Annotated in this window: 57 protein-coding genes, 1 pseudogene and 1 riboswitch; of the genes and pseudogenes, 30 read left to right on the top strand and 28 right to left on the bottom strand. The window is 68.7% G+C overall.

From position 1 onward, the window contains the following. The first annotated feature begins 20 nt into the window (after window positions 1-20). From ACFVHY_RS03565 to ACFVHY_RS03605, 9 genes are all read left to right on the top strand, one after another. Window positions 21-1,580, top strand: coding sequence for an amidase (locus ACFVHY_RS03565; RefSeq protein ID WP_390268427.1), 1,560 nt, complete (start codon window positions 21-23; stop codon window positions 1,578-1,580). Between the two features lie 82 nt (window positions 1,581-1,662). Then, complete coding sequence (gene nthB / locus ACFVHY_RS03570; protein ID WP_390268430.1) at window positions 1,663-2,391, top strand: nitrile hydratase subunit beta; 729 nt, start codon at window positions 1,663-1,665, stop codon at window positions 2,389-2,391. After that, entirely contained in the window at window positions 2,391-2,996 is a 606-nt protein-coding gene (gene nthA, locus ACFVHY_RS03575) for a nitrile hydratase subunit alpha (protein WP_086535295.1), read from the top strand. Before nthB ends, nthA begins: the two co-directional genes overlap by 1 nt. Further along, window positions 2,993-3,409, top strand: a complete 417-nt coding sequence (locus ACFVHY_RS03580; RefSeq protein WP_086535294.1) for a nitrile hydratase accessory protein — start codon at window positions 2,993-2,995, stop codon at window positions 3,407-3,409. Before nthA ends, ACFVHY_RS03580 begins: the two co-directional genes overlap by 4 nt. A 46-nt stretch (window positions 3,410-3,455) precedes the next feature. Continuing rightward, entirely contained in the window at window positions 3,456-3,686 is a 231-nt protein-coding gene (locus tag ACFVHY_RS03585; protein WP_390268434.1) for a CbtB-domain containing protein, read from the top strand. A 20-nt stretch (window positions 3,687-3,706) separates the two neighbouring features. Further along, complete coding sequence (locus ACFVHY_RS03590; protein WP_390268822.1) at window positions 3,707-4,543, top strand: CbtA family protein; 837 nt, start codon at window positions 3,707-3,709, stop codon at window positions 4,541-4,543. A gap of 55 nt (window positions 4,544-4,598) precedes the next feature. Further along, on the top strand, window positions 4,599-5,672 hold the full coding sequence (locus tag ACFVHY_RS03595; protein ID WP_390268436.1) for a phenylacetaldoxime dehydratase family protein: 1,074 nt from the start codon (window positions 4,599-4,601) through the stop codon (window positions 5,670-5,672). Between the two features lie 88 nt (window positions 5,673-5,760). Further along, entirely contained in the window at window positions 5,761-6,234 is a 474-nt protein-coding gene (locus ACFVHY_RS03600; protein ID WP_390268439.1) for a group 1 truncated hemoglobin, read from the top strand. Window positions 6,235-6,262: 28 nt separating this feature from the next. Next, on the top strand, window positions 6,263-6,469 hold the full coding sequence (locus tag ACFVHY_RS03605) for a ferredoxin (RefSeq protein WP_158097806.1): 207 nt from the start codon (window positions 6,263-6,265) through the stop codon (window positions 6,467-6,469). A 12-nt stretch (window positions 6,470-6,481) separates the two neighbouring features. On the opposite strand, the gene ACFVHY_RS03610 is transcribed toward ACFVHY_RS03605, so the two are convergent. Next, the gene (locus tag ACFVHY_RS03610) at window positions 6,482-7,297 is read right to left on the bottom strand and encodes a bifunctional allantoicase/(S)-ureidoglycine aminohydrolase (protein WP_390268442.1); all 816 of its coding nucleotides are present in this window, start codon (window positions 7,295-7,297) and stop codon (window positions 6,482-6,484) included. Next, window positions 7,294-8,568, bottom strand: a complete 1,275-nt coding sequence (locus ACFVHY_RS03615) for a DUF6986 family protein (RefSeq protein WP_390268445.1) — start codon at window positions 8,566-8,568, stop codon at window positions 7,294-7,296. Before ACFVHY_RS03615 ends, ACFVHY_RS03610 begins: the two co-directional genes overlap by 4 nt. Window positions 8,569-8,722: 154 nt before the next feature. On the opposite strand from ACFVHY_RS03615, the gene ACFVHY_RS03620 reads away from it, so the two are divergent. Continuing rightward, a complete protein-coding gene (locus ACFVHY_RS03620) occupies window positions 8,723-9,484 on the top strand; it encodes an IclR family transcriptional regulator (RefSeq protein ID WP_390268448.1) in 762 nt (253 codons plus the stop codon). 11 nt (window positions 9,485-9,495) lie between these two features. Here the strand turns inward: ACFVHY_RS03620 and ACFVHY_RS03625 are convergent, their stop codons facing one another. Next, window positions 9,496-11,868 (bottom strand): protein kinase, encoded by a 2,373-nt coding sequence (locus ACFVHY_RS03625; RefSeq protein ID WP_390268451.1) that lies wholly within the window; start codon window positions 11,866-11,868, stop codon window positions 9,496-9,498. A gap of 127 nt (window positions 11,869-11,995) precedes the next feature. Further along, a complete protein-coding gene (locus ACFVHY_RS03630) occupies window positions 11,996-14,110 on the bottom strand; it encodes a protein kinase (RefSeq protein WP_390268455.1) in 2,115 nt (704 codons plus the stop codon). 100 nt (window positions 14,111-14,210) lie between these two features. Between ACFVHY_RS03630 and ACFVHY_RS03635 the strand changes: the two genes are divergently transcribed. Genes ACFVHY_RS03635 through ACFVHY_RS03650 form a run of 4 tightly spaced genes read left to right on the top strand, consistent with a single transcriptional unit; the run spans window position 14,211 to window position 15,967 of the window. Beyond that, on the top strand, window positions 14,211-14,483 hold the full coding sequence (locus tag ACFVHY_RS03635) for a hypothetical protein (protein ID WP_390268458.1): 273 nt from the start codon (window positions 14,211-14,213) through the stop codon (window positions 14,481-14,483). 5 nt (window positions 14,484-14,488) lie between these two features. Beyond that, window positions 14,489-15,040 (top strand): cyclic pyranopterin monophosphate synthase MoaC, encoded by a 552-nt coding sequence (moaC, locus tag ACFVHY_RS03640; RefSeq protein WP_390268461.1) that lies wholly within the window; start codon window positions 14,489-14,491, stop codon window positions 15,038-15,040. Then, window positions 15,033-15,524, top strand: a complete 492-nt coding sequence (locus ACFVHY_RS03645) for a molybdenum cofactor biosynthesis protein B (protein ID WP_390268464.1) — start codon at window positions 15,033-15,035, stop codon at window positions 15,522-15,524. The genes moaC and ACFVHY_RS03645 overlap by 8 nt, the downstream gene beginning before the upstream one ends. Next, complete coding sequence (locus tag ACFVHY_RS03650; RefSeq protein ID WP_390268467.1) at window positions 15,521-15,967, top strand: molybdenum cofactor biosynthesis protein MoaE; 447 nt, start codon at window positions 15,521-15,523, stop codon at window positions 15,965-15,967. The genes ACFVHY_RS03645 and ACFVHY_RS03650 overlap by 4 nt, the downstream gene beginning before the upstream one ends. 170 nt (window positions 15,968-16,137) lie before the next feature. On the opposite strand, the gene ACFVHY_RS03655 is transcribed toward ACFVHY_RS03650, so the two are convergent. The 5 genes from ACFVHY_RS03655 to ACFVHY_RS03675 form a co-directional block, all read right to left on the bottom strand. Continuing rightward, window positions 16,138-16,758 (bottom strand): transglycosylase family protein, encoded by a 621-nt coding sequence (locus ACFVHY_RS03655; protein ID WP_390268470.1) that lies wholly within the window; start codon window positions 16,756-16,758, stop codon window positions 16,138-16,140. A gap of 6 nt (window positions 16,759-16,764) precedes the next feature. Then, a riboswitch (cyclic di-AMP (ydaO/yuaA leader) is annotated at window positions 16,765-16,981 on the bottom strand. Window positions 16,982-17,206: 225 nt separating this feature from the next. After that, the gene (locus tag ACFVHY_RS03660) at window positions 17,207-17,455 is read right to left on the bottom strand and encodes a MoaD/ThiS family protein (RefSeq protein ID WP_390268473.1); all 249 of its coding nucleotides are present in this window, start codon (window positions 17,453-17,455) and stop codon (window positions 17,207-17,209) included. An 11-nt stretch (window positions 17,456-17,466) separates the two neighbouring features. Then, on the bottom strand, window positions 17,467-18,555 hold the full coding sequence (gene moaA / locus ACFVHY_RS03665) for a GTP 3',8-cyclase MoaA (RefSeq protein WP_390268476.1): 1,089 nt from the start codon (window positions 18,553-18,555) through the stop codon (window positions 17,467-17,469). Between the two features lie 30 nt (window positions 18,556-18,585). Next, window positions 18,586-19,131 (bottom strand): flavin reductase family protein, encoded by a 546-nt coding sequence (locus tag ACFVHY_RS03670; RefSeq protein ID WP_390268479.1) that lies wholly within the window; start codon window positions 19,129-19,131, stop codon window positions 18,586-18,588. Between the two features lie 5 nt (window positions 19,132-19,136). Next, window positions 19,137-19,346, bottom strand: coding sequence for a hypothetical protein (locus tag ACFVHY_RS03675; RefSeq protein WP_058251626.1), 210 nt, complete (start codon window positions 19,344-19,346; stop codon window positions 19,137-19,139). Between the two features lie 230 nt (window positions 19,347-19,576). Between ACFVHY_RS03675 and ACFVHY_RS03680 the strand changes: the two genes are divergently transcribed. After that, window positions 19,577-19,990 carry a cold-shock protein gene (locus tag ACFVHY_RS03680; RefSeq protein WP_004020198.1) on the top strand — a complete coding sequence of 138 codons (414 nt, stop codon included), beginning with the start codon at window positions 19,577-19,579 and terminating at the stop codon, window positions 19,988-19,990. A gap of 6 nt (window positions 19,991-19,996) precedes the next feature. Here the strand turns inward: ACFVHY_RS03680 and ACFVHY_RS03685 are convergent, their stop codons facing one another. Together ACFVHY_RS03685 and ACFVHY_RS03690 are read right to left on the bottom strand one after the other, a co-directional pair. Further along, window positions 19,997-20,509 (bottom strand): DUF2771 family protein, encoded by a 513-nt coding sequence (locus ACFVHY_RS03685; RefSeq protein ID WP_390268482.1) that lies wholly within the window; start codon window positions 20,507-20,509, stop codon window positions 19,997-19,999. Continuing rightward, the gene (locus ACFVHY_RS03690; protein ID WP_390268485.1) at window positions 20,506-22,512 is read right to left on the bottom strand and encodes an MFS transporter; all 2,007 of its coding nucleotides are present in this window, start codon (window positions 22,510-22,512) and stop codon (window positions 20,506-20,508) included. Before ACFVHY_RS03690 ends, ACFVHY_RS03685 begins: the two co-directional genes overlap by 4 nt. A gap of 87 nt (window positions 22,513-22,599) precedes the next feature. Between ACFVHY_RS03690 and ACFVHY_RS03695 the strand changes: the two genes are divergently transcribed. Together ACFVHY_RS03695 and ACFVHY_RS03700 are read left to right on the top strand one after the other, a co-directional pair. Continuing rightward, window positions 22,600-23,406 carry a DUF3027 domain-containing protein gene (locus ACFVHY_RS03695; RefSeq protein ID WP_390268488.1) on the top strand — a complete coding sequence of 269 codons (807 nt, stop codon included), beginning with the start codon at window positions 22,600-22,602 and terminating at the stop codon, window positions 23,404-23,406. A 17-nt stretch (window positions 23,407-23,423) separates the two neighbouring features. Continuing rightward, a complete protein-coding gene (locus ACFVHY_RS03700; protein WP_390268491.1) occupies window positions 23,424-26,240 on the top strand; it encodes a sacsin N-terminal ATP-binding-like domain-containing protein in 2,817 nt (938 codons plus the stop codon). On the opposite strand, the gene ACFVHY_RS03705 is transcribed toward ACFVHY_RS03700, so the two are convergent. After that, the gene (locus tag ACFVHY_RS03705; RefSeq protein WP_068971694.1) at window positions 26,197-26,793 is read right to left on the bottom strand and encodes a TetR/AcrR family transcriptional regulator; all 597 of its coding nucleotides are present in this window, start codon (window positions 26,791-26,793) and stop codon (window positions 26,197-26,199) included. The two genes, ACFVHY_RS03700 and ACFVHY_RS03705, sit on opposite strands and share 44 nt — an antisense overlap. An 89-nt stretch (window positions 26,794-26,882) precedes the next feature. Between ACFVHY_RS03705 and ACFVHY_RS03710 the strand changes: the two genes are divergently transcribed. Beyond that, entirely contained in the window at window positions 26,883-28,022 is a 1,140-nt protein-coding gene (locus ACFVHY_RS03710; RefSeq protein WP_390268495.1) for an acyl-CoA dehydrogenase family protein, read from the top strand. Window positions 28,023-28,041: 19 nt separating this feature from the next. On the opposite strand, the gene ACFVHY_RS03715 is transcribed toward ACFVHY_RS03710, so the two are convergent. Beyond that, a complete protein-coding gene (locus tag ACFVHY_RS03715; RefSeq protein ID WP_390268498.1) occupies window positions 28,042-28,764 on the bottom strand; it encodes a hemerythrin domain-containing protein in 723 nt (240 codons plus the stop codon). 112 nt (window positions 28,765-28,876) lie between these two features. Between ACFVHY_RS03715 and ACFVHY_RS03720 the strand changes: the two genes are divergently transcribed. Continuing rightward, window positions 28,877-29,455, top strand: a complete 579-nt coding sequence (locus ACFVHY_RS03720) for a phosphatase PAP2 family protein (RefSeq protein ID WP_390268501.1) — start codon at window positions 28,877-28,879, stop codon at window positions 29,453-29,455. A 122-nt stretch (window positions 29,456-29,577) separates the two neighbouring features. Here the strand turns inward: ACFVHY_RS03720 and ACFVHY_RS03725 are convergent, their stop codons facing one another. Continuing rightward, the gene (locus tag ACFVHY_RS03725; protein WP_390268826.1) at window positions 29,578-30,837 is read right to left on the bottom strand and encodes a DUF222 domain-containing protein; all 1,260 of its coding nucleotides are present in this window, start codon (window positions 30,835-30,837) and stop codon (window positions 29,578-29,580) included. 327 nt (window positions 30,838-31,164) lie between these two features. On the opposite strand from ACFVHY_RS03725, the gene ACFVHY_RS03730 reads away from it, so the two are divergent. The 4 genes and pseudogenes from ACFVHY_RS03730 to ACFVHY_RS03745 form a co-directional block, all read left to right on the top strand. Then, window positions 31,165-33,765, top strand: a complete 2,601-nt coding sequence (locus ACFVHY_RS03730) for a PQQ-binding-like beta-propeller repeat protein (protein ID WP_390268504.1) — start codon at window positions 31,165-31,167, stop codon at window positions 33,763-33,765. A gap of 70 nt (window positions 33,766-33,835) precedes the next feature. Beyond that, window positions 33,836-35,086, top strand: coding sequence for an acyl-CoA dehydrogenase family protein (locus ACFVHY_RS03735; RefSeq protein ID WP_390268829.1), 1,251 nt, complete (start codon window positions 33,836-33,838; stop codon window positions 35,084-35,086). A 13-nt stretch (window positions 35,087-35,099) separates the two neighbouring features. Further along, window positions 35,100-36,170: a phosphotransferase family protein gene (locus ACFVHY_RS03740; protein ID WP_390268507.1), complete on the top strand. Its 1,071-nt coding sequence runs from the start codon at window positions 35,100-35,102 to the stop codon at window positions 36,168-36,170. Window positions 36,171-36,182: 12 nt separating this feature from the next. After that, window positions 36,183-36,985 (top strand): annotated as a pseudogene (locus ACFVHY_RS03745) (amino acid permease); the annotation flags it as partial. Between the two features lie 65 nt (window positions 36,986-37,050). Here ACFVHY_RS03745 and ACFVHY_RS03750 read toward each other — a convergent pair. Next, window positions 37,051-37,299 (bottom strand): DUF2530 domain-containing protein, encoded by a 249-nt coding sequence (locus tag ACFVHY_RS03750; RefSeq protein ID WP_058251612.1) that lies wholly within the window; start codon window positions 37,297-37,299, stop codon window positions 37,051-37,053. Window positions 37,300-37,323: 24 nt separating this feature from the next. On the opposite strand from ACFVHY_RS03750, the gene ACFVHY_RS03755 reads away from it, so the two are divergent. Both ACFVHY_RS03755 and ACFVHY_RS03760 read left to right on the top strand, forming a co-directional pair. Continuing rightward, window positions 37,324-38,892 carry an NCS2 family permease gene (locus ACFVHY_RS03755; protein ID WP_390268510.1) on the top strand — a complete coding sequence of 523 codons (1,569 nt, stop codon included), beginning with the start codon at window positions 37,324-37,326 and terminating at the stop codon, window positions 38,890-38,892. Between the two features lie 105 nt (window positions 38,893-38,997). Further along, window positions 38,998-39,462 carry a MarR family winged helix-turn-helix transcriptional regulator gene (locus ACFVHY_RS03760; protein WP_390268513.1) on the top strand — a complete coding sequence of 155 codons (465 nt, stop codon included), beginning with the start codon at window positions 38,998-39,000 and terminating at the stop codon, window positions 39,460-39,462. Between the two features lies 1 nt (window position 39,463). Here the strand turns inward: ACFVHY_RS03760 and ACFVHY_RS03765 are convergent, their stop codons facing one another. Next, the gene (locus ACFVHY_RS03765; protein ID WP_390268832.1) at window positions 39,464-40,687 is read right to left on the bottom strand and encodes a GNAT family N-acetyltransferase; all 1,224 of its coding nucleotides are present in this window, start codon (window positions 40,685-40,687) and stop codon (window positions 39,464-39,466) included. Window positions 40,688-40,767: 80 nt separating this feature from the next. Between ACFVHY_RS03765 and ACFVHY_RS03770 the strand changes: the two genes are divergently transcribed. Both ACFVHY_RS03770 and ACFVHY_RS03775 read left to right on the top strand, forming a co-directional pair. Continuing rightward, window positions 40,768-41,622: an RNA methyltransferase gene (locus tag ACFVHY_RS03770; protein WP_226512718.1), complete on the top strand. Its 855-nt coding sequence runs from the start codon at window positions 40,768-40,770 to the stop codon at window positions 41,620-41,622. After that, the gene (locus ACFVHY_RS03775) at window positions 41,619-41,918 is read left to right on the top strand and encodes a DUF2537 domain-containing protein (protein ID WP_058251607.1); all 300 of its coding nucleotides are present in this window, start codon (window positions 41,619-41,621) and stop codon (window positions 41,916-41,918) included. Before ACFVHY_RS03770 ends, ACFVHY_RS03775 begins: the two co-directional genes overlap by 4 nt. On the opposite strand, the gene ACFVHY_RS03780 is transcribed toward ACFVHY_RS03775, so the two are convergent. The 5 genes from ACFVHY_RS03780 to ACFVHY_RS03800 all read right to left on the bottom strand — a co-directional run bounded on the left by ACFVHY_RS03780 (window position 41,915) and on the right by ACFVHY_RS03800 (window position 47,412). Further along, a complete protein-coding gene (locus ACFVHY_RS03780) occupies window positions 41,915-42,682 on the bottom strand; it encodes a DUF6928 family protein (protein ID WP_390268517.1) in 768 nt (255 codons plus the stop codon). The genes ACFVHY_RS03775 and ACFVHY_RS03780 overlap by 4 nt on opposite strands. Beyond that, a complete protein-coding gene (gene sepH, locus ACFVHY_RS03785) occupies window positions 42,683-43,648 on the bottom strand; it encodes a septation protein SepH (protein ID WP_390268520.1) in 966 nt (321 codons plus the stop codon). A 233-nt stretch (window positions 43,649-43,881) separates the two neighbouring features. Further along, complete coding sequence (gene serC, locus ACFVHY_RS03790; RefSeq protein WP_390268523.1) at window positions 43,882-45,027, bottom strand: phosphoserine transaminase; 1,146 nt, start codon at window positions 45,025-45,027, stop codon at window positions 43,882-43,884. A gap of 185 nt (window positions 45,028-45,212) precedes the next feature. Then, window positions 45,213-46,109: a hypothetical protein gene (locus ACFVHY_RS03795; RefSeq protein ID WP_226512719.1), complete on the bottom strand. Its 897-nt coding sequence runs from the start codon at window positions 46,107-46,109 to the stop codon at window positions 45,213-45,215. Between the two features lie 175 nt (window positions 46,110-46,284). After that, window positions 46,285-47,412 carry a citrate synthase 2 gene (locus ACFVHY_RS03800; RefSeq protein ID WP_165630399.1) on the bottom strand — a complete coding sequence of 376 codons (1,128 nt, stop codon included), beginning with the start codon at window positions 47,410-47,412 and terminating at the stop codon, window positions 46,285-46,287. A gap of 167 nt (window positions 47,413-47,579) precedes the next feature. On the opposite strand from ACFVHY_RS03800, the gene pdxH reads away from it, so the two are divergent. Then, window positions 47,580-48,275, top strand: coding sequence for a pyridoxamine 5'-phosphate oxidase (gene pdxH / locus ACFVHY_RS03805; protein ID WP_390268834.1), 696 nt, complete (start codon window positions 47,580-47,582; stop codon window positions 48,273-48,275). Between the two features lie 25 nt (window positions 48,276-48,300). On the opposite strand, the gene ACFVHY_RS03810 is transcribed toward pdxH, so the two are convergent. Beyond that, a complete protein-coding gene (locus ACFVHY_RS03810; RefSeq protein WP_390268527.1) occupies window positions 48,301-48,747 on the bottom strand; it encodes a hypothetical protein in 447 nt (148 codons plus the stop codon). A 157-nt stretch (window positions 48,748-48,904) separates the two neighbouring features. On the opposite strand from ACFVHY_RS03810, the gene ACFVHY_RS03815 reads away from it, so the two are divergent. Both ACFVHY_RS03815 and ACFVHY_RS03820 read left to right on the top strand, forming a co-directional pair. Next, window positions 48,905-50,173 (top strand): MFS transporter, encoded by a 1,269-nt coding sequence (locus ACFVHY_RS03815; protein ID WP_288815517.1) that lies wholly within the window; start codon window positions 48,905-48,907, stop codon window positions 50,171-50,173. A 44-nt stretch (window positions 50,174-50,217) separates the two neighbouring features. Then, window positions 50,218-51,291 carry an isopenicillin N synthase family dioxygenase gene (locus ACFVHY_RS03820; RefSeq protein WP_390268530.1) on the top strand — a complete coding sequence of 358 codons (1,074 nt, stop codon included), beginning with the start codon at window positions 50,218-50,220 and terminating at the stop codon, window positions 51,289-51,291. Window positions 51,292-51,305: 14 nt separating this feature from the next. On the opposite strand, the gene ACFVHY_RS03825 is transcribed toward ACFVHY_RS03820, so the two are convergent. The 6 genes from ACFVHY_RS03825 to ACFVHY_RS03850 all read right to left on the bottom strand — a co-directional run bounded on the left by ACFVHY_RS03825 (window position 51,306) and on the right by ACFVHY_RS03850 (window position 55,075). Continuing rightward, on the bottom strand, window positions 51,306-52,370 hold the full coding sequence (locus ACFVHY_RS03825; RefSeq protein ID WP_390268533.1) for an oxygenase MpaB family protein: 1,065 nt from the start codon (window positions 52,368-52,370) through the stop codon (window positions 51,306-51,308). Between the two features lie 55 nt (window positions 52,371-52,425). After that, window positions 52,426-52,695: a DUF4235 domain-containing protein gene (locus tag ACFVHY_RS03830; RefSeq protein ID WP_390268536.1), complete on the bottom strand. Its 270-nt coding sequence runs from the start codon at window positions 52,693-52,695 to the stop codon at window positions 52,426-52,428. 65 nt (window positions 52,696-52,760) lie between these two features. Next, complete coding sequence (locus tag ACFVHY_RS03835; RefSeq protein WP_390268539.1) at window positions 52,761-53,018, bottom strand: DUF3618 domain-containing protein; 258 nt, start codon at window positions 53,016-53,018, stop codon at window positions 52,761-52,763. Further along, window positions 53,019-53,414 carry a phage holin family protein gene (locus ACFVHY_RS03840; protein WP_035718303.1) on the bottom strand — a complete coding sequence of 132 codons (396 nt, stop codon included), beginning with the start codon at window positions 53,412-53,414 and terminating at the stop codon, window positions 53,019-53,021. A 126-nt stretch (window positions 53,415-53,540) separates the two neighbouring features. Continuing rightward, complete coding sequence (locus ACFVHY_RS03845; RefSeq protein WP_390268542.1) at window positions 53,541-54,413, bottom strand: biotin-dependent carboxyltransferase family protein; 873 nt, start codon at window positions 54,411-54,413, stop codon at window positions 53,541-53,543. After that, the gene (locus ACFVHY_RS03850; RefSeq protein WP_390268545.1) at window positions 54,410-55,075 is read right to left on the bottom strand and encodes an allophanate hydrolase subunit 1; all 666 of its coding nucleotides are present in this window, start codon (window positions 55,073-55,075) and stop codon (window positions 54,410-54,412) included. The genes ACFVHY_RS03845 and ACFVHY_RS03850 overlap by 4 nt, the downstream gene beginning before the upstream one ends. Between the last annotated feature and the right edge of the window lie 10 nt (window positions 55,076-55,085).

Raw genomic sequence — 55,085 nt, forward strand, 5'->3', positions numbered from 1 at the left:
CGCTTCGAAAAGGAGAGAGCATGTCGGTTCGTCGTCCCAGTGTGGATGAAATAAGTTCTGCAGCCGCACATTTCGGGCTGACGCTGAATGCAGAGGATCGCGAGGAGTTCGCCGGGCTGGTCGACGGCGCGCTGGGCTCCTACGACGTGGTCGACGAGCTGTACGCCGCCTCGGCGACCACGGTGGCGCCGGCTCGTGAGTCCATCCCTGCCTCGGTCGACGGGTCGAATCCGTTGGGTGCGTGGTACATGCGTACCTCCATCACCGCCGACGAGCCGGGTGACACACGGCTCGCGGGTCGTCGGGTGGCGATCAAGGACAACGTCGCGGTGGCCGGTGTGCCGATGATGAACGGCTCGCGGTCGATGGAGGGATTCATTCCGGCGCGGGACGCGACCGTTGTGTCGAGGCTGTTGGACGCCGGTGCCGAGATCGCCGGGAAGGCTGTCTGCGAGGACCTCTGCTTCTCGGGGTCGAGCTTCACGCCCGCCAGCGGGCCGGTGCGCAACCCGTGGGACCCGGGCCGGGAGGCCGGCGGGTCCTCGGGTGGCAGTGCGGCGTTGGTCGCCAATGGCGACGTGGATCTCGCCATCGGCGGTGACCAGGGCGGATCGATCCGGATCCCGGCATCGTTCTGCGGGGTGGTGGGGCACAAACCCACCTTCGGCCTGGTGCCCTACACGGGAGCGTTTCCGATCGAGCGGACCGTCGACCATGTCGGGCCGATCACCCGCACAGTCGCCGACGCGGCTCTGATGCTGTCGGTGATCGCCGGTGCTGACGGACTCGACCCCCGCCAACCCGAAGGGATCACTCCGGGCGACTTTCTGGCGGGTCTCGCCGATGGGGTCCAGGGGTTGCGGATCGGTGTGGTGGCCGAGGGTTTCGGACACGCTGCCTCTCAGCTCGAGGTCGACTCGGTGGTGCAGGACGCGGCGAGACGGTTCGCCGACGCCGGAGCGGTCGTCGAGCAGACGAGCGTCGCGTGGCATCGCGACGCATTTCATGTCTGGAACGTGATCGCCACCGATGGTGGTGCCTACCAGATGCTCGACGGCAACGGGTACGGCCTCAATGCGGGCGGTCTCTACGACCCCGAGCAGATGGCGTTCTTCGCCCAGCATCGCATCGAGCACGCGGACGAGCTGTCCGAGACGGTCAAACTCGTTGCGCTCTGTGGCCATCACGGTGTCACTGCACTCGGGGGTGCCAGTTATGGCAAGGCCCGCAACCTCGTTCCGCTGATCCGAGCGGCCTATGACTCGGCCCTGCGCGACTACGACGTCCTGGTGATGCCGACCCTGCCGTATGTCGCGACCGAACTCCCCGAACCAGGAGTCGATCGTGCCACCTACGTGACCAAGGCGCTCGGCATGCTCGCGAACACCGCCCCACTCGATGTGACCGGTCATCCCGCACTGTCGGTTCCGGCCGGCGAGGTCAGCGGGCTGCCGGTGGGGATGATGATCATCGGCAAGCACTTCGACGATGCCACCGTGCTGCGCGTGGGGCACGCATTCGAGCAACTGGTCGGCGGGTTCCCCACGCCCCATCCGGCCTCGGTCGGCGCCTCGTCGTGAGCCGGCCAGCCAGTATGCCGACCATCACTGTCGAGCGATGTGCGAGTCCGTTGCCATCGCCGGAAACCGAGGAGGAGTTCGCATGAACGGAGTTTTCGATCTGGGCGGGACCGACGGTCTCGGTCCGGTCGTCGTGGTCGACGACGAACCGGTGTTTCGAGCCGAATGGGAGAAGCCGATGTTCACCATGTTCCCGGCGTGCTTCCGCGCCGGGTACTTCGGGGTCGATTCGTTTCGCCACGGCATGGAAAAGATGGACCCCGCGGTCTACCTGAAGGCACCGTACTACGAGCACTGGCTGTATTCGATCGAGAACCATGCCATCGCAGCCGGGGCGATCGATCCGGCCGAACTCGATCGTCGCACCGAGTACTACCTCGCGAACCCGGATGCCCCGCTGCCCGAGCACGAGCAGTCCGAGGAGCTCATCGAGTTCGTCAACGCTGTCGTCCCTGCGGGCGCGACCGCCATCCGCGAGACCGACAAGGTTGCTCGGTTCCGGGCGGGTGACGTGGTCACGGTGACCGACGTCAGCCCGTTCGGTCACACCCGACGGGCACGATACGTACGCGGAAAGACCGGAACCGTTGTCGCGCACCATGGTTCCTTCATCTACCCGGACACCGCAGGCAACGGGCTGGGCGAGGACCCCGAACATGTCTACACGGTGAAGTTCGCCGCCGAGGAACTGTGGGGAGCCGGTTACGCCGACCCGAACAGCTCGGTCTACTTCGATGTGTGGGACCCCTACATCGAATTCGCCCCAGAAGGATTCGCCACAAAAGGATTCACCACAGAAGGAGCAGAGTGATGAGCAACGGAGTACCGAGCCAGGAAGAGATCGCCGCACGCGTCAAGGCGCTGGAGTCGATGCTCATCGAGAACGGCGTGATGACCACGTCGATGGTCGACCGAATCGTCGACATCTACGAGAACGAGGTCGGCCCACAGCTCGGCGCAAAGGTGGTGGCCAAGGCATGGTCGGACCCGGAGTACCGCGCACGCCTCCTCGACGACGCGACCGAGGCCTGTAAGGAGTTGGGTATCAGCGGCTTGCAGGGCGAGGACATGCGTGTACTCGAAGACACCGATTCCGTGCACCATGCGATTGTGTGCACCCTGTGCTCCTGCTATCCGTGGCCGGTCCTCGGCCTGCCGCCGAACTGGTACAAGGAACCGCAGTACCGGTCGCGAATCGTGCGCGAGCCGCGCAAGGTCCTGGCCGAGGACTTCGGGTACGACGTCCCCGAATCCACCGAGATCCGCATCTGGGACTCGAGTTCGGAAATGCGGTACTGGGTGCTGCCCCAGCGACCCGCCGGCACCGACGGCTGGACCGAAGACCAACTCGCCGAGCTGGTGACCCGGGACTCGATGATCGGTGTCGGACCGGTCAAAGAGGTGTCGGCGTCATGAGCGCCACCGCACCGGCGACGACCCGGGAGCGCCAGATCGTCGAGGATCTCGTCTGTGATCTACCCGGTGGCCGACCCGAGGATCTCGCTTTCGACAGCCCCTGGGAGATCAGGGCTTTCGCCCTCGCCGTGGCCGCCCACCAGAGCGGGCAGTACGAGTGGGCGCAGTTCCAGGGTGCGCTGATCGCGTCGATCCAGGAGTGGGAGAGCTCGGTCGAGGACCTGTCCGATGAATCCTGGTCCTACTACCGGCACTGGGTCACCGCACTCGAACAGGTCCTCTCCGAGGTCGGCGCCGTGCATCCGGGCGACGTTGCCGGACGCACTGCCCGGGTTCTGGCCGCGCCGCCGAATCGCAACCACCACAAAGCCATTCTCGAACCGGTTGCGATCGACCCGGCCTCCGCGCCCTGAGTCCACTGCCATCGCCCAACCCGCTCGATCGAAAGGAAGCAACGTCATGTCCACCACCGGAACCACCACCACCCGCTCTGCCGCGCCCAGCTGGGCGGTACCCCATCTCGAGACCGCCAGTGTCGCACTCACACTGAGTCTGACCATGGCGCTGGCCCTGCTCGCGTACTACTTCATCGGTTACGACCAGGGCGCGGTGTCGGTCTTCGGTGCCGACACCCATGTGCACGAGTTCGTGCACGATGCCCGCCATTTCCTCGGCTTCCCGTGCCACTGACGACACTCGGACATCAGACCATGGAGAAGAAGTTCATCGGCGCGGGTCTCGGCGCCGGCCTGATCTCGGGAATCGTGACCTACGTCTTCGCCCGGATCTTCCTTCAGCCACAGGTGAGTGCGGCGATCTCCTACGAGGAGGGCCGCTCGGCCGCGCACGAGGCACTCGAGGGTGCCGGCGGGCACTCGCACGATCACGGAGAGGTCTTCAGTCGGGCGATGCAGGCCAATCTGGGTGCCGCCGTGGGCACCGTCGCCTTCGCTCTGTGCATGGGCGCGGTGTTCGCGGTCGCCTTCGCCGTTCTCTGGAGCTTCGTCGGCAAGCGTTACCCCGGCACCGACCCGCGGTGGGTGGCGGCAGCGGTCGGCGCGATCGGGTTCACCTCGGTGTTCGCGGTTCCCTTCCTCGTCTTTCCCGCCAACCCGCCCGCGGTCGGCAGCGGCGAGACCATCGGGTCGCGCACCAGCGCGTTCCTCACCATCACGGTGGTGTCGGTCCTCGCCGCCATCGCGGCGGTGGCCGTGGTCGTCGTGTGGCTGCGACCGCGGCTGGGTGGACTCACCTCGTCGCTGGTCGGTGTCCTCCTGTACCTGACGACCGTCGTGGTCGCCGCTCTCGCCCTGCCGAGCTTCGACGAGGTCCCCGGGCCGCTCATGGACGGGACCGGCATCGCCTATCCGGGCTTTCCCGCCGATGTACTGGGGGACTTCCGGATGTACACCATCGCCGATCACGCACTCTTGTGGACCACTCTGGCCGCATCGTTCGCACTGCTTGCCCACCGAGTTCTTTGCGCGCCCCGAGATCACGGCGCCGCCGATGCGGCCGTACCCGCCGTCAACGTCCCCCGTTGCTGAAATAACCAGCCAGACAATGTAATCAACCCGACGCACCCTCCAGAGGACAGCCCCCATGGAATCAGCGATCGACACCCATCTCACTTGCCCGCGCAGTATATCGCGGCGAGTACCCGACGACTACGAACCGCCCTTCCCCATGTGGGTGGGCCGCGCCGACGACCGGTTACAACAGGTCACCATGGCGTACCTGGGTGTGCAGTCATCCGGTGCCGAACACCGGACCGAAACACTCGCGGCGGTCCGGCAGATCGCGGCGAGCCTCGAGCACGCCGACGGACCCGCCCACCACGACATCACGCATCACACCGACAACCAGGGTTACGACAACTTCATGATCGTCGGCTACTGGAGCGATCCCAGTGCCTTCGGCAGGTGGATGAGCAGCCCCGACGTCGACTCTTGGTGGTCGTCCACCGACCGCGAGACCGGACCCCTCGGGTACTTCCGAGAGATCCTGTCGCCGCGAGTCGACCAGTTCGAGACCCTGTACGCCTTTCAGGAACAGCTGCCCGGCGTGGGCGCTCTGATGAACGGGATCAGCGGCGACATCAACGAGCACGGTTACTGGGGGTCGATGCGCGAACGAATCCCGTTGTCGCAGAACGATTGGATGCAACCGCGACGCGACGAGTCGCTGCGAGTGGTCTACGGAGATCCCGCGCACGGCGGCCGCGTCGTCGTCGCAGGGCATGACAACGTCGCCCTGATCCGTTCCGGCCAGGACTGGCGCGAGGCCGGACAGGCCGAGCGAGATCTCTACCTCGACGAGATCCAACCGACCTTGCAGGCGGGTATGGACTTCCTTCGCGACAACGGTGCCGACGTCGGCTGTTACAGCAACCGTCTCGTCCAGAACATCGATCTGGACGGCAATCCCGTCGACGAGACCTACAACATCGGGCACTGGCGGTCACTGGAGAAGCTTGAACGCTGGGCAGAATCGCACCCCACCCATCTCCGGATCTTCACCACCTTCTTCAAAGTGGCGACCGACCTGGACAAGCTGCGGCTGTACCACGAGGTGTCGGTGGCCGACGGCGCCAGCCAACTCTTCGAGTACATCAACTGCCACCCGGCGACCGGAATGATGCGCGACGCGGTCGTCGCGGCAACCGTCGACGCGTAGCCGGGCCCCTTCTCGGCGCTGCCGCCCGACGGTCGCGACCGATGCAGCGCCCACCCCACCCATCTGAGAAATCGTGAGGAAGATCGACATGACAGAGCAAGCAAGCCTCTATGACCGCCTGGGCGGACTCGAATCGGTGAAGTTCTTGGCCCGGACCCTGGTGGTGCGGGCGATGTTGAACCCGACGATCGGCCACATCTGGAATCACAAGACCGAGGCCGAAGTCCAGGAGGAGATCAGCGGATTCGTCGAATTCCTGGGTATGCACTGGGGTGGTCCGCACACCTACCACGGACCCGATATGGCCACCGCGCACCGGGGGATGGGCATCACCGAAGAGTATTGGGACGCTCTCTTCGACGACATCGTCACCCCCGCCTACGCCGAATTCGGTATCCCGCAACGGGAAGCAGAGGAGGTCGATGCCTTCCTGCGCTCGTTCAAGTCCGTGGTGGTCGGCAGCCCGTCGTTCAAGGACGTCCTCAAGGAACACCCTGACATGGACGTCATGCAGGGCATGAAGAGCGTGGGTGTGCACTGGCCGGCACCCGCGGCCGGCTGATACCTCGATCAGGACGAGGGAGATGGTCGTGAGTCGTCGACAGTGGCAGGCGGAAGTGTCTCTGCGGTGTATCGGTGCGGGTCTCTGCGTCGCAGTGGCCCCGGCTCATTTCGAGTTCACCGAGGGTCGCGCGCAGACCACGACGGACTCCATCGACACCGCCGAAGCCGTCGATGTCGTCCGCAACGCCGCGCACGTATGCCCCGCGCAAGCCATCGCCGTGTCGGAGATCTGAGGACCGACGGGGTCAGAGCACGATCTGCCGGTTGACGTCCTTGTAGAGGAGGTAGCGGAAGTTCGACGGCCCGCCGGCGTAGCAGGCCTGCGGGCAGAAGGCGCGCAGGGACATGTAGTCGCCCTCCTGGACCTCCACCCAGTCCTCGTTGAGCCGGTAAACGGCCTTGCCCTCCAGGACGTACAGACCGTGCTCCATCACGTGGGTCTCGGCGAAGGGGATCGATGCGCCGGGCTCGAAGGTCACGATGTTGACGTGCATGTCGTAGGTGAGATCCAGCGGATCGAGCATTCGCGTTGTGCGCCAGGCACCGTCGGTGTCGGGCATCGGCGTGGGCTCGATGTCGCGCTCGTTGCCGAACTTCGGGGCCGGCTCGTGACCCGCGATGGGCTCGTATCGCTTGCGGATCCAGTGGAAGGAGACGGGGACGTCGCCGCGGTTGTGTGCCGACCACGGTGTGCCCGCGGGCAGGTAGCCGAAGCCGCCGTCGGTCAGGACGTGTTCCTCTCCCGCGACGGTCACGGTCAGCGATCCGGCGGTGACGAAGACGAAACCCTCGACCTCCGACTGCGGTTCGGGCGCAGCCGATCCGCCGCCCGGGGCGACCTCGACGATGGTCTGGGCGAAGGTCTGCGCGCCGCCGGGCACCGGTCGGTTGAGCACCCACGCGCGGGTGTCGGTCCACTCCGGGAAGACCGAGGTGACGATGTCGCGGAGCACGCCACGTGGGATCACCGTGTACGCCTCGGTGACGACCGCGCGGTCGCTCAGCAGGTCGGTCTGCGGCGGGAGTCCACCGGCGGGGGTGTAGTACGGTGTCGCGTTCATCGGGATGTCCTCTGTGAGTGGGGGAGTGCGAAGTCGCGCACCTTCTCGATGGGCAGATCGGTCGCGGTCTCGACCTCGTCGACGGTCAGCGCGCCGCACACCTCGCCGCGTCGGATGAAGCCGGCGAGGGCGCGGGCCGTCGCGGGTTCGTCGAGCACCGACGACTCGAGCTTGTGCGCGTAGTTGCGCAGACGCACTGCGGCGGAATCGAATCCGTCGCGATAGAAGGCGTACGTGGCCAGGAAGCGGGTGACGAGTTGCGCGGGGTGCAGGTCCCACCCCTGATAGAAGCCGCGCTCGAGGTGGCGCCGGACCAGTCGCGCGTGCAATGCCCAGCCGGCTTCGACGGCCTCGGCGTCGCCGACGGGGAGGATGTTCGTCGACCCGTCCGACAACCGCACACCGGTGCCGGCCGCGGCGAGTTGCATCACGGCCTTCGCGTGATCGGCGACGGGATGTTCCATCGACTGATACGCCGCGGCGATGCCGAGGGATGCCGAATAGTCGTACGTTCCGTAGTGCAGTGCGGTCACCCGGCCCTCGCCGGCCTGGATCATCGCCGCCACGGCCGCGGTGCCGTCGGCGCTCATCACCGACTGCGGGGTCTCCACCTGGATCTCGAAACCGATGCGACCATCGGCGAGTCCGTGGACCCGCTCGAGTTCGCGGGCGACGGCGACCATCGCGACGACCTGATCGGTCGAGGTGACCTTGGGCAGCGTGAGCGTCAGACCCGCGGGGAGGTCCCCGGTGTCCGCGAGGCCGGCGACGAACAGGTCTAGGGTGCGCAGGCCGCGGGCGCGGACGTCGGCCTCGAAACACTTGAAGCGGATGCCGAGGAACGGCGGTGAGGCGTCGCCGGCCGCTCGGATCGCGGCGACGGCGGCGCTGACGTGCGCGTCCTCTTCGTCATCGGCGCGGACACCGTAGCCGTCCTCGAAGTCGATGCGCAGGTCCTCGATGGGCTCGGTGCGCAGCTTGTTCTCGACGAGATCCGCGAGTGCGGTGGCCGCCGAGTCGGTCCGGGCGACGGTCGAGCGGGCGATCGCGGCGAGGCCGCCGTGGTCGGCTGCTGCCTCCAGGGCGGAATGGCCCCACTCCCGGGCGAGGTCGGCGGTGTACCGGTCGGCGGGGACGTAGACCGTGTGGACCGGCTGCCGGCTCCCGTCGTCGCCCGGATACCGATCGGACAGCACCGCGTCCGACGGTGCAAGGGTGGCCTCGATCTCGGCGAGGAAGGCCGCGCCGAGGCGACCGGGTTGCACGCTCACGGCGCCCCCTTCGTGTCGGTTCAATGGAAATCAAATTCCGCAGAGCGGAGTTTACTCCAGAGCTGTCGGGTGCGACCACCCGTGTGCGCAGACGGACCCTGATTGTGGTTTCACATCATGGAACGTAGCGTGATGCCGGACTGTGGAGGTGGCGATGGCGGGGAACTCCGGCGGTGTGCAATCCGTCGAGCGCGCATTCGAACTGCTCGAGCTCATCGGGCGCGCCGGCGGCGAGTGCTCACTGAGCCATCTGTCGGCGGAATCCCCGCTTCCGCCCCCGACCATCCACCGGCTGCTGCGAACGCTCGTGGGAATCGGTTATGTCCGGCAGCTCCCGAACCGGTCGTACGCCCTGGGCCCCCGGCTCATCCGACTCGGCGAGGTGGCCAACCGGCAGCTCGGCGCGGTCGCCGCACCCGTCCTCGCCTCCCTGGTCGGCGAACTCAGCGAGACCGCCAGTCTCGCCGTCCTCGACGGCGACATGGTCATCTACGTGGCGCAGGTTCCGTCCCCGCACAGCATGCGCACCAACAACGAGGTCGGCCGTCGGGTCACGATGCACAACACCGCGGTCGGCAAGGCCGTGCTCGCCGAACTCGACGATGCGCGCATCCTCAAACACGTCACGCAGGCCGGGCTCACCCCCGCCACCCAGTGGAGCGTCACGTCGCTGTCGGGTGTGTTCGCGGCCGTCGAGCAGGTACGGGCGAGCGGGGTCGCCACCGATGAACAGGAACACGAGGTCGGCGTCTGCGGGATGGCGGTCGCCGTCCCCGGTGCGCCCACGCCCATGGCGGTCGGGATCTCCGGGCCGGTCGCCCGATTCGACGACGTGCTCCGGGCCCGCGCGGTCGGGGCGCTCCGCACGGCCGCGGAGACCGTGTCCGAGGCGCTGATCGGGTCGCGCGAGTCCTAGGGGGAGGGCGGCTAGATGGTCAGTTTCGTGGGCGTCGTGCGGTTGGCGCCGTCGCCGCTGGAACCGTCGCCGACCTGACCGTCGTTGTTGAATCCCCAGCAGTACACCGACGCGGTCGCCATCGCGCACGACGTCCCGTTGCCGGTCGAGATCGAGGTGACGTCGGTCAGCGTCGAGACCTCGCGGGGGATCTTCACCGACCCGCCGGACGAGCCGAGCTGGCTGCGGTCGTCGTCTCCCCAGCAGAAGGCCCGGTCGTCGGAGACCGCGCAGGTGGTGCCCCAGTCGGTGGAGATGGCCGAGACGCCGCTCAGATTGCCGACCTGAACGGGGGCCTGGCGGGTCTCGGTCGTGCCGTCGCCGATCTGGCCATAGGCGTTGGAACCCCAGCACCACGCGTCGCCACCGGCGACCGCACACGTCGTCTGGAAGTACGTGCTGGTGTTCGTGTTCGGATCGTCGTCGTCGGATGCCTCGTGGTAGCCGCCGACGGCGATGTCGGTGACGTCCGTCAGTGAGCCGACCTTCACCGGTGCCGAACGCGCCGTCGTGCTGCCGTCGCCGATCTGACCGTTGTCGTTGGCGCCCCAGCAGAACGCCGAGCCGTCGGACACCGCGCAGGTGGTGCCGTAGGCGGTGGTGATGTCGGTGACGACGCCGAGTCCCGGGACCTTCGTCGGTGCCGAGACCGGGTCGGTGCCGCCGCCGGTGCCGAGCTGGCCGTATTCGTTGTTCCCCCAGCAGTAGGCGTCGGTGCCGGCGACCGCGCAGGTGGTGCCCCAGCCGGTGGAGATCGCCTTGACGTCGGAGATGGTGCCGACCTTCGTGGCGGAGTCCACCGTCGAACCGCTGGAACCGTTGCCGACTTCGCCGTAATGGTTGTTGCCCCAACAGAATGCGTCGCCGGCGGCGATGGCGCAGGCCGTCGAGACGTAGGCGTTCTCGCCGGTGAGGTAACCGCCGGTGGTGACCGCGGTCGCGTTGGCGACCCCGGTCACCGCCACCGGTCGGGTGTGCGGCGTCGTGGAACCGTCACCGAGCTGACCGGAGTCGTTGTCGCCCCAGCAGTGCACGCTGCCGTTGACCACGGCGCAGCTGCTGCCGAAGTTCGTGCTCACCACCGGCTGCGCGACGGTCGCCTTCTCCGGGTCGTCGACGGTGCTGCCCAGGACGGCCAGTCCCACGACGGCGGCGACCACCAGCAGCAGCACGGCGCCGAGGACGCCGGCGACGATGAGGCCGGTCCGCTTCTTCTTTTTCGGCGGGACCGGCGGCATACCCGGGTAGCCGACCTGAGGATGCCCGGGCTGCGCGTGCGGGCCCGAGAGGTGAGGGGCCGAGGAGTACATCGGCTGGGGACCCGACGGTTTGTTCATCAGCGGTTGCGGGCCCGACGGTCCGGTCATCGTCGGCTGCGGCGGCGGGGTGTACTGGCCATGGGATGGACCGAACTGCTGCTGGGGTCCCGAGGGGTGACCCGTGGACGGGCCGCCGGTGCCACCACCGACGAGGGTGGGCGGCGGAACCGAACCCGCGATCATCGTGTTGCCCTGTGCAGCAGGGGATTCGAGCGCCGACTTCAAGGCGGCTGCGAAACTGCGGCAGTCGGGGTAGCGGGATGCGGGATTCTTCGACAGGGCGCGCTGGAACACCGGGTCGAGGTGCGCGAGGTCGCCGCGCAGCTGGCCGATGTGGGGGACCGGGCGCTGGATGTGGCCCAGCATCACCGACGGTTCGGACTGTCCGACGAAGGGCGGCTGCCCCGCGAGCATCGCGTAGGCCGTGCAGGCCAGCGAGTACTGGTCCGATCGGGCTGTGGCGTCGGCGCCCTCGAGTGTCTCCGGGGCCGAGAAGGCGACCGTCCCGATGAACGAATGGGTGCCGGTCAGGTTGGCCGAGCCGGCGAGCTTGGCGATGCCGAAGTCGAGCACGAGGGCACGGTCGACGGCGTTCGTCGCCGGATCGCGCGTGACCAGGATGTTGGCGGGCTTGATGTCCCGGTGCACCACGTGGTGACGGTGCGCGTAGTCGAGGGCGTCGGCCACCTGTCCGACGACCGTCGACACCTCCACCGGCGTCAGACGTTCCTCGGTGAGGTCCTTGCCCTCGACGTAACTCATCGAGAACCAGGGCGAGCCGTCGGAGATGCCGTACTGGTGGATGGTGATGATGCTGCGATGGTCGAGTTTCGCGGTGGTGCGGGCCTCGTTGGTGAAGCGCTGGTTGAACCCGGGCTGGGCACTGACCGCCGTGGAGATGACCTTCAGGGCCTCTCGCCGCTCGAGTTGCAGGTTCTCGACGAGGTACACCTCGCCCATACCGCCCGCGCCGAGCTGGGAGACCACGCGATAACCGGCGATGTGGGTGCCGGGACTCAACGGCACGGCGTCACCTCATTTCTGGCTTGGCGGGAGAGCGGCTGCCAAATGGCTGCTCTCGCAAACGTATGCAGGGACGATACCGAACCGGGAACGGTCCGGGGCACCCTTCAACCGGATGACGGAGCCGACGCTAGAACGTGACCTGAGTGGGGGTCAGACGGTCGTCGGTGCCCCCGACGCCGAGCTGTCCGGTGGCGTTGAAACCCCAGCACCACAGGTATGACGACGCGAGCGCGCACGTGGTTCGTTCGCCGGTGGACACCGCGCCGACATCGGACAATCCGTTCACCCGGGTGGGCGCCGGCCGGTCGGTCAGGGTGCCGTCGCCGACCGAGCCCCAGGCATTGGCGCCCCAGCAGTACGCGACCCCGGCCGCGAGTGCGCAGGTGGTGTTCGACGTGCCGGTGCTGATGGCCTCGACTCCGTCCAGGCCGGACACCGGCGTCGCCGTGCGTCGGCCGTAGGTGGTGCCGTCGCCGAGCTGGCCGAACGCGTTGTCGCCCCAGCAATATGCACTCGCCCCGGCGATCGCGCAGGCGGTCGCGGCGCCCGCGGAGACCGACGTCGCGCCGTCCAGGTCGGCGACCCGGGTCGGGCGGGGGCGGTTGGTGGTCGTGCCGTCGCCGACCTGTCCGTTGTCGTTGAGCCCCCAGCAGTAGGCGTCGCCGGCCGCGACGGCACATGTGAAGTTCACGCCGACGCTGATGGCGGTCACGTCGTCGAGCCCGGCAACCCGGACCGGCCGGTACTGATTCGCGGTCGAACCGTCGCCGAGCTGGTCGAAGTCGTTGGTGCCCCAGCAGTACGCCGAGCCCGCCGAGATCGCGCACGTGGCCCAGTTGGCGGTCGAGATGGCGGTGACATCGGCGAGACCGTCGACCCGGGTCGGCGTCAGCCGCGCGTCGGTCGTGCCGTCGCCGATCTGCCCGTAGTCGTTGTTCCCCCAGCAGTACGCGAGTCCCTCGGCGATCGCACAGCTGTTGGGTCCGCCGGTGCTGATCGCGGTGACGCCGCTGAGATCGGCGACCGGCGTGGGCGTCTGGCGGGTGTCGGTCGTGCCGTCGCCGAGTTGGCCGGCCGCGTTGTCGCCCCAGCAATAGGCGGTTCCGTCCCGGATCGAACACGTGGCCCCGAGTCCGGCGCTGAGCTGGGCGCCGGCATCGGCCGCCGCGATCGGCGACGACGGGGCGTCGGACGTGTCCCGGCCATCGCCGCCGCCTAGGGTGAGGACCCCGATCGCGACGACGACGGCCAGCACCCCGACCACGGCGACCGCGGCGAGGGCGAGCGGCCACCGTCGCCGGTGGGAGGGCGTCGGGGGCGCGGGGGATGGGGAGACCCACGGTTGGGTCGGTTTCGCCGATGGAGGCGGGGTGATGACCTGGGTCGCAGCCACGGGCGCGGGTGCTCGGCCGTCGGAGTGGGTTCGCCCCAGCGCGGCGCGCAGATCCGCGGCGAACGCACCGCAGGTGGGGTAGCGGTCGAGGGGGCCGCGCGCGAGCGCACGGTCGAGGACGGGATCGAGGGCGGCGAGCTCGGGGCGGTGGGTGCTGATCGGCGCCGGGCGTGTCGTGAGCTTGGCGACGATGTGACGGGTCTGAGTGTCGGCGTCGAACGGGGTTGCGCCGGAGAGCAATTCGTAGGCCGTGCAGGCCAGCGCGTACTGATCCGATGCGGGGCCCGCGGGTTTGCCGTCGAGGATCTCCGGCGCGGCGTAGACGAGGGTGCCCACGAACGACGACGCCGCCGTCAGGGTGGTCGCGGTGGTGAGCTTGGCGATCCCGAAGTCGAGCACGACGACGCGGTCGAGGGCGTCGTCCATCGCACGGCGGGTGACCATGATGTTGGCGGGTTTGATGTCGCGGTGGATCACGCCGTGCTCGTGTGCGTGGTCGAGCGCGTCGGCGACCCGGGAGACGACCGCCGCCACCTCGTCCGGGCGGAGCGAGGCGCGTCGGAGGTCGCGGCCGTCGAGGTAGGCCATCGTGAACCAGGGGTCGCCGTCGGCGACGCCGTAGTGGTAGATCGTGACGATCGAGGGATGGTCGAGGGCTGCCGCGGTCTGTGCCTCGCGACTGAACCGTCGCGCGAACTCCTCGTCGACGGTGTCGGCGATCGAGATCACCTTGAGGGCCTCGCGTCGGCGGAGCTGCGGATTCTCGACCAGGTAGACGGTGCCCATCCCGCCGCTGCCCAGCCGCGTGATCACCCGGTAGCCGGCGACCTGGACCGGTTGGGCGACCATGGGCGCCTCCTGGGGTGTGACCTGTGTTGCGCCGACGATAGCCCGGGCACGGCACTCCCGCCCCGGACACGGCGCTTGTTCATTCGAACGGCATGGCAGAATGCTCGACGTGGCAAACAAATCTGGCGCTGAAACACCCTCCTCCGGCGAAGCGGGGGCCGGCACCGGCAAGGTCGTCGAATCTGCCAAGGGCAAGAAGCACTACGTCGACAACGGCTGGCCGCAGGACGAGAACGGCGACGCCGCCGAGCATGCGGTCTCCGAACTCGCGACCCACATCTCGGGTGCGTTGTCGCCGTTCGGCGACACCGAGTTCCCGCTTCCGGTCGACGACCTGCCGTTCGTGCAGTCGAAGACCATCGTCAACCGCTGACGTCGATGCCGCCCGCCGGAACTGACGAAGGTGGGTCGGACGCGCGGGACACCGGGCCGGCCGGCGGCTCCCGGCTGAGTCATCTGGACGAGTCCGGAACAGCCCGCATGGTCGACGTCGGAGCCAAGCCGACGACGAAGCGTCGCGCCGTCGCCGCCGGCACATTCCGCACCACCGCCGAGGTGATCGGTCTCCTCAGCGAGTCGCGGCTGCCCAAAGGAGATGTGCTCGCCACGGCGCGCATCGCCGGGATCATGGCGGCCAAACGCACCGACGAGCTGATCCCGCTGTGCCATCAGCTGGCGTTGTCGTCGGTGGAGGTCGACTTCGCGATCGGCGCCGACACGATCGAGGTCACCGCGACGGTGGCCACCTCCGGACAGACGGGTGTGGAGATGGAGGCGTTGACCGCGGTCGCAGTCGCCGGGCTGACACTCCACGACATGGTCAAGGCCGTCGACCGACGGGCGCAGATGGACGGCATCCGCCTGCTCGCCAAGACCGGCGGCAAATCCGGCGACTGGTACCGCGAACCGTCTGACCCGGCTCATGACTGACCGCAAACCTTCCCGCGTCGCGCGCGTCGTCGTCGCGTCGAACCGCGCCAGCAGCGGTGTCTACGAAGACCGGTCCGGACCGATCATCGAGGCCTGGCTGGTCGATCAGGGTTTCACCGTCGACGAGTGCGACGTCGTCGCCGACGGCCCGCCGGTCGGCGAGGCCCTCCGCGCCGCGATCTACGCCGAGGTCGACCTCGTCATCACCACGGGCGGAACGGGTGTGACGCCCACGGACCGGACTCCGGAACAGACCCGCCCGCTCCTCGACGTCGAGATCCCGGGTCTGGCCGACGCCATCAGGTCGGCCGGGCTGCCGACGGTGCCCACCGCGGTCCTCTCGCGCGGACTCGCCGGAATCGCCGGGACGACGCTCGTCGTGAACCTGCCCGGTTCGACCGGCGGGGTCCGCGACGGGCTCGGCGTGCTCGAAGGCGTCCTGCACCACGCGCTCGATCAGATCCGCGGAGGAGACCACCGATGATGCGAGATCCCGGCACGCACGTGGTGCACACCGCCGTCGTCGACGAGCCGATCACGCTCTCCGAGCACGAGGCGATGGTCATCGATGCGGCCGACGGCAAGGCCGGTGCGGTGGTCGGATTCGTGGGCGCGGTCCGCGACCACGACGGCGGCCGATCCGTGACCGCCCTGCACTATTCGGGGCATCCCACGGCGACGACGGTGCTGGCCGAGGTCGTCGAGGAGGTCTCCGCGGTCGACGGCGTGCGCGCGGTCGCCGTGTCCCATCGGGTCGGCGACCTCGTGATCGGCGACATCGCGTTCGTGGTCGCGGTGGCGGCCGACCATCGTCGGGCGGCGTTCGAGACCTGCTCGCGCCTCGTCGACGAGGTCAAGGCCCGCCTCCCGGTCTGGAAACACCAGTTCTTCGACGACGGCACCGACGAGTGGGTCAACTCGGCCTGACTCCGCCCCGCTGGTTGAGCTGACCCCCCCGGTGGTTGAGCTGACCCCCCGCCGGTTGAGCTGCCCCCCCGCTGGTTGAGCTTGTCGAAACCATTGGAAAAGGGCCCCGCACGGATGGTTCATCGTGCGGGGCCCTTCGTCTGGGTCCCAGATCAGGCGACGAGCGGCGATCAGGGGTTGGGCAGCAGGTGCTTGTTGTCGTTGAACAGCTTGATCTGGTCCTGGTTCAGCGTGACGCCACTGTCCTTGGCCGCCTGCCAGAGGTTCTTGATCTCGGGGCTGACGCCGGCCTCGGTGAGTGCGTCGGTGACCTGGTTGGCGACGTCCTCGGTGGTCTTCGCCAGGTCGACGCTGCCGTTGCCGCCGGGGAGAACCGGGGCGATCTCACGAGGGGTATCGGTCGGCGCGCTGCGCGGGGTCGAGCCCGACAGGCCGGTGCCACAGGTGGGCCAGGCGCCCTTGCCCTGCGAGCCGAGCACACGCTCGGCGACGACGATCTGCTCCTCGCGCGAGGCCTGATCGGCGGTCGGGGCGAACTCGCCGCCGCCGTGGCCGGTCCAGGTGCTCGGAGCGAACTGCAGGCCGCCGTGGTAGCCGTTGCCGGTCGAGATGGCCCAGTTGCCACCGGATTCGCACTGCGCGACCTGGTTCCACTCGGCGTCGGTGGCCGCGTTGGCGGTACCGGTGCCCAGGAGGGCTGCTCCGCCGCCGAGGACCGCGCCGGTGAGGGCGACCTTGGTGATGGTCTTGGCGGCCGTGCTGGTCGTCTGCTTGCGATGACGTCCGGACATGTGTGTAGTTCCTCTCTCCACGCGCCTACGAAGTCAGCTGTCGGGTTCGAGCGAGAGGTGCTCGGTCTCGGGTCGTCGTGGTGGTCGCCGCGACTTCCGGGACTTAACCCCGAGGACACCTGGTGTGGTGCCCGGTCTCAGGGGATGAGGTTGGGTCCCCCGTCCTCGTTCCTAGATTGCTTGTCGTTCCCACCGGCGGAACGAGGCTCGGCGCGGCCGGTGGGACGTTATGTCTTGGTTGCTGTGTCGTGACCTCCGAGGAGGACGCTTCGAACAGTACGTCGTTCGTTGGACTGAATCACCTGCTTGGACGCAAGCGATTTTCGGCCCGGATCCGGGTCTTCCGACCCACTTCGGCCGTCATCCCAGTTCAACGGGTTAGTGGCCGTCCCGTGCCCATCCTGTTACCGGGCCGTGATGTGACTAAGGTCACAAGCGGTGTGTGGCGTCAGCCACCGGCAAACGGGGGGAGGACGTCGAGTGTCGTGCACGTGCCGAGCGCACGCGTCCGATCGGAGAACGCGATCTCGTCGCGCAGATACGAGCAGCGTGCGAGAACCTCGGCGAGGGAGGGGTTTCCGGCGGCGAGGGTGTTCTCGAGGACGCCGAGGGGGGTCGACGGATCGACGTCGATCACCTTTTCCTCGGCACCGGCCGCGGCGCGCGCGGCCGCGAAGAACCGAACTGTGAGCTGCATCGGATGTGAGCCTAGCCGCCGATCGCCGACATCGGTCGATCCGGTTGGGTGAAGCCCGCCGCGTTCACCTCGTGGCCGGCCGCCTTCGCCCACATGTTCGCGCGCCACAGTCGCGCGATGGCTACGTCGATCTCGTCGTCGGGGAGGGTGCGCAGTGCGTGCCGGACATCGGTCTCCGACGTCGCGAAGAGGCAGTTGCGCAGTGACCCGTCGGCGGTGAGCCGGGTGCGGTCGCAGTCCCCGCAGAACGGCCGGGTGACCGACGCGATGACCCCGACCCGTGCCGGCCCGTGCGACCCGGTATGGCCGTCGACGAGCCACGTGGCGGCCGGGGCGCTGCCGCGCGGAGCTGGGTCGGGCAACAGGGTGAACCGTTCCCGCAGGGTCGCGAGGATCTCCTGTGCGGTCACCATCTGCGCTCGTTGCCACGCATGGTCGGCGTCGAGTGGCATCTGCTCGATGATGCGCAGCTCGTAACCGTGCTCGAGACAGTAGGCGAGCAGGTCGGGGACTCCGGGCAGGTCGACACGGTCGGGCACCACGGCGTTGACCTTGACCGGGTCGAGCCCGGCGCGGCGGGCCGCCGCCAGGCCGTCGAGCACATCGGACAGACGGTCCCGGCGCGTGATCTCGGCGAAGCGGGCCGGGTCGATGGTGTCCAGCGAGACGTTGATGCGGTCGAGGCCGGCGTCGACCAGACCGCCGACCCGGCGGGGCAGTCCGAGTCCGTTCGTCGTCATCGCGATCTCGGGTGACTGCGGGAGGCCCGCGACGGCGGCGATGACGTCCTCGAGGTCGCGGCGCAACAGAGGTTCGCCGCCGGTGAACCGGATGCGCTCGATCCCCAGGTCGCGCACCGCCACCGTCAGCACCCGGATCAGTTCATCGGTGGACAGCACCTGGTCGGTGGGCATCCAGTCGAGACCCTCCGCCGGCATGCAGTACGAGCACCGCAGATTGCAGCGGTCGGTGACCGAGACCCGGAGATCCTTCGCGACCCGACCGAACGTGTCGAGTAGCGGCCCGTCGATGGGCACACCGGAGGTGGCTGCTTCCCGCGGGGAACGGGGCAGCGGCAGTCCGAGGCTGATCTTGCTCATGTCGATGTCGTACTCATGGTGCTGGGCGACTCACTTCCGGGTCGGGTCCGTGCGCGCTTCCAGCGCACGGAAGGTGCTGGCGTGGAAGACCAGGGGCTCGATGCCGGGGTCAGCGCGCAACGTCTCGATCTCCAGCAACACGACGGTGTGGTCGCCGGCCTGGATCTCGTTGTGGATCGTGCACGACAGGTGGGCGGCCGCGTCGGGCACGAAGACCGCCCCGCGATCGGTGCTCAGCGGCGTGATGCCGTCGAACCGGTGCTCCGACGACCCGGCGAGTTGCTTGCAGAGTTCGATCTGGTCGCCGGCGAACACGCTGACCCCGATGGCCGGAGCCGTGCGGATCCGCGGCCAGGTCGTCGAGGTGTTCTGGACGCAGACCGAGACGAGTGGCGGGTCGAGCGAGACGGTGGTGAACGAGCTCGCGGCCATTCCGATCAGGGTGGTCGAATCCCCGTCGCGCTGTTCGCAACACACCGCCACGACGCCCGACGGGAAACAGCTGTACGCGTCACGCAGCGCCCGCCCGTCGGAGACGGGGGAGAGATCGGGGGTGGTGTCGATGGTTGTGGTCACGATCCTCACCTGGCTCGGCGTCCGGCACGGAGTGCGTACACCAGGCCCAGGACGAAGCCCAGCGGTGCGCACATGGTCAGCAGGTAGACGGCGGTCGGCGCGGTGTCGCCGCCGGTCACCAACGGTGTCAGGAACAACGCCACGATCGCCAGAATTCCGATCATGAACACAACCCCGGCAGCCTGCAGCAACCGCGGGGAGGATGTCTTCTGCATACCCGCCACGGTAGTGCAATGCCGGCCGGTGCGACGCCGCGCGAACCATGCCTGCCGGGTAATGGTGTGACCGCGCGGGGGTGCGTTGGCTAGGATGGTCCGAAGCAGGCGCCTTGCATCCGTCTGGGTACGCACGGTCTTCCGCCGTCCGGGCCGCGAGATGGGTGACGGCGTCTTTTGTCGTGACGGGTCGTTTTTCGACAGATCTAGAACAGATGAGGGTGAGCACAGTGCCGACCGGCAAGGTGAAGTGGTACGACGCGGACAAGGGCTTCGGCTTCCTCTCCCAGGAGAGCGGTGAGGACGTCTACGTCCGTTCGGCAGCGTTGCCCGACGGAGTCGAGGCGCTCAAACCCGGCCAACGCGTCGAGTTCGGCATGGCCGCCGGTCGTCGCGGCCCGCAGGCGTTGAGCGTGAAAGTGCTCGAACCCGCACCCAGCGTCTCGAAAAACGTTCGCGAGGCCGCCCGCAAGGACGTGAAGCGGCACACCCCCGACGAACTGCACGGGATGGTCGCCGACCTCATCACCCTGCTCGAGGGCAAGGTTCAGCCGGACCTGCGCAAGGGGCGTTATCCCGACCGCAAGACCGCGCAGCGGATCTCCGAAGTCGTGCGTGCTGTCGCGCGGGAGCTCGACTCCTAGGGCCGACTACGCGGCGGGCGCGGTCTGAACCGCGAGCTCGCCGCGCGGCAGGACGTCGTCGGCGGGGGTGAGCCGCGCCGACGCCGAGATCACGGTGAACCCGACCAGCACCCGGTCCGGTTCCGACCGGAGCGTCACCGTGAAGGTGTCGTCCGCACCCTGCTGCTGCTCGTCCTCGACGATCCCGCGCGGAGTCTGATAGACCGCCGCGAGGTTCCACGGACCCTGCGCGATCTCGCTCGAGACCGTCAGCATGATCGTCGAACCCACCGGCACCGGCACCGTCGCGGTCTCGTTCGGCGCGGTGATCTCGGGATCGCACACGGTCAGCATCAGGTCGCACCACCAGCGCGGGTCGACGGTGTGCAGTTCGTCGCCGACCGCGACGTGCAGGTAGGGCTGATCGTCGTGCGCCGCGTCGCGGGTCAGCAGGAACACCGAGGTCCCCACCACCGCGACGAACAGCACGACGACGATCGCGATGATCGACAGAGCCTTCTTCTCACCACTGCTGATCACTGACGACGTTGTCCTGTCTGGTTGGGCGGCGGGTGATCGCCGGGGCTGTACGGGCGCTCACCCCGGGTCTCGAACGGGGCGGTCGACGGGGTCCGGGTGGGCATGCGGGCGGTCGAGGGCCGCGCGGCGTGCGGTCGGGTGTCGGCGTCCGCCGGACCGGTCCGGGTGGTTGATCGGGCTTCTGCCGCGCGGAAGGCGACGGTGGGCGCGGCGTGGTCGGGGCGTCGACCGCCCAGACCGGGGACCAGTGACTTGCCGCGGGTGGTCATCACCGTCTGCAGCAGCCCGAGGCCGAGCAGTACCGAGACGACCGTGAAACCGATCCACAGGGTCGGCGGCAGCAGCACGCCGAGCGAGGCGCCGAAGACCCACGACAGCTGCAGCACCGTCTCCGACCGGCCGAACGCCGAGGCGCGGGACTCGTCGGGCAGGTCGTCCTGGATGGACGAGTCGAGGCACACCTTCCCGATCGCGCTGGTGCCGGAGGCGACCAGGGCTGCCACGGCGGCCGCGGCGATGTTGCCGAAGATGGCGGCCAGGACCGCGACGACGAAGCAGGCGGCGGTCGCGCCGACGACGATGTTCGGCGGGTTCTTCAGCTCGAGGCGGGTGCCGACGCCGTTGCCGATCATGTTGCCGACGCCGGCGGCGGCGCCGACCGCGCCGAGGAGAAGCAGCTGGGTCCAGTCCGAGGCGTCGCCCTGCTGGGCCTTGGCGTAGAACGCCACGAACAGCGTCAGGAAGCCGGTCAGGATGCGGATCGTGCCGTTGCCCCAGAGGCCCGCGACGACCTTGCGTCCGAGTGGCTGGCGCATCTTCGCCGCGATCATCTTCGCGCCGTCGCGAGCGCTTGTCGGCTGCTCGGAGTCGCCGGGGGCCGATCGCGCGGGCTCGCCGTGGTAGGTGAGGGTCGTCGGGATCTCGCCCTCGGTGGACTCGACCCACGCCGGGATGCGCATGCACAGGTAGGCGCCGGCGGCGGCGACGACGGCCAGCCACACCATCGCGCCCGGCAGATGCAGTGGGAGCAGCTGGCCGAGGAGGAACTCGATGGCCGCGGCAACCGCGCCGCCCACGATCGTGCCGCCGATGAGGCCGAAGGTGGTCAGCCGCGAATTGACCCGGGGGAGGTCGATGGTCGGCGGCACCACACGCGGCGTGACGGCCGACTTGAGGACGCCGAACGATTTGGACAGCACCAGCAGACCGAGGGCACAGGGATAGAGCACCCACGGGTCGTATTCCAGCTGCTGGGTCACGTCGTTCCACTGGACGTTGGCCATGATCAGCAGGGCCAGGACGACGCGCAGTCCGAAGGTCGTGGCCATGGCGATCCGCCGGCCTCGCTGCAGTCGGTCGAGGAGCGGACCGATGAGCGGAGCGATCAGGGCGAACGGCGCGATCGTCAGTGCCAGATACAAGGCCACATTCGTCTTCGACTCACCGGTCGCGGCGGCGAAGAACAGCGTGTTCGCGAGCGCAACGGCCATCGCGGCGTCGGCGGCGAAGTTGGCGATCACCGGCAGCGTCAGCGCGGTCAGGCCCGACTGGTCGGCGCCGTCGGCGGTGGCCGCCCGGTGGATCTTGCCGATCCCCCTGCCGGTCAGCTCGCGACTCCGCATCGCCGCGACCCGCATCACCGTCAGCTTCTTGGGTGTACGGCTTCCACCGTTCTGGGGCCCGTGGTCGGTCGGCATCGCCCGGGTCGCCTCGTCGGCCGGCGGACGGGCGCGGTCGTCGAGCGGCGGGAGATGCGGATTGTGGGTCGGCGGGGGGAGGTAGGCGTTGCGGCCGGGACCCGGCCCGGACGGCGGCTCTCCCCATCCCGGCGCCGGTCGCCGGGTCCGCATCTGCCGCGTCTCGTCGGCCGGATAGTTCGTCGAACCGGGGTGCTGCGCGGCGCGTCGTGCGCGACCGTCGGGTGGCGGTTGCCGAGGGTGCTGGTCGGCGGGACCCCTGGGGGCCCCGCGCCCCTCGTCGTGTCGGGAACTCCGTGGGATCACGCAGACGATTGTTCCTCATCTCCGACTGTGGTCGCTTGAAGCGGGTCGGTTGTGTGGCACACGTCGGCGGTATTGCACACTGGAGCGGTGACTCAGGTTGGTGACGGCGAACGGCACGGTGACGCCGAACGGCTGCTGGCAGCCGTCGACATCGCTCGTTCCGCGCTGCTCGAGGAAGGTCAGCGGCCCGGCGCGCACCGGCGCAGTGTCGCCGAGGGCGACTGGGCCGCCGCGCACTACTTCGATGCCGAGCTCACGGGCTACCGGGGCTGGCAGTGGTGCGTCGTGCTGGCGGGTTCCCCGGGCAGCGACGAGATCACGCTCAGCGAGGTCGTGCTGCTTCCGGGTGACGGCTCGCTGCTCGCGCCGCCGTGGGTGCCGTGGTCGGAGCGGGTCGCGTCGGGCGATCTCGCACCGGGCGATCTGCTCGCCGCCGAACCCGACGACCCGCGTCTCGTGCCGAACCAGATCGACACCGGCGACGAGTTCCGATTCGAGTCCGAGTCCGTGGAACCCGACGACGTCGGTCAGGTCGCGGGCGAGCTGGGCCTCGGCCGCAAGAGACTCCTGAGCCCGGAGGGCCGCGCCGAGGCTGCGCAGCGCTGGTACGACGGCGACTTCGGTCCCGGCTCGGAGATGGCGCAGGCCGCGCCGTACTCGTGCTGTACCTGTGGTTTCTACGTCCCGCTCGCGGGTGCGCTGCGCGCCGGCTTCGGCGCCTGCACCAACGAACTGGCGGCCGACGGGCGCGTGGTGTCGGCCGAATACGGATGCGGTGCGCACTCGGACGTGCAGGGCCCCAAGGGGAACGGATCGCCCGCGTACGACGCCTACGACGACGGCGCGATCGAGGTCGTCGAGATCTCCCGGGACGCGGAACCGGCCCGGACCTGATCCGGCGCGAACCGACCGTGACCGACGATCCGTTCGGCACCGCGACATTGCGGTCGTCGACCCTGGATGCGTGGGCGGCGTCGCCGACCCGGTTGGCCGAGGACGCGGCCGCCGAAGCGGATCTGGTGACCGTCGGCTACCGGGATCGACTGCTGACCGAACTGGCCGCGAACGCCGCCGACGCGGCCGCGGCGGCCGGTGTCGAGGGCCGGCTGGCGGTCTGGGTGGACGGCACCGAGTTGCATGTCGCCAACACCGGCGCCCCGCTAACCGATGCGGGGGTGCGTTCACTCGCCGCGTTGCGGGTGTCGGCGAAGGCCGCGGACGACTCGGGCGCCCGGCAGATCGGGCGGTTCGGGGTCGGCTTCACCGCCACCGCGACGGTCGCCGATCGAATCGAGATCCGTTCGCGCAGTGGGTCGGTGGTCTTCGACCGAGAAGACGCGATGGACGCTGCGCGAGCTGCCGGGATCTCTGTCGACGGGCCCGCGGACGTGCCGGTGCTGCGGCTGGTGTGGCCGACGGATCAGACGCCGACCGATGGCTTCGACACCGAGGTGGTCCTGCACCTCCGCGAGGAACCCGGACCGCTCCTCGACGCCATGCTCGGCCAGGCGCCGGATCTAATCGTCGAACTGACTGCGCTGCAACACATCAGCGTCGGTGATGTCGAGGTGTCGGCCGAACGGTCGGCGGGGCCGGACGTCGACGACGATACCGCGCGCTCGGTCGTGACGACGGTGTCCGTCGCCGGTGCGCCGGACGCGACCGACCTGCCGTCGACGCGCCGCTGGCTCGAGGTCGCCCGGGGCGGCACCCGCTGGCTCGTCGACGCCGACGGTGAGCCCGCGGCGGCCGGCGAGGTCCTGCGCGCCCCCACGCCCACCGACATCGAACTCAGCCTGCCGTGCCGGTGTATCACCGACCTGGCACTCACGCCGGATCGACGGCACCTCCATCCACGTGCCGAGATCGGCGACGCAGCAGCGGGTTACGTCGATCTCGTGCGGCTCGTCGAACCGGTGCGCAGGGTCGAGCTGGTACCCGAACTGCATCTCGCGCGTAATCCCGACGACGCGCGTCTGGTCGAGGCGGTTCGTCGCGAACTGCGGGATGTCGCGTGGCTTCCGGCGGCGGCCGGTGCCGACCTGGTGCCGCCGCGCGGGGTGATGCTCGTGGGTCTGACCGATCGGCTCGCAGGGATACTCGGCGACCTGTTCGCTGACCTGATCCACCCGGATCTGTCGCTGACACAACATCTCCCGACGCTGGGCCGGCTGGGTGTGTCGGAGCTCGGGCTCGCGGAGCTCGCCGAACGTCTCGTCGGCGTCGACCGTGAACCGTCGTGGTGGCACGACCTGTACGACGCCCTGTCGCCCCTGGTGTCGACCGGCCGCGAGGTGGAGGAACTCGGTGCCCTGCCGATCCCGAGATCGGACGGACGGATGGCGATCGGGGTGCGCGGACTCTATGTCAGTGACCGGATCTCGACCCCCATGCGGTGGATTCCCACCGTGCATCCCGAGGCGCGCCACGAACTGCTGACCCGACTCGGCGTCGCGGATCTGACGGTCGCGCAGGCGGTCTCGGACCCGGCGCTGCGCAGCCTCGTCGACGATGTCGACTTCGATGCGGCCGGCCCCGACGATGACCGGCTCGCCGTCGAGGTGTGTGCGGTGTTGCGGGCCGATCCGGAAGCACAGGTGCCGTCGTGGCTCTCGACGCTCGCCCTCCCCGATGCCGACGGCGAGTTGCGGCCGGCCGACGAACTCCTGCTGCCGGGCAGCCCGCTGCTCGAGGTCTTGGTCGACGATCACCCGTTCGGTGTGGTCGACGCCGAGGTGGTCGCCGAGTGCGGCGTCGAGGAACTGCGGCGGATCGGCGTCGGCTGGGGTTTCGTGACCGTCGACGACGACCTGCCCGTCGCGCCCGAGCATGACCTGCCCGACGAGGAGGACTGGTGGGCCACCCTCCCGGACGCGCCCGAGAAGCTCAGTGCAGTGCGGGATCTCGACCTGATCGAGGACCGGCGCTGGCCGGAGGCGTTGACCATGATGGCCACCGACGAACGGATCCGGCCGCTGCTCGCCGACCGGACGGGCTACACCGCGTGGTGGTTACGACGCCATGCGGAGATCGACGGTCTGCTGCTGGGGGAGTACCGATCGCCGTCGGATGAGGTTCTCGAGAACATCATCGATCCCCTCGACCACCCGTATGCCGACGAGCTCGCCGGCGCCCTCGCCCGGCTGGAACCCGACTCCGCCGACGACGCGACGCTGCTGCTGACCCGGCTCGGCGATCGGGAGCGTGTGATCACTGCGGGCGCAACGGTGTCCGTGTATGCCGCCGTCGTCGCGGCGTGCCGGAGCGGCATCGTCGATGCGCACGACGTCGAGGTGCCTGAGCGGGTGCGCACCCTCGCCGGCACAACCGCCGACCGCGCGGTGGTCGTCGACCGGCCGTGGTTCCTGCAGGCGCTGGCCGACGACGAGGCGGTACTCGCCGGACCCACCGTGGTCTCGGCCGACGCCGACCTGCTGGGCACGCTGCTCGACCTGCCGCTCGCGAGCGAGGAGTATTCGGCGTCGGTGTCCGCGCCGGGGGAGGCGGTCGGCTGGGCGCACCCGGCGGTGGTGCGCTTCGGGGCGTCGCGGGGGATCGAGATCCCGCACGGCGATGTCCGGCTACACGACGAACTGTGGATCGCGTTGCGCAGCAACGACGGCGGAGACGGCCCCGATGTCGCACGGGAAGTGCGGGTCGAATGGTGGGTCGACGACGCGGGTGTCACCCACCTCGAGCGTCCGGGCCGGCGTCGATCCCCGCGGTGAGGATCGACGCGAGCTGGCGGTAGGCGGCCGCGTCGTCGAGTCCGGTCGCGGCCCACACCTCGCGACGCTGGATCCGGCTCATCATCGATGAGGCGAGGTCGGCGGCGAACGCGGCGTCGACGTTGCGGAACTCGCCGGCCGACACCCCGTCGGCGATGAGCGCTTGGACCCGGGACGATGCCGCCGCGGTGTTGCGCTCGTACAGCGCGCGTGCCGGTTCGAACGCGTCGAGATCGCGCATGAACGCCTCCGAGGCCGGTGCGAGTGCCTCGCCCACCGCCACCAGGTAGACGATGACCCGTTCGCGCGGACTCGACGACGCCGCGACCCGTGACTCGACCTGTTCGGTCGCGCTGCGGAAGAAGTGCGTCACGGTGGCGGTGACCAGTTGTTCCTTGCTGGCGGCAAGGGTGTACAGCGTCGACTTCGAGCAACGGAGTTCGGCGGCGATGGAACCGATCGACAGGTGCGCGAACCCTTCACGCAGGATCAGTTCGAGAAGGGCGTCGAACAGCGCGGCCCGTCGGCGGGTGGCGAAACCCTGGGTCGCCATGCCTGCTCCTTTCCGGCTGTACCTTCGCTGCCCGAAATAGTACTGTGCAGAGGACCTGAGTACTAGTTTCGTAACCCTGGAGGTCTGGAATGCCGGTCGATCGCCTGCTCCCCAACGACGAGGCGCGCGACCTGATCGCGCTGGTCCGCGACATCGCCGACAAGCGCATGGCGCCGATCGTCGACCAGCACGAGAAGGACCGCCAGTACCCGGACGGGTTGTTCGCCGAATTGGGTGTGGCGGGGTTGCTCGGGCTGCCGTACCCGACGGAGTGGGACGGCGGCGGCCAGCCGTATGAGGTCTACTTGCAGGTGCTCGAGGAGCTGGGCGCGCGCTGGGCTGCGGTCGCCGTGGCGGTCAGCGTGCACGGGCTGGCCTGCCATCCGCTGTTCAACTTCGGCACCGACGAACAGAAGCAGCAGTGGCTGCCAGATCTGTTGAACGGCAGGCTGATCGGTGCCTACAGTCTGAGCGAACCCCAGGCCGGATCCGACGCCGCGGCGCTCGCGTGCCGCGCCGTATCGACCGACGGCGGTTACTCGATGACGGGTTCGAAGGCGTGGATCACGCACGGCGGCATCGCCGATGTGTACAACGTCTTCGCCCGCACCGGTGAGGGTTCCAAGGGGGTTTCCTGCTTCTTCGTCGCCCGGGACACCGAGGGGCTCAGCTTCGGCAAGCCCGAGGACAAGATGGGTCTGCATGCGGTCCCGACGACCGGCGCCACCTACGACGACGCGTTCGTCGAGGAGGGACGCCGGCTGGGGGCGGAGGGGCAGGGGCTGCAGATCGCCTTCTCCGCGCTTGATTCCGGACGCCTGGGCATCGCTGCGGTGGCCACCGGCCTGGCGCAGGCGGCGCTCGACGCCGCCGTCGACTACGCGCAGGAACGAGCCGCGTTCGGCCGCAAGATCATCGACCACCAGGGGCTGTCGTTCGTGCTCGCCGACATGGCCGCCGCGGTCGACTCGGCCCGCGCGACCTACCTCGACGCCGCTCGACGCCGCGACGCCGGCATCGACTACACGCGCGCGGCGGCGACCGCCAAACTGGTGGCCACCGACGCCGCGATGAAGGTCACCACCGATGCGGTCCAGGTGTTCGGCGGTTACGGCTACACCCGGGACTTCCCGGTCGAGCGCTACATGCGCGAAGCGAAGATCACCCAGATCTTCGAGGGCACCAACCAGATCCAGCGGTTGGTGATCGGTCGGTCGCTGGCGCGGTGAGTTCGCCGGCCGTCGGTGTTCAGCGTGGGTTGTAGTAGAACGCGCGGTCGTCGAGGCGCCGGAACTTCGGTCCGCCGAGTCTGATCATCAGCCGCAGGACGGCGGGGATGCGGGCGTAGACCGCGTCGCGGTCGGGACCGGTCAGCCCTTTCGCCATCAGCGGGCACGTCCGCAGGGTCTCGGCCAGACCCGCGCGCTTGCTCATCTTCTCCTCGAAGGCGTCCCAGTCCTGCGGCGTCAAGCGGCGCTGCACGATGGCGATCGCATCGGTCTCCTCATGGGCCAGGTGCCTGCCGAGGACCGCCTGGGCGCGGTGCAGCGCGTCCGCGAGGTCGGCCCGGGTCTGTTCGTCGGCGCGCTCGGCCATCCGGGCGAAGCCGGCCGCACACTCTTCGAGCAGCGGATCGATCTCGTCGTGCTCGGCCTCCATCGCCTGCAGGATCTCCGCCTCGGCGTTGTCGCACCGCTCGAGCAGCAGCGGCCACAGTTCCAGGTCCTCGCCGGTGTGGTGGTGGTGCAGCGCATGGGCGAACATCGCCCATCGACGGGAGAGCGCACGCCAGGTCCCCGCGTCGTCGACGGGGGTGGCCGGGACGGTCGCGGCGAAGTCGGCGAGGTCTCGCCGGAATCCGTGGTGCAGGACGTACATCATGAACGGGTCGAGCGGTCCGTCGGGCGCTGCCGCCTGGCCGGGGAGCCGGAGCTGGATCGGGTGAGCGGTGTGGGCGGGGTGGGTCGTCATCGTGCGGGTCCTCATCGGTACGGGGGTCGGGCTGGTTCGATGACCACTGTCGACGCCGACGCTTGCGACGTACTTGAGGGCGACTTGAGCGACGCCTGGATAGGGTGACGGAATGTTCCCCTCTCCGACGACGATCGACGAGGACATCCTGAACTGGGTGGTCGAGAACCGGTCGGAGCCGTGGGTCTCGATCGCCGAAGTGGTGACGGTACTCGGCAACACGGTGACGATGGTGGTGCTGACATGTGCGGTCGTGGTGACACTCGCCGTGACCCGGCACCGAGTCGACGCGGTCTTCGTCGGCGCCGGAGTGCTTTTCGGATACGGTCTGATGCAGGCACTCAAGTACTCGTTCGCGCGGGACCGGCCACCCGTCGAAGAACGTCTACTGAACATCGACACCTTCTCGTTCCCCTCCGGGCACGCGATGATGACGATGGTCGTGTTCGGGCTGTTCGCTGTCGCGGCGTTTCGTTGCTCGCCCTGGGTGCGGGCGCATCGCTGGATCCTCGTGATCGCCCCCGTGCTGTCGATCCTCGTCGGCCTCACCCGAATACAACTCGCCGTGCACTGGGCCACGGACGTCGTGGCCGGATGGTTGTTCGGGGCGATCTGGGTGGTGTTCTGTACCTGGATATTGCTCGGGTACGAATCACGCCGTGGCTCCGGTGGTCTCGCCGGGGACCGGTAATAGGTCACGCCCAGCGCGGTACCCGGCCGGGTTCACTGTGGAGTTGTCAAGGGACTGATGCGGTCCCGGGGTGTGGCCCGGGTGCGGAAGGTGCTACGCGAAAGTGTGTGTCGGACGGCCGGTCAGGCGGCGTCGTCGAGTCGCATGGTGCGTCGGTTGTAGGCGGGTAGCGGTCGGCGGTGCGGATCGATCGACACGGGTGGGATGAGCCAGGGGTGGCGGTCGAAGCCCATGACAATGTCCCAGCCGTGGTGGTGGACCTGGGTGTGGCAGCGTTGACACAGCAGGCAGCCGTTGTCGAGGTCGGTGGGTCCGCCGTCGGCCCACGACTTGATGTGATGCACCTGTGTATGGGACGGCGGCGCACCGCATTTGATGCAGCAGGCGTCGCGGACGATGATTGCCTTGCGGAGGTGTGCCGGATACAACCGACGGGTGTGACCCATCTGCAGCGGTACGCCCTCACTGTCGAGGACGATCTCGGTCAGGGATCCGTCGCAGGAGACCTGTTTCGCGGTGGCATGGCTGACCGTCCCGGTCCACGGCAGCGTTGCGAGTTCTCCGGTGGCGGGGATGGTCAGCATCAGTTGCGTGCGTGGACTTCCGACGGTATCGATGGTCGCGCCGATCGCGGCTTGGTCGAGGATCAACTCGAAAGCGTCGGCACGGCGCTGCTCGGCGGTGCGACGATCTTCGGCGCCGTCGGGTTCGGGCCGTGGACACGATCGTTCGTCGATCATGGCCTGGAACTTCTCGCCGACGATCTGGGTGAGGTCGGCCCGGATTTCGACGCGGCCGTCGTCGGTGGTGTGGGCGTTCACCGAGTTCAGCGATGGGTCGGCGGCGGCGGGGACTCCGGTATCGGAAGCGTCGGCAAGGCCGTTGGCGACGGCTCGGGCGAACTTGAGCACTTCTGCCGGTGTCGCGCCCGACAGTGCTTGGGCGATGAGCTCGATCTCGTACTCGGAGCGCTCGTCATCGGAAATGCCGTCGGCGCAGCACTTCTCGATCTGGTTCATTCCACGAATGATGGCATCGACGATCTCGCTGGACAGCCGCCCGTCGGCGGCGTGACGCGCCAGGGCCGGCAACGTCGGCAGGGCATCGACACTCCGCATGGTGCGAAGAGCGGCGGCCGGCGCATGGCCTGACTCGATCAGCAGCTTCTTGGTGGTGCTGCCGGCTTTCTGGGCGATACGGAGTTCGCCGAGTTGCGATGTGTGGGTGACGATCTGGTGGTCGACGGTGTTGCGGATCAAACGCAGCGTCTCGAGGGCGTCGAACGTCGCTCTGCCCGTGGGGTCATCGGCGGGTGGTGTGGTTTCGATGAGCTGATCGAGGAGAGTGGCGAGCTCTGGCATGACTCCAAGGTACAGGAACATTCGTTCGATCACGAGGTTTCTCCACAGGCTCGAGATCCCGAAATTGTCGACTGTGCAGTCGATTTCGTTGAATGCGCGTTGATCGTTGACAGTGATGAACTTCAGTCACACCCGTTTCGATTTCCGGTCGAAAAGTGGTGGGTTTGTCACGAACGAAGGCCTCGACGGTCGCTCGGGGTCGCTCGGGGAGCGCGAGCTACTCAGCCGGCGGGGCGCACCCGGGCTCGCTGTGCAGATGCGGGAGCTGCTCGGTCGGCGTGAGCGGCCGCCGAAATTCCCCCGGGTGGGGGACAGTCGAACGGCGTCGGACTGGGATTCACTGGACGGATGTCGAATCCGGGGCCACCCGACGATGACGCGACCGTGCCCGGACCAGCCGACCGGGACGAGTCGCCGACGACGATCCAACCTGCCCGCCCGACGGTGGTCCCGGGGGTGTCGCTGAACAAGGCCCCGGCGCCGGACCCCTACGGCGCCACGCAGACGGGCCCGACGCCGCAGTACCCACCGCCGTATCAACAACCGCCGACTGGCTATTCGCCGCCACCCGGACAGCCCCAGTACGGCTACCCGCCGCCGGGCTACCCGCCGCCGGGCTACCCACCGCCGGGTTATCCACGACCGGGGTACCCCCAGCCCGGATATCCCCAGCCCGGGTACCCGCGCAGGTCCAATCGGCGCGCGTACCTGATCACGGGCGTCGCGTTGGTCTGTGTCCTCGCGCTGGTCCTCGGGGGCGTCGTGTGGTGGAAGGTGTCCTCGTCGAGTGGCAATTCCGACGACACTCCGGACCTCGTCGCCGGTCAGCTCACCGGTTCGTTCCCGACCGCGCCGAGTCCCGCCTGGAGCGTCGACGCGAGTTCGTTGGGTGGTACGGGGTACGTCTCCGGTCTGCCGCTCGAGGCGACGTACAGGACTCAGGGTGCGGTCCACGACGACCACACATTGGTGACGCTCGTGCAGGTAGGTGACTCCACGAACGGCCCGGCACTGCGGCCCGTCGGGATAGACGCCGAGTCCGGCCGGACGTGGTCGTTCGGCGAACTGGTGTCCGGGTGCTCGGACTCCATCGTGGACAGCACCATCGCCTGCCTGGGTCGGGGCGCCGCGTATTTCGTCGACGTCCGGACAGGTCGCGAGATCGGCCGTGCTCCCGCTCCGCCGCAGGCGTTCGGGATCGCGTTCAACGGGAAGGCGGCGTTCGTCCGCGATTTCAGTGGTGGCAACGAACGCCAGGTCGTGTTCCACAAGGTGACGCCAGGAGGCGTGGAGTGGCAGCGCACGATCGACCTGCCCGAAGCGCTTCCGAGCGGGGACGCCTCGCAGTTCATCGCCACCGACGAGCTCGTCGCGAGCGCCGACGGCGTGGTCGCCGTCATCTCGGCCGACGACGGCCGGGTGATCTTCACGAGTCCGGGCCGGACCGGGATGGTGCCACGCCCGGACGGATCGGTCCTCGTGGTGACGGGCAGCATGACAAGCGGCACACCGACGAATGGTCCGGTCGTCGTGGTCCGGCCGGACGGCACATCCAGCGACTTGGCGGGTGTGAGCGTGGAGTCCGCTGCTGTCATGACTCCGACCCAGAGCGGGCGTGTGCTCATCGACGGTGCATACACCGACGTCGCGGACGGGGCGCGGATCTGGACGACGACTGATCTCCCGGCCCACACCTCGCCGACCGTCGTGCTGGCCGATGACCGTGAAGTCGTGTGGACGACGCACGACGCTGTCACTGCAGTCGATGCCATCTCCGGCCAGACGTTGTGGACGACTCCGACCGGGCCGGTCTACGGGTCGACCGGCCACGCCGTCACCGACGGCGAACGCCTCATCGCGCCCATGGCCGACGGCGGCGTGACCGCCCTGGATCTGGTGGGCGGTGCGCCAGTGTGGTCGGTGCCCCCGTCCACAATCGGCAATGCCCCCGCCGCGGGTGTCACCGAACCGCGTCCGGCATTGACGTTCGCCGTCGGCGACCGCCTGATCACGATGACCGCGACCACGATCACCGGCTTCGCGCCCACCGGTCCGGAGGCCATCGTTCCGGGCACGACTCGCGAGGCCGGCACCGCCGACGGCGGCGAACCCGAGTACGTCACGCCGTGCGGGGCGCCCCCAGTGTTCACGCCGCAGTCGTTCCGCACGTCGGCGGGTGGGCTGGGCGTGACGATGAAGGTCACCGCGAAGTGTCCGGGCGGCGACGTCCTGTACGGGCCGCAGACACGCATCACCATCTCCGACGGCAGCGGCATCGTCGCGTCGGGGAACTTCGACTTCCAGCGGGCGCCGGTCGCGGTGCCCTCGCTCGACGGGGCGGGCGAGGCGCTGACGATGGAACTCACCTATCCGCCCGGGAGCTTCTTCCGGCTGCCGGACACGCTCGGTGCCCAGGGGAGTGCGGCCGGCGACGCCCGCTACCTCGTCGACTGCGACAAGGGCCCGACCTCCGGGGCCGCGCCGAAGCTCGCGACTCCGCAGTCGGGAACGGCCGCGTCGTCGACCGCCACCGGGGCGTCGTTCCCGGCCGGAGCCGACGTGACGGCGAGCAGCGTCAGCGCCCTCCGTCTGCAGGCCGACGCCGATCGGGCATTCATCGTGGCGAACCTGAACAACCGGTGGGTGGCGCAGCTGAGCTCCAAACGGCCGGGTCTCGTTGCCGAGGGGCGGACCTGGACCGACCAGGCCATCCTCGACGAGTTCCTGGCACTCCGGTTGCGATTCAACGACGTTCGGCTCCTGTGGAGCGACGAGTGGCCGGTGTTCTCGTACCGCGGCTGGTGGGTGACGGTGGCCGCGGCGACCTTCCCGGGCCCGGTCGAGGCCAACAACTGGTGTCGCGCCCAGGGATTCGGCCCGGACAACTGCTTCGCGAAACTGGTGAGCACCACGGCCGGACCGGAGCAGACGACCTTGTACTGGAAGTGACGGCGCCCGACGCCGCGCCGGTTTGTTCGGAACGATGACGAGTAATCGGTTCATCGCGATACGGTCGGGTATGGATTTCTCTCCGTCAGCGCGGTCGGCCGAACTCACCGAACGCGTGCGCACCTTCGTGACCACCGAGATCGAGCCGGTCGAACCCGAGATCCATCGGGACATCAAGACCCGCCGCGACGAGAACGGCAACCCGTGGACGCCGTCGCCGATCATCGCCGAACTGCAGAAGAAGGCCCGCTCGGAGGGGTTGTGGAACCTCTTCCTGCCCGCCGAGCACGCCGGCCGCTATGCCGCCGACTTCGGCACCGACGGCGGCGCCGGGTTGACCAACTCCGAGTATGCGCCGATCGCGGAGGCGATGGGATCGTCCGGGCTCGCGCCGGTGATCTTCAACTGCAATGCGCCCGACACCGGCAACATGGAGGTGTTGCTGCGCTACGGCACCGACGAGCAGCGCACACAGTGGCTCGAACCCCTTCTGACCGCCGAGATCCGCAGCGCCTTCTGCATGACCGAGCCGGCCGTCGCGTCGTCGGACGCCACCAACATGGCCGCGACCGCCGTGCTCGACGGCGATGACGTGGTCATCAACGGGACCAAGTGGTTCTCCACCGGTGTCGGCCACCCGGACTGCAAGGTCCTCATCTTCATGGGCGTCACCGACGCCGAGGCCGACCGGAAGTCGCGGCACACGATGGTCCTCATCCCGATCGACGCCCCCGGCGTCACGATCGACCGGATGCTCACCACCATGGGCTACTTCGACGAGCCGTTCGGCCACGGCGAGGTCAGCTTCGACAACGTGCGCGTCCCGGCGTCGAACATCCTGCTCGGACCCGGCCGCGCCTTCGAGATCGCCCAGGGTCGGCTCGGTCCGGGTCGCGTGCACCACTGCATGCGGGCGATCGGACTCGCCGAGCGGGCGCTGGAACTCGGTGTGCGTCGGGCACTCTCGCGGGAGGCGTTCGGCAAGCAGCTCGCACGGCTCGGTGGCAACAGCGAGCGCATCGCCGACGCTCGCATCGCGATCAACCGATCGCGACTCCTCGTCCACCACGCGGCCTGGTTGCTCGACCAGGGCATGTCCCGCGAAGCCCTCTCGGCGGTCAGCGAGATCAAGGTCGAGGTACCCAACATGGCTCTCGACGTGATCGACCTCGCCATCCAGTTACACGGCGGCGCCGGTCTCACCGACGACTTCCCGCTCGCGCAGGCGTGGGTGGGCGCGCGGTCGCTCCGACTCGCCGACGGTCCGGACGAGGTGCACCGCAACGTGGTTGCCCGCATCGAGTTCGGCAAGTACCGCTGATCGGGAGACGAGGATGACCAACGAGGTGGCCGGCGCGGGCGACGTCCGCGCCGAGGATGCATTCGACGTCGAGGCGATGGCGAAGTGGCTGGAGGCCAACGCCGCGGACCCGACCGGTCTCGACGCCGTGCCGGAGGTCCGTCAATTCGGCGGTGGCGCTTCCAATCTCACGTACCTGCTGCGCTACCCGTCCAGGGATCTGATCCTGCGCCGGGCGCCCCGGGGTACCAAGGCGCGGGGCGCGCACGACATGGCACGCGAGTACCGGATCCAGTCCGAACTCGCGACCGCCATCCGCTACATCGCGCCGATGATCGCCTTCTGCGACGACGAGTCGGTCCTGGGCGCGGACTTCTACGTGATGGGCCGCATCGACGGTGTCATCCCGCGGACCGAGTGGCCCGCCGACGTCCCGCTCGACGCCGAGCAGGCACGCCGGCTCTGTCTGAACTTCATCGACACCCTGGTCGAGGTCCACTCGGTCGATCCGAGCACGACCGGACTCGCCGATCTCGGCAAGGGGCCGGGTTATGTGCGACGGCAGGTCGAGGGCTGGTCGGCGCGGTTCCGCAACGCGCACACCGACGACGTGCCCGACTTCGAGTCGACGATGACGTGGCTGGCCGACAACCAGCCCGATGACGTCGCCAACTGCGTCATCCACAACGACTTCAAGCTCGACAACGTCGTCCTCGACAAGGACGATCCCACCCGGGTGATCGGCATCCTGGACTGGGAGATGGCGACCCTCGGCGATCCCCTGATGGATGTCGCGGGTTCGATGGCCTACTGGATCCAGGCCGACGACCCGGATGCCATGCAGCTCATGCGACGTGTCCCGACGCACCTGCCCGGCATGCTCAGTCGTGCCGAGTTCGTCGAGAACTATTGCGAGCGCATGGGATTCGACATGACGCCGGAACGCTGGCGCTGGTATGAGGTGTTCGGACTGTTCCGGGCGGGGGTGATCGCCCAGCAGATCTACTACCGCTACTACCACGGCCAGACCACCAACAAGGCGTTCGAACGTCTCGGATACGCGGTCGGGATCATCGCGCAACGGCTGGACGACCTGCTCGTGTAACCACCCGACGGGTCGTCGAGGCCGGCGAACCCGAAGATCGGTTGGTTCTTCGGCTGGCCGAGCTTCTGGTACCTCGCGATCGGCGTGGTCGCCATGGACAACGCGCTGGCCAGTCAGGCGCTGATGCCGCTCGGCGGGATGGCCGAGGACGAAGACGTCGCCCGCGTCATCACGCTCGTCGTGCTCGTCATCCAGGCCGTGCCGGTGATCGCCTCGACCCGGTTGCTCGGCCTGTTCACCTCCGGCGCGGTCGCGGCCAACCTCGCCGCAGAGGCGAAGGATCCGTTCCGCAGCGTGCCCCGGGCGATCGTCGGATCGGTGGTGGCCGCCGCGGTCCTGGGACTGGTCTTCCTCATCGTCCTGACCACGGCGATCGAGGACGTCCGGGCGGTGACGGCCGACGGGTCGCCGGTCGCCGCGATCATCCGGGAACAACTCGGGCCGGCCGCCGAGCGAATCCTGCTCGCCTGCATCGTCTTCGCGATGTTCGGGCGCCGCCATGGTGGTGATGGCGGCCTGCGCCCGGCAGGTCTTCGCGATGGCCCGCGATCGTCGCTTCCCGGCGCACCGGCTGATGGCCAGGGTGAACCCCCGGACCCAGACCCCGGTGCCGGCCGCTGCTCATCCTCGGCGTCGGGGTGGTGCTGATGGTGGCCCTGCCCGGGGCGGCGCTGATCGAGCCGATCATCGCGTCGACGATCCTGCCGGCGCTCATCTACGCCGGGACCGTCGTGCTGTACCTGGTCGTTCGAAAGCGTCTGGAGCGTAAGTCCGGTGGGTTCAGTCTCGGACGCCTCGAGGTGCCGGTCGCGGTCGACGAATTCGCCGCGGCCGCAAATCCGGACAGGGCAGAACCGGACAGGGCCGAACCGGACAGAAGCTAGTCGAGACCTTCCTGCGCGCCTCGATCACCGCGTCGGACACCGGCGCGCTGGACGAGGACGATCGTCGTCCCGAGCAGACCGACGGCCAGGCCCACCAGGCAGACCGGCAGCGCGCGGTCGCCACCGAGATCGGTCAGGGCGACGATCACCGTCGCCACCACCCACCCGATCATCCCGACCACGATGACCGGCTCCGGGGCGCGCAACGCGCGGGGGAGTTCGGGGATCTCGAGTGTCGTGGACATGGACAACAGGGTAGCTTTCGGAACGTGCCACACGATGAGCCGAGTGAGTCTCGCGATCTGAGGTCCTCCGACACCCCGGGTGCGGACATGTCGAAGGGGAACCTCCCCACCGAGCCCGACTTTCCCGCGACCACCCCGGGGCCGGATTCTGCGGTCCCGCGCGGCCCGCTCGACCGGTTCTTCAAGATCTCCGAACGCGGTTCGACGATCAACCGCGAGTTCCGCGGTGGCCTGGTCACGTTCTTCACGATGGCCTACATCGTGGTGCTCAACCCGATCATCATCGGCGGTATCCCGGGCGGGGACAAGAACACCGACGTCCTGGGCAACGTCCTGCCGCTGGCGCAGGTCGCCGCGGTCACCGCGCTCGTCGCGGGCGTGATGTCGATCCTGTTCGGCCTGGTCGCCAACTATCCGTTCGCGATCGCGGCGGGTCTCGGCATCAACAGCCTGCTGGCGGTGTCCATCGCGCCGCAGGTGACCTGGCCCGAGGCAATGGGTCTGGTGGTCGTCGACGGCATCATCATCGTCCTGCTGGCCGTCACCGGATTCCGCACTGCGGTGTTCAACGCGGTGCCCCCCGAACTGAAAGCCGCGATCGCGGCCGGCATCGGTCTGTTCATCGCCTTCATCGGTTTCGTCGACGCGGGATTCGTCAAGCGCATCCCCGATGCCGCCGGCACCACCGTCCCGGTGCAGCTGGGCAGCGACAACTCGATCTCCACGATCCCCACACTGATCTTCGCGGTCGGGGTGCTGCTGATGGGCGTCCTGGTGGTGCGTCGGGTCCCCGGTGGCCTGTTGATCGGTATCGCCATCACGACGGTGCTGTCGATCGTGCTGGAGCGGATCTTCGATTACGGGTCCAGCGTCGACAACCCCTCCGGTTGGGGACTCAGCGTGCCCGACATCCCCAGCGCCCTCGGCGGTCTGCCCGATCTCAGCCTGGTCGGTGACGTCGACCTGTTCGGCGCGTTCACCCGGATCGGTGTGCTCGCGGCATCGGTGCTGGTCTTCGCGCTGGTGCTCTCCAACTTCTTCGACGCCATGGGCACGATGACCGGCCTCGGCAAGGAGGCCGGGCTCGCCGACGAGAAGGGCAACCTGCCCGGTATCGGCCGAGCGCTCGTCGTCGAGGGGGCCGGCGCCATCGCCGGCGGTGCCGCCTCGGCGTCGTCGAACACGGTCTTCGTGGAGTCCGCGTCCGGTATCGCCGAAGGTGCGCGTACCGGCCTGGCCAATGTGGTGACCGGCGTGCTGTTCCTGGTGGCGATGTTCCTGACGCCGCTCTACGAGGTGATCCCGCTCGAGGCGGTCGCGCCCGCGCTCGTGGTGGTCGGCGCGATGATGATCGGCCAGCTCGCCACGGTTGACTTCAAGCGACTCGACTACGCATTGCCGGCGTTCCTGACGGTGGTCTCGATGCCCTTCACCTACTCGATCGCCAACGGCATCGGCATCGGGTTCATCAGCTGGGTTGTGATGGCGACCGCGGCGGGCAAGGCGCGCACCGTGCATCCGTTGCTCTGGCTCGTCGCCGCGGTCTTCGTCGCCTACTTCGCGCGCGGACCGATCTCCGACCTCATCGGCTGACGACGCCGACCCTTCGTCCGGGTTTGCCCGTTTCGGTGTCGTCCACCCGGTTCAATTTCGCCGCGGGCGGGCAGCGAGGCCGATTTCCTGGCCTACGATTTGGCAATGCATGCACCTTATGGTGACGGAAGTCTGTCCGGCGACCTGTCCCTCGCCGTCGTGCGCCTGGCGCGCCGACTCCGTGGTCGGCGGGAGAACAAGCTGGTCTCGCTCACTCAGCTGTCCGCCCTCAACACGCTGCACCACGAGGGTCCGATGACACCAGGTGCGCTCGCGGCCGCTGAGCGGGTTCGTCCGCCGTCGATGACCAGGGTCATCGCCTCGCTGTCGGATCTCGGGATGATCAAGCGCGAACCCCATCCCACCGACGGCCGTCAGGCCATCGTGACGTTGTCCCCGGAGGGCGTCGAAGTCGTGACCGACGAACTCGCCGCCCGCAAGGCATGGTTGAGCGACCGCCTCGCGGAACTGTCCGCCGAGGAGCGGGACATCCTGCGCGAGGCCGTGCAGATCGCCAACAAGATCCTCGGGCAGGCCGACACCGATGTCCCGCGCTCACGCGCGATTTGACTCAGAAGAACGTGCCCGAGAAGGGTGCGCGGTCGGTCATGAACGCATGGTCCAGTGCACGCAGCGTCGCCGGGGAGTCGACGCGCAGCCGTCCCGCCGCCGCGAAGGCCGAGGGTCGGATCCCGCCGAGGTAGATGCTCGACAACACCGAGATGTCGAGCGAGACGGTGGGCGTCGCTCCCGACTTCGCCGGCGCGACGATCGCGCCGCCCTCGCGTACCGAGATGTCGAAAACTCCTCCGTGGCCGCGGAATTCGTCGGTCACCTCGATCACGGCGTCCAGGTCGGCGGCATAGTGACGGGCGCCGAGTGCGGCCGGGACGTCGAGGATGCGCAGCCACATCGTGTCGGCGGTCCCGGTGACCGACACCGACCGCAGATTCACGAGTTTCTGTGACAGCGGGTCGTCGACCGGGATGGTCGCGGTGAGCGAGGGGATGAGGTCGAGGCTGATCAGGACGCGCCACAGATCGGTGTGTGCGTCGTCGGTGACCGCGAAGACCTCGTTGACCTCGCCGCGCACCGCGCCGGTCTCGTCCTTGTAGATGCGATAGCTCGCGTAGCCGTCGGCGTGCAGCAGGTAGTGCAGACCGCTCGCCGACAGCGGTCGCTCCGACGCCCGGTCGGCCAGGATGGGATTCCACCAGGCGGGGGTGCGGGTGAGCGCCCCCGGGGTGGTCAGCGTCCACCGTGCGTGGAGGTCGGGGATCGCGGCGGCGACCGCGTCGGCGTCGGCATACCGGACGGTGGCATCGTCGGGCTGGGCCGCGCGCATCTGGGCGCCCGGGCTCAGCGACACCGAGTTCGCGAAGCATGCCGGTCCGAAGCCGAAGCGTTCGTAGATGGTGCCCTCACTTGCGGTGAGGATTCCGAAGGTGTACTTCTCCGATTCCCACTGCTCGACGAGTTCGGTGAGCATGCGGCGGAGGATGCCGCGACGCCGGTGGGTCGACGCCACCGAGACCCACGACAGTCCGGCCGCGTCGGACACGCCACCGCCGGGCAGTGACATCGACATCCGGTAGAACATCGCCACCCCGACGAGAGGCTGCGTGTCCAACCCGGTGTCGCGCACCAGCACGACGTCGTCGTCGGCGACCTTCCCGCGCAGATCGGCGACCTCGTCGTCGGGCAGCGGATTGCGCATGGCGAACGCGCGGGCATCGGTGGTGATGATGTCGGCCCAGTCCGCGTCGGTGGCGCGAGCGAGGGACAGACGTGACATCGGAGTCGAATCGCTGGTCACGCCCTCCACAGTTTCACACCCGTGCGCTGCCAGTTTCGTCCGGGTGGCAGACTGTTGCGGTGCCCGGGCTCGCAGTGAACGTGATCGACATCGACGACCCGGAGGACCCGCGCGTCGACGACTTCCGCGACCTCAACTCCGTCGACCGACGGCCCGATCTCCCGGTTCTGCCCGGCGGGCGCCCGGGCCGCGGTCTGGTCATCGCCGAAGGCGTTCTCGTCGCCCAGCGGATGATCGCGTCACGGTTCGCGACCCACGCCTTCCTCGGTGTCGCGAAACGCCTCGACGAGCTCGACGCCGATCTCCGTGATCCCGGGCTGGCCGGTGTCCCGTTCTTCCGCGCCACCGCCGAGGTCATGGCCGAGATCGTCGGCTTCCACCTCAACCGCGGCGTGCTCGCCGTGTCGCGCCGACCGCCCGTGCTCACGGTGCCGGAGGTCCTCGAGAGCGCGCGGACCGTTGCGATCCTCGAAGGTGTGAACGACCACGAGAACATCGGGTCGATCTTCCGCAACGCCGCCGGATTGGGCGTCGACGCAGTGCTTTTCGGTCAGGGTTGCGCCGACCCGCTGTACCGCCGATGCGTGCGGGTGTCGATGGGCCATGCACTGCTCGTGCCGTTCGCGAGATTCGACGACTGGCCGCGCGGACTGGACCTGGTGGCCGAACGCGACTTCCAACTGGTCTCGTTGACGCCCGATCCCGCCGCCGTGACCCTGGCCGAAGCCGTCACCGCCGAGAAGGTCGGCTTCCTGGTCGGTGCGGAGGGCCCCGGTCTCACCGCGTCGGCGATGGCGGCCACCGACGTGAAGGCGCGCATCCCGATGAGCCGGGGCACCGACTCGCTGAACGTGGCGACCGCTGCGGCCGTTGCGTTCTACGAGCGCGCCCGGTCGGGCACCATGGGATCGTGACCGTCGAGCGGGAGGGTGTCGAACCGACGCCGTGGGCCCTGGGGCTGATCGTCGGCGCCTCGTGCGCCCTGTTCGCCGCATTCGTCTTGGTCGGCGTCTACCTGCTCATCGGCGAGATCCTGCGGTTCCTCGGAATCGCCGCCGTACTGGTCGTCGCGGGCGGACTCGGGTGGACCCTCTGGGAGTTCCGGGCGCGGCCCGTGTGGCGGTGGGTCGTGTGGGGATTGCTGCTCGGCTTCCTCGCCGGGGTCGCGTCGTCGATCGCGCTGCTCGCGCTGGGACGTCCCGCACCCTAGAACCCGAAGTACTCGCGGATGCGCCCGCGCTTGCGAGCGTCTTGACCGGGCGATCCCGTCCGCTCCCGCGCGCGCGAAGCCGTTGCGGCGCGGTAGTTCTCGTAGTCGGCCGCGGTCGGTTCGTATTCGGCCGGATGCAACGCGAAGCAGGTGACGGTGATCTGGGCCGGGTCGAGATCGGACTCCGCGAGCGGGTGGGTGTAGCGGAACCCGAGCCACGCACGGTTCGATTCCTCGGCGAGGTGCGCGGGATGGAACGGGAGCGACATGGGTGCGGTGGGCACGCCCTCGGCGTGGCTGAGCGGGTGTTCGCCACCCCAGAACGGCTTCTCGAACGTGAACGGCAGGCCGTGGTCCTCGTGGATGGTGACCGGGTCGGCGGCGAAGGAGCGTCGAAGCGTCCCCGACTCCCACCGGGCGAACACTCCGAGTGAGGAGTCGGGCTCGGTGTAGAGGAGGGTCGTGGTCGCGCTGGGGCGGATCCGTGCGAGCGCGCGGGTCAGCGTCGACGGCGTGGTCGTCTCGAACAGCGAACACGACACGACGGCGAGCGGGCCGTAGAACCCGGCGTAGACGTGGGTGTCGCGGAACGCGGCAGCGGACGCGAGGTCGGTGTCGACGAGCGGGACCAGGACGCTGTCACCGAAGACGGTCGTCGCGACCTGCTGTGCGTGCTGGGAGTCGTTGGCCGGATGCGAGCGGAGAATCGCGGCCGGGTCGTCGGTGTCGATGAACCAGACCGTGGCCGCGCGCGCGGAGGACACTCAGCTGTTCCCGTTGCTGCGCACGCCGAGCAGGACATCCTCCCACGCCGGGACAGCCGGTTTACGTGCCTTCTTGCGGCGCGGACGTTCGGGGCCGGACGACGGTGCGGGCACCGAGGCGTCGACGTCGGCGTCGTCGGCGGTGGGAGTGGCCGCCGCGTCGTCCGTGTCCGAGGCTTCAGCGGTGGCGGCCGCCGGCTCGTCGTCGAATCCGAAGTCGAACGGCACGGCGCCGTCGTCCTCGGCCGCGGTGCGGCGGTCGTGCCGGGCGCGCTGCGCACCGATGATCGAGGCCGCGTCGATGGTGACCTCTTCGCGTCCGTCCGGGGTCGTCTCGACCGCGACTTCGGGGGTGGCGACCGGGGTCAGCCGACGACGGGGCGCGATGGTCTCGGGATGGGTGAGTTCGTCGGCCAGGTCGTCGAGCGGGTCGACGCTGCCACCGTGCGATCCCGGCTGGTAGCGCCAGTGCGCCAGGTTGTCGGTACGTCCGACGCTCCACGCGACCTGGACCACCCAGTACCCGTCGTCGCCCTTCCATGCGTCCCAGTCGGCGTCGTTGGGATTCTGGCCGTAGGCGAGGAGTCCCTCGGCGACCGACTCGACCAGGGTCGCCACTGCCGGGCCGTCATGGCGGATGGGATGCGCGGCGCCGGCGAGTTCGGTGGCGCGGCTGCGTTCGAGAAGGACCGGGTGGGCGAAGCGTTCGATCTTGTCCACACCCACCCCGGCTGCGGCCGCCACCTCGGCGACGGTCGCACCCGCTCGGATTCGTGCCTGGATCTCGCGTGGCCGCAATGCACTCTCCATCTCGATCTCGATCTGTCCCAGTCGTGAGATGTCGCCGCGGGCGGCGGCGCGGAGGCGTTCGTCGGAGGCGATCCGGAATTTCTCGCCCGATTGCGGGTCCTGGCAGATGACATGGGAGCCGTCGGTTTCCACCCCGACGACGCGGAGCTCACGCATCTGCTCCTCCTCCGGTCGGTGCACGCATTGGGGTCACATTAACTCACCGATCTGCCGGTTCACTGTGGGACACGCGGCAAAACCGCAGTTCAGCACGCGTGGGGCGCAAGCGACGCCAGCGATCGATGCGTCGTATGTGGTCTGTGAGAACCAGGCTACCGGTTCGGTGAAGCACCACCGGCGCGCCGCAACGATCTGTGCGGCGCGCCGGCGGCGAGGTGTCGAGCAGGGGATCAGAGGCGCTCGACGATGTAGTCGATGCACTGGGTGAGCTTGCTGACGTCCTCCGGCTCGATGGCCGGGAACATGCCGATGCGCAGCTGGTTCCGGCCGAGCTTGCGGTACGGCTCGGTGTCGACGACCCCGTGCGCGCGAAGGATCTTCGCGACGGCCGCGGCGTCGACATCGTCGTTGAAGTCGATCGTGCCGACGACCTGGCTGCGGTTGGCCGCCTCGGTGACGAACGGCGTGGCGAACTCGCTCGCCTCGGCCCACTGGTAGAGACGCGAGCTGGAATCGGCGGTGCGCGAGACGCACCAGTCGAGGCCGCCGTTGTTGTTCATCCACTCGATCTGGTTGTCGAACAGCAGCAGCGATCCGACGGCCGGGGTGTTGTAGGTCTGGTTCTTGCTGCTGTTGTCGACGGCGGTCGGCAGCGACAGGAACTCCGGGCACCAGCGATCGGTCTCGGCGATCTCGGCGATGCGTGCGAGCGCGCGCGGGCTCATCAGCGCGACCCAGAGCCCGCCGTCGGCGGCGAAGCACTTCTGCGGCGCGAAGTAGTAGACGTCGGCGTCGGCGACGTTGACGGGCAGGCCGCCCGCACCCGAGGTGGCGTCGATGGCGATGAGCGCGTCATCCGAACCGGCGGGACGGACGACGGGCACCGCGACGCCCGTCGAGGTCTCGTTGTGTGCCCAGCCGATGAGGTCGACGCCGCCGAAGTCGTCGACGGTCAGCGCGGCCGGGTCGGGCGCGGTGCCGGGGTCGGTCGAGATGACCGCGGGCGAGTCGAGGAAGGGGGCCTTCTTCGAGACCGTCGCGAACTTCGACGAGAACTCGCCATAGGTGAGGTGCAGCGAACGCTGCTTGATCAGGCCGAACGCCGCGGCGTCCCAGAATGCCGTGGTGCCGCCGTTGGAGATCACGACCTCGTAGCCCTCGGGCAGCGAGAACAGGTTCGACAGACCCTCGCGGATCGAGCCGACGACGTTCTTCACCGGTGCCTGGCGGTGGCTGGTGCCGAACACCGACGCGCCGGTGTCGACGAGGGACTGCAACTGCTCGGGGCGAACCTTCGACGGCCCGCAACCGAAGCGGCCGTCCGACGGCAGCAGCTCGGCGGGCAGGGTGATGGATGCGGTGGCGGCTTCGCTCATGACGGCAATTCTAGGGAGTGGCCCCGGCCACCTGTGGGGGCGCCTCGGGTTAGGTGTCGGCAGCCGGGTGGTGCAGCGGCGATCTCTGCGCCGGTGGCCCCATGCAGAATCGCTGTTTCATCGAAAGGTGCGCTACCTGGAAGTAGCGCACCTCTGGGTCGAGTAGGGCTTCTGGGGCGGGCACGTCAGACGAGTCCCGCATCGCGGAGGGCACCTGTGATGAGGCCACGGAAGTGATGCGGGTCCAGGAGGTCCTGCCACGTCCACCGCACGACGAGCCGCCCCGTTCGCCGGATGGCGTCCTCACGTCGCTTCTCGTCGACCACCGTTTCCGACGCGGGCGTGCCGAACTGTCCCGAGTACTTGACCTTGCCGTCGAACTCGCCGATGACCTTGTCGTCCCAGCCGAAGTCGCCGCGGGCAACGAACCTGCCGTCGCCGTCGAGGATGGTCACCTGGAGGTCGGGGAGCGGAAGTCCGACGGCGATCATCGTTGCGCGGCTGAAGGATTCGCCTACGCTTTCGGATCGTGCGTCGGCCATCGAGAGCGCCTGACGCAGTTGTCGGATGCCCTTCATCTTGATGCTCGACGCCACGACGGCCTGGATCTCGGCGTGTGTGATGCCGGAGCGGAGACCACTGTCGAGGCAGCAGACTGCCTGTTCGAACGTCCCCAGGCGGGCCACGTCGGCGACCGTGCGGGCCGGCGTCGTCACCCGGACGTTGTCGACGGACATCACCTGCTCGTCCGGCAGGTTGTCGCGGTGTATGTGGATCTTGTCCCCGGTACGACCGGTCTTGGACGAGGTGAAGTGGACTGTGGTCATGTCCGGTCGGAGGAGGGGGATGCCGTGGAGCGCGGCGGCGGACTCGTGGCTGACCACGCGTCCGTTCCCGCCGACGGCCACGGCGCCGCGGATCTTCAGGCGATAGCGTTCGAGCTCGTCGTCGGGCGCGGGTCCGAGGTGCACCGCACCTCGCCATACGCTCCGCAGCGCGCCAGTCTCCTGACGCAACCGGATCTCGTCCTCGCCGAGACGGGCTGCGAGAGCGGACCGTCGGATCACGTGATTGTCGGGCATGCGCTCGATGGTGAGGCCGCCCCGGTCCGATTGCGGGTGCCTCGGCGTCCCTGTTGAATTCACTCAGACGTTGTCCACAGCCGATTGGCCTCCACAGGGTCGCTACCTCGACCACAGATTCGCTATCTGTGAATAGCGAATCTGTGGGGGAAGTAGCGATTCTGGTGGAACGGACCTACAGGCCCGGCTTCACGACGTCACCCCAGCCCTCGACGTCCTCGGGGCGACGGGGGCTCGGGCCGGTGTAGATCGCGGCCGGGCGGACCAGCTTGCCGAGGCGCTTCTGCTCGAGGATGTGCGCACACCAGCCGGCGGTCCGGCCGCAGGTGAACATCGCCGGCATCATGTGCGTCGGCACCTCGGCGAAGTCGAGGATGACCGCCGCCCAGAACTCGACGTTGGTCTCGATGGCGCGGTCGGGGCGTCGTTCGCGGAGTTCGGTGAGCGCGGCCTGCTCGAGTGCGGCGGCGATCTCGAAGCGGGGGACGCCCAATTCCTGGGCGGTGCGGCGGAGCACGCGGGCACGCGGGTCCTCGGCGCGGTAGACGCGGTGCCCGAAGCCCATGAGCTTCTCCTTGCGGTCGAGGATCCCCTTCACGAGTCCACGTGCGTCGCCGGTGTTCTCGACCTCCTCGATCATCGGCAGCACGCGTGCGGGGGCGCCGCCGTGGAGGGGGCCGGACATGGCGCCGATCGCACCCGACAGCGAGGCCGCGACATCGGCTCCGGTGGAGGCGATCACCCGTGCGGTGAACGTCGACGCGTTCATGCCGTGCTCGGCGGCGCTGACCCAGTAGGCGTCGATCGCGGCGATGTGCCGGGGATCGGGGTCGCCCTTCCAGCGGGTCATGAAACGTGCGGTGACGGTGTCGCATTCGTCGATGACGTGCTGGGGGACCGCGGGCTGGTGGATGCCGCGCGCGGACTGCGCCACGTACGACAACGCCATCACCGACGCGCGGGCGAGGTTGTCGCGGGCGGTTTCGTCGTCGATGTCGAGCAGCGGCTGGTAACCCCAGATCGGGGCGAGCATGGCGAGCGCGGCCTGGACGTCGACGCGCACGTCACCGGTGTGGATCGGCAGCGGGAACGGTTCGGCCGGCGGCAGGCCGTCGCCGAACCTGCCGTCGACCAGGAGGGCCCACACGTCGGCGAAGGTCACCTTGTTCTCGACCAGGTCCTCGATGTCGACGCCGCGGTAGCGGAGGTTGCCGCCGTTCTTGTCCGGTTCGGCGATGTCGGTCGTGAAGGCAACCACACCCTCGAGTCCGGCGACGAAATCCTCGGGAACAGTGTTGGCCATGGCAACCCACCTCACTCGACGTCCGTGTCGTGCATCCACGGGGATGCAATCCACGACGAACTGTAGATCAGCACGACGCCCCGCGTGTACCCCGGAGTAACGAGCACGGTCGGAGTAGCGTCAGGAAAGTGCTGGACGAGTCGCGCGACCCCATCGACCTGCCGAACATGCGCGTCGGATACGGCGGCGGCATCCCACCCAACATCGGCGAGGGCGACCGCGCCGCCGGTGCCGACGGCATCCGCGAGAACCTCGACCCGAGCTGGCTGCGAGGCGACCCGCCGTGGCTCGACCTCTTCCATGTCTGGCTCCGGGAAGCCGTCGACGCCCGGATCGCCGAGCCCAACGCGATGGTCCTCGGCACCGCCGACGCCGAGGGCAGGCCGTCGACCCGCACCGTCCTGTGCAAGGGGGTCGACGCGAACGGCGTTGTCTTCTTCACCGGGTACGACTCCGACAAAGGCCGACACCTGGCCGCGAATCCGTATGCCTCGGTGACGTTTCCCTGGATCGCGCTGGAACGGCAGGTGCACTTCCGCGGTCCGGTCGAACACGTCAGCGCCCTGGAGATCCAGGCGTACTGGGAGCTTCGCCCCCGCGGTTCGCAGCTCTCGGCGGCCGCGTCCGAGCAATCACGGCCCATCGGCAGCCGCGTCGAACTCGAGCAGAAGGCCGCCGACCTCGCCGAGGCCTACGGCGGGTTCGACGAGGGTGCCGAGGTCCCGGTCCCGTCCGATTGGGGCGGGTACCGCATCGTCCCGGTCGAGGTCGAGTTCTGGCAGGGGCGAGCAAACCGCCTGCACAACCGGGTTCGGCTGACCCACGTCGATCACTCCTGGCGGGCCGAACGGCTGCAGCCCTGAGCGTCGACACCCCTCCTGCGGGCCGTCAGCGGTAGTCGAGGCGGTTCGGGTCGAGTCTGGCGATGCCGCACTGCGCCTGGGCGAAGATCGGTGCCCGATACACATGGTGCGCGACGCGTACGCCGTTCACCCAGATCGTGCACCGGGCATAACCGCCCCACGACGTGATGTTCGCGGCTGTCTGCTGTCGCTGCTTGTGCGAGGTGAAAGTGGTTGTGGTCGACCACAACCGGCTCTTCGGATCGTAGTCGCGCAGGTTCATACCCACGCGGCCCCCGCGAGGTGACATCCGGTTGTGACCGTCGACCCACCAGAAGCCGTACGCGCTCTGCTGATCCGACGCGACCTGCACCGTGATCCGATCGCCGGCCGTCGGATACCGCGGACCGGCCTGTGCCGTCCCCGGAACCGCGAGGCCGAGTACGACGGCCACCGCGACCGTCACCACCATCATCCAGCGTCGAACACCCATGTGCATCCCCTTCTCCGGGCCCCGACCAAGGTGCGAGGTGCGCCTCGGGCGGAATGACCATAGCGGAGGGCAGCGACCACACGACGGCACTGTCCACAGGTGGCCTTTGGAGTGCCTGCGTGACCGGATGTCGGCGGGCGGTCTTAGCATCATCGAAATGCCCCGCCTCCTCGCCGACACCGCGCCGCTGCGCAACCAGTACTTCCGGCGACTGTGGCTGGCGAACATCGTCACCGTCATCGGCGCGCAGTTGAGTGTGGTCGCGGTGCCGGCCCAGATCTACGAGGTCACCGGTAGCTCTGCCTACGTCGGACTGACCGGTGTCTTCGGCCTGGTGCCGCTCGTCGTGTTCGGGCTGTGGGGTGGGGCGCTGGCCGACGTCGTCGACCGCCGGACCCTGCTCATCATCACGACCGTCGGCCTCATCGTCTGCAGCGCCCTGTTCTGGGCGCAGGCCGCGGCGGGTGGGCAGAACGTGTGGATCGTGTTGGTGCTCTTCGCCGTTCAGCAGGCGTTCTTCGCCGTGAACCAGCCGACGCGGACGGCGGTGCTACCGCGGCTGCTCGACGCCAAGGACCTGCCCGCCGCGCTGTCGCTGAACATGACGGTCATGCAGGCCGGCGCCATCGCCGGGCCACTCGTCGGCGGCGCCCTGATCCCCGTCCTCGGCTATTCGCTGTTGTATTTCGTGGACACGATCTTCCTGCTGCCGACGCTCATCGCCGTCGCGATGCTGCCGTCGCTGCGGCCGGAGAGCGATGCCGCGCCCAAGGTGGCCGGCCTGCGTTCGGTCCTCGAAGGTCTGCGGTATCTCGCCGGGCACAAGATCCTCCTGGCGTCGTTCCTGGTCGACCTGATCGCCATGATCTTCGGCATGCCGCGGGCGCTCTTCCCGCAGATGGCCCACGAGAACTTCGGCGGTCCCGAGGGCGGCGGCATCGCCTTCGCCCTGCTGTTCACGGCGATCTCCGCGGGAGCCGTCGTCGGTGGGATCTTCTCGGGCTGGGTCGCCCGCGTGCAGCGCCAGGGCCTGGCGGTCATCGTGTGCATCATCATCTGGGGTCTGGCGATCACCGGAACCGGGATCGCGGTGTCGTTCGCCGACGGAACGGCCATGCCGATGCTCATCGTCGCGGTGGTGTTGCTGATGATCGGCGGCGCGGCCGACATGGCGTCGGCGGCGTTCCGGCAGTCGATTCTGCTCACCGCCGCGACCGACGAGGTCCGCGGTCGCCTGCAGGGCGTGTTCATCGTCGTGGTCGCCGGCGGGCCCCGGATCGCCGATGTCGCCCACGGCGCCGCGGCCGCCTCGATCGGGGTCGCCGCCGCGACCGCGTTCGGCGGTATCGCGGTCGTCGTCGCGACGATCATCGCGGCGTTGCTGATCCCCGCCTTCGTGCACTACCGCGCCGGTCAGCGCACCTGAGAACGGGTTCCGCCGACCAGCGCGGTCTCGCGATCGGTGCCACCATGGACGCCATGACCGCCGCCGCCACCGGATTCGACGTACCGCTCATCGACATCTCGCCGTACACGCGGAACGGTGACCCGGCCGATCGGGCCGTGGTGGCGGCCAGGTTCGACGACGCGGCGAGTTCGGTCGGCTTCATCCAGGTCGTCGGGCACGAAATCCCCGCCGCCGTCATCGACGAGTTCACCGCCGCCATGGATGTCTTCTTCGCGCTGCCACTGGAGCTGAAGAAGACCTACCGCACGCCACCGGAGATCAATCGGGGATACGCGCCCCCGAAGTCGGAATCCCTGTCGTTGTCGCTGGGCGTCGAGTCCGCGGCACGCATGAACGACTTCTTCGAGGCCTTCAACGTCGGCGTGGAGGCGACGCAGTACCCGGAACTCGATCTACCCGCCGACCACTACGCGACGAACACGTGGCCGGCCGTCGAACATTTCCAGGCGGCGGTCTCGGCATACTTCAACGAGGCACGACGCGTCGCTCACACGCTCACCAGGATCTTCGCCGATGCCCTCGACCTACCCGCCGACTTCTTCGAGGGATTCACCGACCATTCGCTCGACGTGCTCCGGATGAACAACTACGCGCTGCCGCCCGGTGAGATCGAGCTGGACGGCGACCTCACCGGCATGGGGGAGCACACCGACTACGGCATCGTGACCGTGTTGTGGGCCGACCAGGTCAAGGGACTGCAAGTTCTCGACCAGCACGGTGACTGGCACGACGTGAGTCCCGCCGACGGCGCGTTGCTGATCAACCTGGGCGATCTGATGGCGCGCTGGACCAACGAGCGGTGGATGTCCACCCTGCACCGGGTGAAGCCGCCCGTCGTCGACGGAACGGTGGAGCGGCGTCGCTCGGCCGCCTATTTCCACGACGGCAACCTCGACGCGATGATCTCGACCCTGCCGTCGTGCGTGGGGGCGGGCAGCCGCTACTCGCCGATCACCGTGGGCGAACACATCGGTGCGAAGCTCGCCGGCTCCCGAGCGGGCCGTCCGAATCCGCACGCCCCTCGGGAGGCCGGACGTGTCCGGCAGGCGATACGACGAAGCCAGGGGCAGCAGTAGTCGTTCGGCGTGTGTCAGTCCGCGGTGAGCACACCCGGGTACGACGCCCGCCGTGCCGCGGTCACCGGGCAATAGTGCATCGGGTTGCCGCGCTCGCTCTGCGGCGGGAGATTGCGCGTCGGCGTGTGCACGATCGGTGCATCCACGGCGACCTTGCCGTGCACGCGATCCCACGCATCGCGCGGTCGGGGGTGGCGCAGCGCCCGCTTGGGTAGGAGCTTGTGCATCACGAGGTTGATGCCCTTACCCACCAGACGGAATCGACGTTCGTCCTTGTCAGTCCACTCGAGCCCGAGGATCTCGCGGATCGGCTCGTCGTAGAACCCGGTGGTCAGCCACATGAACAGTTTCTGGTTCTGCGGCACCAGGTACCGGTCCCACAGCCACGTCGGGATGAAGCTCAGGAAGGGCGGGGGTGGCAGCTGGGTGATGTCGAGGACCGTGCGGACCGACACGTGATCACGAAGCACGTTGCGGCACATGTGGTCCCAATACTCCAGAAAGTCCTCGTAAGTCTCCGGGACGGGACGCATGGAGACGCCGTACTGGGCGTACCAGGCTTTGGACTCCTCGAAGAGCTGACGCTTCTGGTCCTCGGTGAGGAAGGGGCCGAAGCGTTCGCACAGTCGGACGTTGCCGTACCAGAACGTGGCGTGGGCCCAGTAGAAGACGTCGGGATCCAATGCGTGATAGCGGGACCCGTCCTCCATGGTGCCCTTGACGGTGAGGTGGTAGTCGCGCACCTCTTCCCCCGTCCGGGCGCCGGGGATGACGGAATCGAAGACGACGCCGCTGATCGGATACAGGGAGCGCATCAGGCGCTGCCACCGTTCGCCGAAGAAGTCCGAATGGTCCCACACCGCCGCACCCAGCTTGGGATGCATGTTCTGGATCGACCCGGCCCACAGACCTTGGAACATCCCCGTCCAGGTCCCCCAGATCTGCCAGGTCAGCGAATCCGGGCCAAGGGGTTCGTACCCGTGTGTCGCCGACGACGCCGCGCCGGCCGGGCAGGTGGCCTCGGCCGACGCGGCGTCGACGGGACAGGTGTCCTGGGAAACGTTCAGAACCTCGGCCATGAGACGAAACGATAGGTTCGTCTCACCCGAGTGTCAACCGAGGGTCTACCGGGAGTCACTCCGGATTCTCGTGGGTCACCGCCCGGTACCCGCGCGCTCCGGCGCGGTCGACGGCGGCGCGAACGAGACCGAACACGAGTCCTTGCAGCGCGGCGGCCACGAGAACCTCTGTATTGCTGCGCTCGAGATCCTTGGGATCGGGCGCCGACTCGTCGTCGGAGATCCGCTTCCAGATCTGCCCGAACACCGCGCCGGCGGCGATACCGCCGAGCACGCTGGTCGCGAGGGACATCGGTTTGTACATCGACTTCGATACGGCACTCATGACAGCTCCTTGCTCTTGGCTCGACTACAACCGCCCGACGGCGGCCTCTCAGCGACGACGGCCGGTCAGCGACGACGGCGGCGGATCACGATGAACGCGCCCAGCGCCACCACCGCGGCGACGGCCGCGCCGATCAACACGGTCTGGTTCTCCTGGGCCTTCACCTCCGCGGTATGCGCGGTTTTCGACGCCGCCTCGTTCACCCGTGCCGGGACATCCAGCTTGGCCGCGAGAGCGTCGACCGTCTCGGCCAGCTCCTCCCGCTGTTGTTCGATCGGCGGCGGATCGTCGGTCGGATTCTGGTCGGGATGTGTCTCACTCATCTACAGGTGCTCCTTCACAGTCGCCACGTCACGCTGGACACTCTCGACGGTTCGCTCCGGTGCCGGGGGCACAGCGGATTTGGCGCGCTTGGCGCCGATCGCCGCGGCGGCCCCGCCGATGACCAGCAGCACGACGCCGACGATCACCGCTGCCAGCCACGCCGGCACGGCGTTCGCCAGTCCGAGCACGGCCGCCGCGACCAGCGTGCCGAGGCCGAACAACACCAGCAGCGTGCCCGCGCCGGAAATCCCCGCACCCACCCCGATGCGGGTGCCCTTGCCCTTCATCTCCGCGACGGCGTGCTGCAGTTCGGTCTTCACCAGGGTCGTCGTCTGCTGTTGCAGACGTTCGACGAGTTGCACGGTCGACAAGTCGTTCACAGACGGATCACTCACGCTCGTACCTCCTATCGGGACGCTCGTATGCGTTCCCGCGGCGGTCGAAGCCGAAACGTCGTGTCCGCGCGATCAGCACCGACGAAATCGGATCTCCGATCAGCACCGACGAAATCGGATCTCCGATCAGCACCGACGAAATCGGATCTCCGATCCGGGCACCAGCTGCGCGGCCAGGTCCACCGCGCCCGCGGCGAGGACCGCCACCACGGGGTAGCCGCCGGTGACCGGGTGATCGGCGAGGAAGATCACCGGACGGCCGCTGGGCGGGACCTGGACCGACCCGTGGGCGATCCCCTCCGAACGGAGCTCGGCGGCGCCGGCGCGATGGGCGAGGAGCGGCTGCGCCGACCCCTCCGCGCGGTCGATCCGCACCCCGACCCGGTTGCTGTCGGACCCGACCAGCCACGTTCCGACGAACAGATCGGACGGCAACTCGAGATGCCCGGCCCGCGGACCCTCGTGGCACTCCAGCACGACGACAGGCGGGTGCTTGCGGTCGGCGGGGGCGGACAGAGCGGTGGGCCAGTCGCGGGCCGCATCGCCCACGGGCAGACGGTCGTCCGTGCCGAGAGGTGGCGGTCCGAGCCCGGACAGCGTATCGGTCGACCGGGAACCCAGTACGGGCTCGACGTCGATCCCACCCCGCACGGCGATGTAGTTGCGCAACCCCCAGCCGGGGGTGTCGAGGGCCAGCTCGTCACCGGCGCGCAGCACCAGTGCCGCGGCGAGCCCCGCGGGGACCCCGTTGTGGCGCACCACGGTATCCGCCCCGGTGACCGCGACCAGGACGTCGGCGTCGACGCGTGCCCGGAACCCGCCCAGCGTCGTCTCGACGACTGCCGCCCACTCCGCATTGCCCACAAGACGATTGGCCAGCGCGAGGGCGCCACGATCAGCACCGCCGGAACCGGGGACACCGAGATCGGCGTAGCCGGGTCGGCCGTGGTCCTGAACAGTCGCGAGGGGTCCCGTCGCGAGAACGGTCAGCGAGGTCATGTGTCGTCGCGTCCGGCGTCGACGAAGCGGACCACCCGGCCCGCAGCGAGCCGGGCGGGGGGATCGGCACCGGCATCCCACAGCCGAACATGGGTGCGGCCCAGCAACTGCCAACCGCCAGGACTCGACCTCGGGTACACCGCGCTGTACCCGGCGGCAAGCGCGACCGACCCCTCCGGAACATTCGTGCGGGCCTCCCGGCGTCGGCCGACGGCGTCGAACGGATGCGCTGCCTCGTCGTCGGCGACGAGATACCCGAAACCCGGTGCGAAGCCCATGAACTGGACGCGCCATCGGGTGCGACAGTGCAGCCCGATCACCTCGTCGGTCGTCATCTCCAGTGCCGCAGCGACATCCGGGAGGTCGGCACCGTCGTAGACGACCGGGATGACGATCTCGTCGGTGCTGTGGGTGTCGGGATCGCCCGCGCGCTTCCGACGCCGGAGCGCCCGGCGGACACCGAGTTCGTCCAGCCCGCGGCCGGGACGGGCCTGGACCAGCACCGTGTGCGCGCTGGGCACGAGGTCGGTGACCTCGGGGAGTTCACCACCCCGGATCGCTTCGCGGAGCGCCGCGACCGCGCTGAGTACCGCGGCCGACGGTGAGTCGTCGGCCGAGAAGTCGAGGACCACCGCGTCGGGGCCCGCCGGCAACTCGTGCATCCAACGAACT

It is taken from the genome of Gordonia sp. NPDC127522 (assembly GCF_042672305.1).
Taxonomy (GTDB): Bacteria; Actinomycetota; Actinomycetes; order Mycobacteriales; family Mycobacteriaceae; genus Gordonia; species Gordonia hongkongensis.

Excerpts from the sequence above, each read along its gene's own strand:
- ACFVHY_RS03565 (WP_390268427.1), top strand. The coding sequence starts at position 21 with ATGTCGGTTCGTCGTCCCAGTGTGGATGAAATAAGTTCTGCAGCCGCA.
- nthB (WP_390268430.1), top strand. The coding sequence starts at position 1,663 with ATGAACGGAGTTTTCGATCTGGGCGGGACCGACGGTCTCGGTCCGGTC.
- nthA (WP_086535295.1), top strand. The coding sequence starts at position 2,391 with ATGAGCAACGGAGTACCGAGCCAGGAAGAGATCGCCGCACGCGTCAAG.
- ACFVHY_RS03580 (WP_086535294.1), top strand. The coding sequence starts at position 2,993 with ATGAGCGCCACCGCACCGGCGACGACCCGGGAGCGCCAGATCGTCGAG.
- ACFVHY_RS03585 (WP_390268434.1), top strand. The coding sequence starts at position 3,456 with ATGTCCACCACCGGAACCACCACCACCCGCTCTGCCGCGCCCAGCTGG.
- ACFVHY_RS03590 (WP_390268822.1), top strand. The coding sequence starts at position 3,707 with ATGGAGAAGAAGTTCATCGGCGCGGGTCTCGGCGCCGGCCTGATCTCG.
- ACFVHY_RS03595 (WP_390268436.1), top strand. The coding sequence starts at position 4,599 with ATGGAATCAGCGATCGACACCCATCTCACTTGCCCGCGCAGTATATCG.
- ACFVHY_RS03600 (WP_390268439.1), top strand. The coding sequence starts at position 5,761 with ATGACAGAGCAAGCAAGCCTCTATGACCGCCTGGGCGGACTCGAATCG.
- ACFVHY_RS03610 (WP_390268442.1), bottom strand. The coding sequence starts at position 7,297 with ATGAACGCGACACCGTACTACACCCCCGCCGGTGGACTCCCGCCGCAG.
- ACFVHY_RS03620 (WP_390268448.1), top strand. The coding sequence starts at position 8,723 with ATGGCGGGGAACTCCGGCGGTGTGCAATCCGTCGAGCGCGCATTCGAA.
- ACFVHY_RS03630 (WP_390268455.1), bottom strand. The coding sequence starts at position 14,110 with ATGGTCGCCCAACCGGTCCAGGTCGCCGGCTACCGGGTGATCACGCGG.
- ACFVHY_RS03635 (WP_390268458.1), top strand. The coding sequence starts at position 14,211 with ATGCTCGACGTGGCAAACAAATCTGGCGCTGAAACACCCTCCTCCGGC.
- moaC (WP_390268461.1), top strand. The coding sequence starts at position 14,489 with ATGCCGCCCGCCGGAACTGACGAAGGTGGGTCGGACGCGCGGGACACC.
- ACFVHY_RS03645 (WP_390268464.1), top strand. The coding sequence starts at position 15,033 with ATGACTGACCGCAAACCTTCCCGCGTCGCGCGCGTCGTCGTCGCGTCG.
- ACFVHY_RS03650 (WP_390268467.1), top strand. The coding sequence starts at position 15,521 with ATGATGCGAGATCCCGGCACGCACGTGGTGCACACCGCCGTCGTCGAC.
- ACFVHY_RS03655 (WP_390268470.1), bottom strand. The coding sequence starts at position 16,758 with ATGTCCGGACGTCATCGCAAGCAGACGACCAGCACGGCCGCCAAGACC.
- ACFVHY_RS03660 (WP_390268473.1), bottom strand. The coding sequence starts at position 17,455 with ATGCAGCTCACAGTTCGGTTCTTCGCGGCCGCGCGCGCCGCGGCCGGT.
- moaA (WP_390268476.1), bottom strand. The coding sequence starts at position 18,555 with ATGAGCAAGATCAGCCTCGGACTGCCGCTGCCCCGTTCCCCGCGGGAA.
- ACFVHY_RS03675 (WP_058251626.1), bottom strand. The coding sequence starts at position 19,346 with ATGCAGAAGACATCCTCCCCGCGGTTGCTGCAGGCTGCCGGGGTTGTG.
- ACFVHY_RS03705 (WP_068971694.1), bottom strand. The coding sequence starts at position 26,793 with ATGGCGACCCAGGGTTTCGCCACCCGCCGACGGGCCGCGCTGTTCGAC.
- ACFVHY_RS03710 (WP_390268495.1), top strand. The coding sequence starts at position 26,883 with ATGCCGGTCGATCGCCTGCTCCCCAACGACGAGGCGCGCGACCTGATC.
- ACFVHY_RS03715 (WP_390268498.1), bottom strand. The coding sequence starts at position 28,764 with ATGACGACCCACCCCGCCCACACCGCTCACCCGATCCAGCTCCGGCTC.
- ACFVHY_RS03720 (WP_390268501.1), top strand. The coding sequence starts at position 28,877 with ATGTTCCCCTCTCCGACGACGATCGACGAGGACATCCTGAACTGGGTG.
- ACFVHY_RS03725 (WP_390268826.1), bottom strand. The coding sequence starts at position 30,837 with ATGTTCCTGTACCTTGGAGTCATGCCAGAGCTCGCCACTCTCCTCGAT.
- ACFVHY_RS03730 (WP_390268504.1), top strand. The coding sequence starts at position 31,165 with ATGTCGAATCCGGGGCCACCCGACGATGACGCGACCGTGCCCGGACCA.
- ACFVHY_RS03735 (WP_390268829.1), top strand. The coding sequence starts at position 33,836 with ATGGATTTCTCTCCGTCAGCGCGGTCGGCCGAACTCACCGAACGCGTG.
- ACFVHY_RS03740 (WP_390268507.1), top strand. The coding sequence starts at position 35,100 with ATGACCAACGAGGTGGCCGGCGCGGGCGACGTCCGCGCCGAGGATGCA.
- ACFVHY_RS03750 (WP_058251612.1), bottom strand. The coding sequence starts at position 37,299 with ATGTCCACGACACTCGAGATCCCCGAACTCCCCCGCGCGTTGCGCGCC.
- ACFVHY_RS03760 (WP_390268513.1), top strand. The coding sequence starts at position 38,998 with ATGCATGCACCTTATGGTGACGGAAGTCTGTCCGGCGACCTGTCCCTC.
- ACFVHY_RS03765 (WP_390268832.1), bottom strand. The coding sequence starts at position 40,687 with ATGTCACGTCTGTCCCTCGCTCGCGCCACCGACGCGGACTGGGCCGAC.
- sepH (WP_390268520.1), bottom strand. The coding sequence starts at position 43,648 with ATGCGTGAGCTCCGCGTCGTCGGGGTGGAAACCGACGGCTCCCATGTC.
- serC (WP_390268523.1), bottom strand. The coding sequence starts at position 45,027 with ATGAGCGAAGCCGCCACCGCATCCATCACCCTGCCCGCCGAGCTGCTG.
- ACFVHY_RS03795 (WP_226512719.1), bottom strand. The coding sequence starts at position 46,109 with ATGCCCGACAATCACGTGATCCGACGGTCCGCTCTCGCAGCCCGTCTC.
- ACFVHY_RS03800 (WP_165630399.1), bottom strand. The coding sequence starts at position 47,412 with ATGGCCAACACTGTTCCCGAGGATTTCGTCGCCGGACTCGAGGGTGTG.
- pdxH (WP_390268834.1), top strand. The coding sequence starts at position 47,580 with ATGCGCGTCGGATACGGCGGCGGCATCCCACCCAACATCGGCGAGGGC.
- ACFVHY_RS03810 (WP_390268527.1), bottom strand. The coding sequence starts at position 48,747 with ATGGGTGTTCGACGCTGGATGATGGTGGTGACGGTCGCGGTGGCCGTC.
- ACFVHY_RS03815 (WP_288815517.1), top strand. The coding sequence starts at position 48,905 with ATGCCCCGCCTCCTCGCCGACACCGCGCCGCTGCGCAACCAGTACTTC.
- ACFVHY_RS03820 (WP_390268530.1), top strand. The coding sequence starts at position 50,218 with ATGGACGCCATGACCGCCGCCGCCACCGGATTCGACGTACCGCTCATC.
- ACFVHY_RS03825 (WP_390268533.1), bottom strand. The coding sequence starts at position 52,370 with ATGGCCGAGGTTCTGAACGTTTCCCAGGACACCTGTCCCGTCGACGCC.
- ACFVHY_RS03830 (WP_390268536.1), bottom strand. The coding sequence starts at position 52,695 with ATGAGTGCCGTATCGAAGTCGATGTACAAACCGATGTCCCTCGCGACC.
- ACFVHY_RS03835 (WP_390268539.1), bottom strand. The coding sequence starts at position 53,018 with ATGAGTGAGACACATCCCGACCAGAATCCGACCGACGATCCGCCGCCG.
- ACFVHY_RS03845 (WP_390268542.1), bottom strand. The coding sequence starts at position 54,413 with ATGACCTCGCTGACCGTTCTCGCGACGGGACCCCTCGCGACTGTTCAG.
- ACFVHY_RS03850 (WP_390268545.1), bottom strand. The coding sequence starts at position 55,075 with ATGCACGAGTTGCCGGCGGGCCCCGACGCGGTGGTCCTCGACTTCTCG.